At 64.2% G+C, this 57274-nt stretch carries 50 protein-coding genes (2 of these 50 only partly in view); 28 read left to right on the plus strand and 22 right to left on the minus strand.

Annotated elements, in window-relative coordinates; translation table 11 throughout:
- On the minus strand, positions 1-266 hold the start of the coding sequence (locus AC6CIG_RS20990) for a nitroreductase family protein (protein WP_127710510.1). The gene continues 331 nt to the left of window position 1, outside the view; only the first 266 of its 597 coding nucleotides appear in the window; it begins with the start codon at positions 264-266; its stop codon lies off the left edge, out of view.
- 165 nt (positions 267-431) lie between these two features.
- On the opposite strand from AC6CIG_RS20990, the gene gabD reads away from it, so the two are divergent.
- Together gabD and hpaI are read left to right on the plus strand one after the other, a co-directional pair.
- Positions 432-1886 carry an NADP-dependent succinate-semialdehyde dehydrogenase gene (gabD, locus tag AC6CIG_RS20995; RefSeq protein WP_127710511.1) on the plus strand — a complete coding sequence of 485 codons (1455 nt, stop codon included), beginning with the start codon at positions 432-434 and terminating at the stop codon, positions 1884-1886.
- A gap of 133 nt (positions 1887-2019) precedes the next feature.
- Complete coding sequence (hpaI, locus tag AC6CIG_RS21000) at positions 2020-2820, plus strand: 4-hydroxy-2-oxoheptanedioate aldolase (RefSeq protein WP_127710512.1); 801 nt, start codon at positions 2020-2022, stop codon at positions 2818-2820.
- A 114-nt stretch (positions 2821-2934) separates the two neighbouring features.
- Here hpaI and AC6CIG_RS21005 read toward each other — a convergent pair whose 3' ends face one another.
- Complete coding sequence (locus tag AC6CIG_RS21005; protein ID WP_127710513.1) at positions 2935-3813, minus strand: GntR family transcriptional regulator; 879 nt, start codon at positions 3811-3813, stop codon at positions 2935-2937.
- Positions 3814-3950: 137 nt separating this feature from the next.
- Here AC6CIG_RS21005 and AC6CIG_RS21010 point away from each other — a divergent pair, with 137 nt between their 5' ends.
- From AC6CIG_RS21010 to AC6CIG_RS21075, 14 genes are all read left to right on the plus strand, one after another.
- Positions 3951-5486, plus strand: coding sequence for a UxaA family hydrolase (locus AC6CIG_RS21010; RefSeq protein WP_164866957.1), 1536 nt, complete (start codon positions 3951-3953; stop codon positions 5484-5486).
- Positions 5487-5546: 60 nt separating this feature from the next.
- Positions 5547-6566, plus strand: a complete 1020-nt coding sequence (locus tag AC6CIG_RS21015) for an aldo/keto reductase (protein WP_127710516.1) — start codon at positions 5547-5549, stop codon at positions 6564-6566.
- 106 nt (positions 6567-6672) lie between these two features.
- A complete protein-coding gene (locus tag AC6CIG_RS21020) occupies positions 6673-7662 on the plus strand; it encodes an ABC transporter substrate-binding protein (RefSeq protein WP_018098677.1) in 990 nt (329 codons plus the stop codon).
- 112 nt (positions 7663-7774) lie between these two features.
- On the plus strand, positions 7775-9328 hold the full coding sequence (locus AC6CIG_RS21025; RefSeq protein ID WP_127710518.1) for a sugar ABC transporter ATP-binding protein: 1554 nt from the start codon (positions 7775-7777) through the stop codon (positions 9326-9328).
- 33 nt (positions 9329-9361) lie between these two features.
- Complete coding sequence (locus AC6CIG_RS21030; RefSeq protein WP_127710520.1) at positions 9362-10336, plus strand: ABC transporter permease; 975 nt, start codon at positions 9362-9364, stop codon at positions 10334-10336.
- 46 nt (positions 10337-10382) lie between these two features.
- The gene (locus tag AC6CIG_RS21035; protein ID WP_127710522.1) at positions 10383-11399 is read left to right on the plus strand and encodes a zinc-binding alcohol dehydrogenase family protein; all 1017 of its coding nucleotides are present in this window, start codon (positions 10383-10385) and stop codon (positions 11397-11399) included.
- Between the two features lie 265 nt (positions 11400-11664).
- Positions 11665-12939, plus strand: coding sequence for a polyhydroxyalkanoate depolymerase (phaZ, locus tag AC6CIG_RS21040; protein WP_018098673.1), 1275 nt, complete (start codon positions 11665-11667; stop codon positions 12937-12939).
- A 149-nt stretch (positions 12940-13088) separates the two neighbouring features.
- Positions 13089-13514: a DUF2852 domain-containing protein gene (locus AC6CIG_RS21045; RefSeq protein WP_026169010.1), complete on the plus strand. Its 426-nt coding sequence runs from the start codon at positions 13089-13091 to the stop codon at positions 13512-13514.
- Positions 13515-13602: 88 nt separating this feature from the next.
- A complete protein-coding gene (locus tag AC6CIG_RS21050) occupies positions 13603-14358 on the plus strand; it encodes a M48 family metallopeptidase (RefSeq protein WP_127710524.1) in 756 nt (251 codons plus the stop codon).
- A gap of 237 nt (positions 14359-14595) precedes the next feature.
- On the plus strand, positions 14596-15243 hold the full coding sequence (locus tag AC6CIG_RS21055; RefSeq protein ID WP_127710526.1) for a phosphoribosylanthranilate isomerase: 648 nt from the start codon (positions 14596-14598) through the stop codon (positions 15241-15243).
- A gap of 24 nt (positions 15244-15267) precedes the next feature.
- Positions 15268-16488: a tryptophan synthase subunit beta gene (gene trpB, locus AC6CIG_RS21060; RefSeq protein ID WP_018098669.1), complete on the plus strand. Its 1221-nt coding sequence runs from the start codon at positions 15268-15270 to the stop codon at positions 16486-16488.
- Between the two features lie 5 nt (positions 16489-16493).
- Positions 16494-17333: a tryptophan synthase subunit alpha gene (gene trpA, locus AC6CIG_RS21065; RefSeq protein WP_018098668.1), complete on the plus strand. Its 840-nt coding sequence runs from the start codon at positions 16494-16496 to the stop codon at positions 17331-17333.
- Positions 17334-17386: 53 nt separating this feature from the next.
- On the plus strand, positions 17387-18301 hold the full coding sequence (accD, locus tag AC6CIG_RS21070) for an acetyl-CoA carboxylase, carboxyltransferase subunit beta (RefSeq protein WP_018098667.1): 915 nt from the start codon (positions 17387-17389) through the stop codon (positions 18299-18301).
- A gap of 15 nt (positions 18302-18316) precedes the next feature.
- Positions 18317-19660, plus strand: a complete 1344-nt coding sequence (locus AC6CIG_RS21075) for a bifunctional folylpolyglutamate synthase/dihydrofolate synthase (protein ID WP_018098666.1) — start codon at positions 18317-18319, stop codon at positions 19658-19660.
- A 73-nt stretch (positions 19661-19733) separates the two neighbouring features.
- Here AC6CIG_RS21075 and trxA read toward each other — a convergent pair whose 3' ends face one another.
- The 12 genes from trxA to chvI form a co-directional block, all read right to left on the minus strand.
- Positions 19734-20057 (minus strand): thioredoxin, encoded by a 324-nt coding sequence (gene trxA / locus AC6CIG_RS21080; RefSeq protein ID WP_018098665.1) that lies wholly within the window; start codon positions 20055-20057, stop codon positions 19734-19736.
- Positions 20058-20138: 81 nt separating this feature from the next.
- Positions 20139-23708, minus strand: coding sequence for a double-strand break repair helicase AddA (gene addA / locus AC6CIG_RS21085; protein WP_127710528.1), 3570 nt, complete (start codon positions 23706-23708; stop codon positions 20139-20141).
- A complete protein-coding gene (addB, locus tag AC6CIG_RS21090) occupies positions 23698-26877 on the minus strand; it encodes a double-strand break repair protein AddB (protein WP_127710530.1) in 3180 nt (1059 codons plus the stop codon). Before addB ends, addA begins: the two co-directional genes overlap by 11 nt.
- Position 26878: 1 nt before the next feature.
- Positions 26879-27610 (minus strand): nucleotidyltransferase family protein, encoded by a 732-nt coding sequence (locus tag AC6CIG_RS21095; RefSeq protein WP_018098662.1) that lies wholly within the window; start codon positions 27608-27610, stop codon positions 26879-26881.
- Positions 27611-27616: 6 nt separating this feature from the next.
- Positions 27617-29131, minus strand: a complete 1515-nt coding sequence (gene tsaE / locus AC6CIG_RS21100; RefSeq protein ID WP_437412608.1) for a tRNA (adenosine(37)-N6)-threonylcarbamoyltransferase complex ATPase subunit type 1 TsaE — start codon at positions 29129-29131, stop codon at positions 27617-27619.
- Positions 29132-29140: 9 nt separating this feature from the next.
- On the minus strand, positions 29141-31621 hold the full coding sequence (locus tag AC6CIG_RS21105) for a sensor histidine kinase (RefSeq protein ID WP_127710534.1): 2481 nt from the start codon (positions 31619-31621) through the stop codon (positions 29141-29143).
- A 304-nt stretch (positions 31622-31925) separates the two neighbouring features.
- On the minus strand, positions 31926-33326 hold the full coding sequence (gene ahcY, locus AC6CIG_RS21110; RefSeq protein WP_100672601.1) for an adenosylhomocysteinase: 1401 nt from the start codon (positions 33324-33326) through the stop codon (positions 31926-31928).
- A 156-nt stretch (positions 33327-33482) separates the two neighbouring features.
- Positions 33483-33776 carry an HPr family phosphocarrier protein gene (locus AC6CIG_RS21115; RefSeq protein WP_018098658.1) on the minus strand — a complete coding sequence of 98 codons (294 nt, stop codon included), beginning with the start codon at positions 33774-33776 and terminating at the stop codon, positions 33483-33485.
- The gene (locus AC6CIG_RS21120; RefSeq protein WP_018098657.1) at positions 33773-34174 is read right to left on the minus strand and encodes a PTS sugar transporter subunit IIA; all 402 of its coding nucleotides are present in this window, start codon (positions 34172-34174) and stop codon (positions 33773-33775) included. Before AC6CIG_RS21120 ends, AC6CIG_RS21115 begins: the two co-directional genes overlap by 4 nt.
- A 156-nt stretch (positions 34175-34330) precedes the next feature.
- A complete protein-coding gene (locus tag AC6CIG_RS21125; protein ID WP_127710536.1) occupies positions 34331-34789 on the minus strand; it encodes an HPr kinase/phosphorylase in 459 nt (152 codons plus the stop codon).
- Entirely contained in the window at positions 34786-36519 is a 1734-nt protein-coding gene (gene chvG, locus AC6CIG_RS21130; RefSeq protein ID WP_234704988.1) for a two-component system sensor histidine kinase ChvG, read from the minus strand. Before chvG ends, AC6CIG_RS21125 begins: the two co-directional genes overlap by 4 nt.
- Before the next feature lie 223 nt (positions 36520-36742).
- Positions 36743-37465, minus strand: coding sequence for a two-component system response regulator ChvI (gene chvI, locus AC6CIG_RS21135; protein ID WP_018098654.1), 723 nt, complete (start codon positions 37463-37465; stop codon positions 36743-36745).
- 341 nt (positions 37466-37806) lie between these two features.
- Between chvI and AC6CIG_RS21140 the strand changes: the two genes are divergently transcribed.
- From AC6CIG_RS21140 to AC6CIG_RS21155, 4 genes are all read left to right on the plus strand, one after another.
- On the plus strand, positions 37807-39417 hold the full coding sequence (locus tag AC6CIG_RS21140; RefSeq protein ID WP_127710540.1) for a phosphoenolpyruvate carboxykinase: 1611 nt from the start codon (positions 37807-37809) through the stop codon (positions 39415-39417).
- 104 nt (positions 39418-39521) lie between these two features.
- Positions 39522-39956 carry an alternative ribosome rescue aminoacyl-tRNA hydrolase ArfB gene (gene arfB / locus AC6CIG_RS21145; RefSeq protein ID WP_127710542.1) on the plus strand — a complete coding sequence of 145 codons (435 nt, stop codon included), beginning with the start codon at positions 39522-39524 and terminating at the stop codon, positions 39954-39956.
- A 143-nt stretch (positions 39957-40099) separates the two neighbouring features.
- Positions 40100-40573, plus strand: a complete 474-nt coding sequence (lysM, locus tag AC6CIG_RS21150; RefSeq protein WP_018098651.1) for a peptidoglycan-binding protein LysM — start codon at positions 40100-40102, stop codon at positions 40571-40573.
- 112 nt (positions 40574-40685) lie between these two features.
- Positions 40686-41297 (plus strand): alpha-ketoglutarate-dependent dioxygenase AlkB, encoded by a 612-nt coding sequence (locus AC6CIG_RS21155; RefSeq protein ID WP_018098650.1) that lies wholly within the window; start codon positions 40686-40688, stop codon positions 41295-41297.
- A gap of 51 nt (positions 41298-41348) precedes the next feature.
- Here the strand turns inward: AC6CIG_RS21155 and coaA are convergent, their stop codons facing one another.
- The 7 genes from coaA to hisB are packed head-to-tail and all read right to left on the minus strand — an operon-like array spanning position 41349 to position 46009.
- Entirely contained in the window at positions 41349-42344 is a 996-nt protein-coding gene (coaA, locus tag AC6CIG_RS21160) for a type I pantothenate kinase (protein WP_018098649.1), read from the minus strand.
- The gene (locus AC6CIG_RS21165; RefSeq protein ID WP_018098648.1) at positions 42341-42664 is read right to left on the minus strand and encodes a phosphoribosyl-ATP diphosphatase; all 324 of its coding nucleotides are present in this window, start codon (positions 42662-42664) and stop codon (positions 42341-42343) included. Before AC6CIG_RS21165 ends, coaA begins: the two co-directional genes overlap by 4 nt.
- Positions 42665-42695: 31 nt before the next feature.
- Entirely contained in the window at positions 42696-43472 is a 777-nt protein-coding gene (hisF, locus tag AC6CIG_RS21170; protein ID WP_127710544.1) for an imidazole glycerol phosphate synthase subunit HisF, read from the minus strand.
- Entirely contained in the window at positions 43469-44215 is a 747-nt protein-coding gene (gene hisA, locus AC6CIG_RS21175) for a 1-(5-phosphoribosyl)-5-[(5-phosphoribosylamino)methylideneamino]imidazole-4-carboxamide isomerase (RefSeq protein WP_127710546.1), read from the minus strand. The genes hisF and hisA overlap by 4 nt, the downstream gene beginning before the upstream one ends.
- Positions 44216-44247: 32 nt before the next feature.
- A complete protein-coding gene (hisH, locus tag AC6CIG_RS21180) occupies positions 44248-44898 on the minus strand; it encodes an imidazole glycerol phosphate synthase subunit HisH (protein ID WP_127710548.1) in 651 nt (216 codons plus the stop codon).
- Positions 44898-45374, minus strand: coding sequence for a DUF2628 domain-containing protein (locus AC6CIG_RS21185; protein WP_127710550.1), 477 nt, complete (start codon positions 45372-45374; stop codon positions 44898-44900). The genes hisH and AC6CIG_RS21185 overlap by 1 nt, the downstream gene beginning before the upstream one ends.
- Before the next feature lie 26 nt (positions 45375-45400).
- Positions 45401-46009 (minus strand): imidazoleglycerol-phosphate dehydratase HisB, encoded by a 609-nt coding sequence (gene hisB, locus AC6CIG_RS21190; RefSeq protein WP_127710552.1) that lies wholly within the window; start codon positions 46007-46009, stop codon positions 45401-45403.
- A 322-nt stretch (positions 46010-46331) separates the two neighbouring features.
- Between hisB and hslV the strand changes: the two genes are divergently transcribed.
- The 7 genes from hslV to AC6CIG_RS21225 all read left to right on the plus strand — a co-directional run bounded on the left by hslV (position 46332) and on the right by AC6CIG_RS21225 (position 55878).
- The gene (gene hslV, locus AC6CIG_RS21195) at positions 46332-46889 is read left to right on the plus strand and encodes an ATP-dependent protease subunit HslV (protein WP_003531980.1); all 558 of its coding nucleotides are present in this window, start codon (positions 46332-46334) and stop codon (positions 46887-46889) included.
- Positions 46879-47400, plus strand: a complete 522-nt coding sequence (locus AC6CIG_RS21200; RefSeq protein ID WP_498323706.1) for a GNAT family N-acetyltransferase — start codon at positions 46879-46881, stop codon at positions 47398-47400. Before hslV ends, AC6CIG_RS21200 begins: the two co-directional genes overlap by 11 nt.
- Positions 47397-48704: an ATP-dependent protease ATPase subunit HslU gene (hslU, locus tag AC6CIG_RS21205; RefSeq protein ID WP_018098641.1), complete on the plus strand. Its 1308-nt coding sequence runs from the start codon at positions 47397-47399 to the stop codon at positions 48702-48704. The genes AC6CIG_RS21200 and hslU overlap by 4 nt, the downstream gene beginning before the upstream one ends.
- A gap of 196 nt (positions 48705-48900) precedes the next feature.
- Positions 48901-49851, plus strand: coding sequence for a DUF1402 family protein (locus AC6CIG_RS21210; RefSeq protein WP_127710556.1), 951 nt, complete (start codon positions 48901-48903; stop codon positions 49849-49851).
- 159 nt (positions 49852-50010) lie between these two features.
- A complete protein-coding gene (locus AC6CIG_RS21215) occupies positions 50011-51411 on the plus strand; it encodes a cytochrome P450 (RefSeq protein ID WP_127710558.1) in 1401 nt (466 codons plus the stop codon).
- A gap of 129 nt (positions 51412-51540) precedes the next feature.
- Positions 51541-53547: a hydantoinase/oxoprolinase N-terminal domain-containing protein gene (locus AC6CIG_RS21220; RefSeq protein ID WP_127710560.1), complete on the plus strand. Its 2007-nt coding sequence runs from the start codon at positions 51541-51543 to the stop codon at positions 53545-53547.
- A gap of 159 nt (positions 53548-53706) precedes the next feature.
- Entirely contained in the window at positions 53707-55878 is a 2172-nt protein-coding gene (locus AC6CIG_RS21225; protein ID WP_437412607.1) for a malate synthase G, read from the plus strand.
- 481 nt (positions 55879-56359) lie between these two features.
- On the opposite strand, the gene AC6CIG_RS21230 is transcribed toward AC6CIG_RS21225, so the two are convergent.
- Positions 56360-57034, minus strand: a complete 675-nt coding sequence (locus AC6CIG_RS21230) for a L,D-transpeptidase (RefSeq protein ID WP_018098635.1) — start codon at positions 57032-57034, stop codon at positions 56360-56362.
- 225 nt (positions 57035-57259) lie between these two features.
- Between AC6CIG_RS21230 and AC6CIG_RS21235 the strand changes: the two genes are divergently transcribed.
- Positions 57260-57274, plus strand: the beginning of a protein-coding gene (locus AC6CIG_RS21235; RefSeq protein WP_100672586.1) for an MmcB family DNA repair protein. It continues 510 nt past the right edge of the window; the window shows 15 of its 525 coding nt (coding positions 1-15); it begins with the start codon at positions 57260-57262; its stop codon lies off the right edge, out of view.

Raw genomic sequence — 57274 nt, forward strand, 5'->3', positions numbered from 1 at the left:
ACCAGGGCAGAGGCGTTTTTTGCCCAGCGCTGATTGCCCTCGTCGAGCGTCGACAGCAGGCGAGCGAAATGCTCGGTGCCGTGGCGGGCGTAGACGAAGCGCCAGGGCTGAAGATTGCTGGCCGAGGGCGCCCAGCGAGCGGCTTCGAAGAGGGCGAGCAGATCCTTTTCCCCGATCTCCTCGCCGGTGAAGGCGCGCGGCGACCAGCGCTCCAGAAAGATCGAGTGGATGGGGTGATCGGCTCTTCTATGGTTGATTTCTGTCACGAACGAACATCCTTATTTCTTGCAGATACGCACCTGTCCGACGCATCGCCATTCCTGCGCGTCAGCTCAGTAGGCGCGGAGGATCCGTAAACCGCAATCATGTGATTGTCGAACCGGCGAAAAAAGTTGTATAAGTTCTGTAGATTTTTTGAGGAAGGACTCGACATGAATCTGAAAGACCCGTCGCTGTTTCGCCAGGCTGCTCTCGTGGGCGATACCTGGATCGAAGCCGACCCGAAGAATGCGATCGAGGTAAACAATCCGGCGACCGGCGAAATCATCGGCCGCGTTCCGAAGCTCGGCGCCGCCGAGACCAGAACGGCGATCGAGGCCGCGGCGCGGGTGCAGAAGGAATGGGCGGCGCGGACCGCCAAGGAGCGCTCGGCGGTGCTGCGCCGCTGGTTCGAGCTGATGATCGAAAACAAGGACGATCTCGGCCGGATTCTGACGATGGAGCAGGGCAAGCCGCTCGCGGAGGCGACCGGCGAGATCGTCTACGGAGCGAGCTTCATCGAATGGTTCGCGGAAGAGGCGCGGCGTGTCTATGGCGACCTGGTCCCCGGCCATCAGAAGGACAAGCGCATTCTGGTGATGAAGCAGCCGATCGGCGTCGTCGCCGCGATCACGCCGTGGAACTTCCCCAACGCGATGATCACCCGCAAGGCCGGGCCGGCCTTTGCCGCCGGTTGCGCCATGGTCTTGAAGCCGGCCGCGCAGACGCCGTTTTCGGCGATCGCCATCGCCGTGCTCGCCGAGCGCGCGGGCATGCCGAAAGGCCTCTTCAGCGTCATCACCGGCTCAGCGCGCGAGATCGGCGCCGAGATGACTTCGAACCCGATCGTCCGCAAGCTCACCTTTACCGGCTCGACCGAGGTCGGCGCGGAGCTCTATCGCCAGAGCGCGGCCACGATCAAGAAGCTTGGCCTGGAACTCGGCGGCAACGCCCCGTTCATCGTTTTCGATGATGCCGATCTCGATGCGGCGGTCGAAGGCGCGCTGATCGCCAAGTTCCGCAACAATGGCCAGACCTGCGTCTGCGCCAACCGCATCTATGTGCAGGACGGCGTCTACGAGGCGTTTTCGGAGAAACTCGCCCAGGCCGTCGCCAAGCTCAAGACCGGCAACGGGATGGAGGACGGCGTCATCCTCGGACCGCTGATCGACCAGCCGGCGCTGAAGAAGGTCGAGGAGCACGTGGCGGATGCGCTTGCGAAGGGCGCGCGCGTGGTGCAGGGCGGCCGTCGCCATTCGCTCGGCGGCACCTTCTACGAAGCGACGGTGCTGGCGGACGTGACCCAGTCGATGGCGGTCGCGCGGGAAGAGACATTCGGCCCGGTGGCGCCGCTCTTCCGCTTCAAGGACGAGTCGGATGTGATCGCACAGGCGAACGACACCGAATTCGGCCTTGCCTCCTATTTCTATGCCAAGGACCTCGCCCGCGTCTTCCGCGTGGCGGAAGCGCTGGAATATGGCATGGTCGGTGTCAATACCGGCCTGATCTCCACGGCGGAGGCACCCTTTGGTGGCGTCAAACTCTCGGGCCTCGGCCGCGAGGGCTCGAAATACGGCATCGAGGAATTCATGGAGATCAAATATGTCTGCCTCGGCGGCATCGCCTGAGGCGGCGCTCTCTCGAAAAACCGGCCGGAAAGTTCTGGCCGGTTTTTTCTTTTGCCGGTAAGAGGCTGGGAAGCACTCGGTCGCCGCCGGCAGATTGCGGCAGACACACTCGGACGCAGAAGGAGAGCAATCGATGCCCGCCCCGAAAAACACCTTCAAAGCGGCGATCCGCGAAAACCGCTTTCAGCTCGGTCTCTGGGTGGCGCTCGCCAGTCCCTATGCGGCGGAAGTGGTGGCCGGCAGCGGTTATGACTGGCTGCTGATCGATGGCGAGCATGCGCCGAACGATATTCCCATGCTGGCGGCGCAGTATCGCGCCGTCGCCGGCGGAGGCAGTCATCCGATCGTCCGCCTGCCGGTCGGCGACGCGGTCATGATCAAGCAGATCCTCGATGCCGGCGTGCAGACGCTGTTGATCCCGATGGTCGATAATGTCGAGCAGGCGCGGCAGCTCGTGCGCGCCGTGCGTTATCCGCCGCATGGCGTGCGCGGTGTCGGTGCCGCTCTCGGCCGGGCAACGAACTTCAGCCGCATCGGCGACTACCTCGAAAACGCCAACGACGAGATCTGTCTGCTGCTGCAAATCGAGAGCCGGGCAGGGCTCGAGGCGATCGACGCCATCGCTGCGCTGGACGGCGTCGACGGTCTGTTCGTCGGTCCGGCGGATCTCGCCGCGGACATGGGGCACCTCGGCAATCCGGGTCATCCGGAGGTGCGGACAGCCATAATCGAGGCCTTCGCGCGGATCGAGCGAGCCGGCAAGGCACGCGGGATCATGACCCTCGATCCCGCCCAGGCGCGCGACTATCGCGAGCTCGGTGCCGATTTCATGGCGATCGGCACAGATGTTACGTTGCTCGTCAGCGCAACGGAGCGGCTGCGCCGGGAATTTCTTGGAGAGAGCGGACCGATACGGACGGAATCCAGCTATTGATCGAAAGTTTTCGGAGGACTGCCATCCCTCTCCTCATTCCTGTGCTCGTCACAGGGGTGAGGCGATCAAGCGGCGAACACACACATTTCATGGAAATGCTCCAGTCATCGTGACCTACGGAATCGACTGGAGCAGCGTCTCCCGCGCCGATTTCAGGTGTCGCCGGCAGGCCTGTTCGGCGAGCGTGGGATCGCGCGATTGCAGCGCGGCGATATAGTCGAGATGCTCCTCCAGCGCCCGGGCGTTCCGCTCACGCGCATTCGCCTTGTTCCACTGGTAGTGATAGTGAAAGACGATGGCGATGACATCGTAGAAGTCGATGATGAAGCGGTTGCTCGACGATTTGTGCACCAGCAGGTGGAGGCGCTCGTCGAGTTCGGAAAATTCGCTGTAGCGATTGTCGATGTCGGCGAGAATCTCCCGATGCACCGCCTCGATCTTCTTCAGCTCCTCCCAGGCCGGGTCCTGATCGGGAAGGGAGACGAAGCGAGCGGCCGAGCGCAGCTCGAACATCTCCCTCACTTCCGTCAGTTCGAGTGCGAATTCGCGCGTGAACCCCTTGAGAACCCAATGGCTGTTGGGCCGCTTTTCGATCAGCCCGAAACGGCTGAAGCGGATCAGGAACTCCCGCACGCTGGTCGTTCCGGCACCGATCTCGCGGGCAAGCTCGAGCTCGTTGATCTGCATGCCGGGCTCGGCGCCGCCAGCCAGAATCCGGCGCATGAAGCTCCGCTCGATCCTTTCGGCCAGCGAATCGGTCTCCGCGGTCGGGAAGTAGTCCGAGGGCTCAGGTCGTCTCAGCACCGTCTTGCTGCGCTTGTCCCAGGCGATGAGGCTCAGTTCCTCGCAGCGCGTCAGGATGGCGCGCACGGTCGTGCGGCTGACGCCGAGCGCCTGCCCGAGCTCCGGTTCGGAGGGAAGCGTCGAAGTCTCCGCGAACAGCTCCAGGCAGCGGTTGAAGGCATCCTTGAAAACGGTGTTCTGCTTCGCCATGGCGAGGATCCGGCCCGGTTCGGGTTTCTCGTGTCGGCACGTCGAGGCTCCCGTTCCGCGACTGCCGCAATGGGCCCATAATAGCCATTGACGAACATCTGTCTATTGTAGATAAAAGACAGAACCAGTGTTTTCACATGTGGGGAACCGTTCGGGAGGAGCTTGATTTGCCCGCACCGTCTTCGATCCTTCTTTCGTCGGACGATAACGTCGTCGTCGCCACCGCTGCGATTGCGCCGGGCGACCGGCTGGCCGGCGGCGTGTCGGCGGTCGCGCGCATCGAGCCGGGCCACAAGGCCGCGATCCGCAGGATCGACGTCGGTGAGCCGGTGGTCAAATACGGCCAGGCGATCGGCCGCGCCACGTCCCCCATCGCGCCCGGCGAGCACGTTCATTCGCATAACCTTGCCTTCGATCAGGGTCGGCTCGCCATTGGTGCCGCCGTTCCGCCGGAGGCTGCCAGCGAGGCGGACAAAGCGCGCACGTTCCTCGGCTATCGACGGGCGGACGGCCGGGCCGCAACGCGCAACTATATCGGCATCGTCGCCAGCGTGAACTGTTCCACCACGGTCTGTCGCGCGATCGCGGACGAGGCGAACAGACGCATTCTGCCGAAATATGAAGGCATCGACGGTTTCGTGCCGATCGTCCACGACCAGGGATGCGGCATGTCGTCCACGGGCGACGGCATGAAGAACCTGCACCGGACGCTCGCCGGCTATGCGCGTCACGCGAATTTCGGCGGCGTGCTGATGGTCGGGCTCGGCTGCGAGGTCAATCAGCTGACGCTCTACGGCCAGAGCGGGGCCGGGGCCGAGAAGCGGCATTTCAACATCCAGGAGGCCGGCGGCTCGCGCCGTTCCGTCGAGCGCGCGCTCGGCATTCTCGACGAGATCGCCAAGGAAGTCGCGGCCGCCAGGCGCGTGCCGATCCCGGTCAGCGAGATCATCGTGGGGCTGCAATGCGGCGGTTCGGACGGGCTTTCCGGCATCACCGCCAATCCGGCGCTCGGTGCGGCGGTCGACATACTCGCCGCCGCCGGCGGCACGGCGATCCTTTCCGAGACCTCCGAGATCTACGGAGCCGAGCATCTGCTGCGCAGCCGTGCGGTAAACGAGACGGTCGCGGTCAAGCTCGACGGCCTGATCGCCTGGTGGGAGGACTATGTGGCGATGCATGGCGCGTCGCTCGACAATAATCCTTCGCCGGGTAACAAGCGGGGCGGCCTGACGACGATTCTCGAGAAATCGCTGGGCGCCGTCGCCAAGGGCGGCCGCTCGCCGTTGACGGCCGTCTACAATTATGCTGAGCGCGTGACGGAGCCCGGACTGGTCTTCATGGACACGCCCGGCTACGATCCGGTTTCGGCCACCGGCCAGGTCGCCGGCGGCGCCAACGTGATCGCGTTCACGACGGGCCGCGGCAGCTGTTTCGGCTGTCGGCCGGCGCCGTCGATCAAGCTCACCAGCAACACGGCGCTCTATCGGGCCATGGAAGAGGACATGGACATCGACTGCGGCGTCATCGCCTCGGGTGAAGCGACGATCGCCGATCTCGGCCGGGGGATTTTCGAGCTCATCATCGAGACCGCCTCGGGCCGAAAGACCAAGAGCGAGCTTTTCGGCTACGGCGACAACGAATTCGTGCCCTGGCATCTGGGGGCGACGCTTTAAGGCTGAGGGGCGAAGCGAGACGCATGTAAGGGGGCAATCCTTGGGGGAGGAAAACAAGGAATGCAGACGAGAAGGATAGGCCGGACCGCGCTTGCGGTGACGGAATACAGTTTCGGCACAGCGGGACTGGGCGGTCTCTATCGCGAATGCACCCGCGAAGCGGCGATGGCGACGCTCGACGCCGCCTGGGAAGCGGGTATCCGCTATTTCGATACGGCGCCGTTCTATGGGCTTGGCCTTGCCGAGCGACGGGTCGGCGATTTCCTGCGCGACAAGCCGCGCGACAGCTTCGTGCTGTCGACGAAGGTCGGTCGCCTGCTTCATCCGGTGCCCGAGAACCAGGTCCCTGACTTTTCCTACGTCAAGCCGCTGAACTTCGACGTCACCTATGACTACGGCTACGACGCGATCATGCGGTCGGTCGAGATGAGTTATGCCCGTCTCGGTCTCAACCGCATCGATATACTTTATGTCCACGACATTGGCGGCTACACGCATGGCGCGGCGAAAAACGCCGTCTACCTGCGGCAGCTTCTGGATTCCGGCGTGAAAGCACTCGAGGAGCTGAAATCGAGCGGCGTCATTTCGGCCTACGGTCTCGGCGTCAACGAGGTGCCGGTCTGCCTCGACGTCATGCGCCGGGCCGACATCGACTGCATCCTGCTTGCCGGCCGCTATACGCTCCTGGACCGCTCCGCGGTTGCCGAGCTCCTGCCGCTCTGCGCGAAGAAACACACCTCGCTGGTCGTCGGCGGCGTGTTCAATTCCGGCATTCTCGCGACCGGACCTGTCGAGGGAGCGCATTTCGATTACATGCCGGCGACCGACGAGGTGCGCGCCAAGGTCGCGGCGATGGAAGCCATCGCCGGGCAGCGCGCCATGCCGCTGGCCGCCCCGGCCCTGCAGTTCCCGCTGGCCAATCCCAACGTCGCCTCGGTGCTGCTTGGAACCGCCAAACCGTCGAGCCTGAAACGGAACATGGAACTGACCCGCTACGGGATCGCGCCGGAAGATTACGCGGCCTTCGAACCCCATACGCTTGTCGCGCCCGAGCTGGGGCCGGAGGCGGTAAGGGCCTGATGCTTCGCCGCCCTCGAGGGCGGCCGCCACTCTCCATAAGCAACCGGGCCGCATGCACCTGGCGACCCGGTCGATAACGGAACAAGGTGTAACTGAGGAGAACCCGATGAGCATAGCCAAGCGCATTCTTTCACGCCGTGCCTTCAATGCCCTGGCCGGCGCCGCTTTCGTCGCCGCAATGGTCCCCGCGACCTCTTTCGCGCAGGACGTCACCATTCCCATCATCGTCAAGGACACCACCTCCTTCTACTGGCAGATCGTGCTTGCGGGGGCGCGCGCCGCCGGCAAGGATCTCGGTGTCAACGTGCCGGAGCTCGGCGCCCAGTCGGAATCCGACATCAACGGCCAGATCACCATCCTGGAAAACGCCGTTGCGGGCGCGCCGGCCGCGGTCGTGATCGCGCCGACGGAGTTCAAGGCGCTCGGCAAGCCCGTCGACGAGGCCGCCAAATCGGTGCCGGTGATCGGCATCGATTCCGGGGCGGATTCGAAGGCCTTCACCTCGTTCCTGACCACGGACAACGTCCAGGGCGGACGCATAGCCGCCGACGGTCTTGCCGCCGCCATCAAGGAGGCGACCGGCAAGGAAGAGGGCGAGATCGCGATCATCACCAGCCTGCCGGGTGTCGGCTCGCTCGACCAGCGCCGCGAAGGCTTTCTCGATCAGGTCAAGACGAAATATCCGGGCCTGAAAGTGGTTGCCGACAAATATGCCGACGGTCAGGCGACGACCGGTCTCAACATCATGACCGATCTGATCACCGCCAATCCCAACCTCGTCGGCGTTTTCGCCTCGAACCTGATCATGGCGCAGGGCGTCGGCCAGGCGATCGCCGAGAACAAGCTCGGCGACAAGATCAAGGTGATCGGCTTCGACAGCGACGACAAGACCGTGGGCTTCCTCAAGGAAGGCGTGCTGGCGGGCCTCGTCGTCCAGGATCCCTACCGCATGGGCTATGACGGCGTGAAGACGGCTCTTGCGGTCTCCAAGGGCGAGAAGGTCGAAGCCAATGTCGATACCGGCGCGAATCTGGTCACCAAGGCCAATATGAGCGAGCCGAAGATCGACGCGCTTTTGAATCCGAAGGTCAACTGACGAGCGCGATTGCGCGGCGCCGTAGGACCGGCGCTGCGCATCGCCTTCAGGAGAACAGTGCAACGGCCGAAGGGAATCGGCCGCTGCGATCCCGGAAGTGGAGGACAATGCCATGATAGGGCTTCAAGAGGTCAGCCATCGTCATGACGAACAGGTGAGGGCGGCGGGCGCCCATCCGGTTCCAAAGGGCGAGCCCATCCTGGAACTCCGCGGCCTGCAGAAAAACTACGGCGCGGTCGAGGCTTTGAAGCCCGCGACCATGACCTTTCTATCCGGCGAAATCCACGCGATCGTCGGCGAGAACGGTGCCGGCAAATCGACGCTGATCAAGCTCCTGACCGGGGTCATCGCCCGCAGCGCCGGAGAAATCCGCTGGTGCGGCGAGACAGTCGACCTGGCCACGCCCAACGAAGCGATCGCGCGCGGCATCAACGCGGTTCACCAGGAGGTGGTGCTTTGCCCGCATCTGAGCGTCGCGGCGAACATGTTCCTGGGCGACGAGATGAACCGGCGCGGGCTGATGCGCAAACGCGCGATGACCGGCGCGGCCCAGGGCGTGCTTGACGATCTCGGCTTCAACCTGCCCGCCAATGCCGAACTCGGCAGCCTGACGATCGGCCAGCAGCAGCTGGTCGCCACCGCTCGGGCGGCCATGCGTGGTACGCAGTTCCTCATCTTCGACGAGCCCACGGCCTATCTCACGCGACAGGAATCGGCACAGCTTTTCCGCCTGATCCGCCGGCTGCAGGGCGAGGGCGTCACGATCGTCTATATCAGCCACAGGCTGGAAGAAGTGTTCGAGCTCGCGGACCGCGTCTCGGTGCTTCGCGACGGCACGCATGTCGGCACGCGCGCGATTTCCGAGACGAACGAGGCCGAGCTTATCGCTCTGATGATCAACCGCACGATCGAACAGATCTACCACAAGGAACGTTTCCAGCCGGGCGAGATGATCGTCGAGACGCGCGGGCTTTCCGGTCCCGGTTTCCGCGACATATCGCTCTCGGTCAGGGCGGGTGAGATCGTCGGGCTCTACGGTCTGATCGGTGCCGGCCGCAGCGAATTCGCGCTCGGACTTTACGGGCGCAACACTGTGAGCGAAGGAGAGATATTCTGGCAGGGCCGAAAGGTCGAGATAGCCAATGAGCGCAAGGCCATGGACCTGGGGATCGCGCTCGCGCCGGAGAGCCGCCGCGATCAGGGCCTGTGCCTCAACCTGCCGATCGGCGTCAACATCAACCTGCCTGTTTTCAAAAGGCTGACGCGCGGCTTGACGATCAACCGCGCGCAGGAGGCCTCCAATGCCGAACGTCAGATCCGGGATCTGAAGATCAAGACGCCGTCGCGGCGCGTGCTTGCCTCCGCCATGTCCGGCGGCAACCAGCAGAAGATCGTGATCGGCAGATGGCTGAGCCACGGCGCGAAGCTCTTCATCTTCGACGAGCCGACCGTGGGCGTCGATGTCGGCACCAAGGCGGAAATCTATCGGCTGTTTGCGCGGCTTCTGGAGAACGGGGCAGGGATCATCCTGATCTCCTCCTACCTGCCGGAGGTCTATGAACTGGCAGATCGCCTGCATGTGTTCCGGCAGGGACGGCTTGTGGCAAGCCACGACTACCGGGCCGCAAGCCATGAGGAAGTGCTGGCGCAGGCGATCAACGCCTGAGAGCCGGATGAGGAAGGACGCAGGGAGGAAGCGATGAGTGTGGAAACGGTTGAAAGCGCGGGACCGACGCCGAAGAAGGGCGTCAGCATCCTGTTCGGTCTTACGCTCGTGGGATTGCTGGTCGTCCTCTGGCTGCTCCTGGGCCTGGCGACCAATGCCTTCTGGACGCCGAACAACATCAGCAACCTCCTGCGTCAGGGGGCGATGACCGCGATTCTCGCCGTAGGCCAGACCTTCGTCATCATCACGGCCGGCATCGACCTTTCGGTCGGAGCCGTCGTCGGTTTCACCAGCGTCATCGTCGCCTGGCTGCTCGCGGCGGGGGTTCCGCTCTGGCTCGCGATCATCGCGACGCTGGCGATCGGCGTGCTGATCGGCGCCTTCCATGCCTTCGGCATCGTCCGCATGGGGCTGCCGCCTTTCATCATCACGCTTGCGACGCTGACCTCGCTTCGCGGCATCGGTCTCCTGATAACAAACGGCTCGACCATCTCGATCACCAACGACGCCTTCACCACTTTCTCACGCGCCGACTTCCTCGGTATTCCCAGTCTGTTCTGGATGGTGATCGTCGTTGCAATTCCGGCTTACGTCTTCCTGCATCTGAGCCGCTTCGGCCGCTATCTCTTCGCCGTCGGCTCCAACCGCGAGGCGGCGCGCCTTTCCGGCGTCAACGTAAACCGAACGATCTATCTGGCCTATATCCTGTCATCGACCTGCGCCGCCTTTGTCGGGCTTCTGCTCGCCTCGCGCATCGGCATCGGCAACGCCACGCAGGCCGAAGGCTGGGAGCTGCAGGCGATCGCTTCGTCGGTCATCGGCGGCACGAGCCTTTTCGGCGCGGTCGGCTCGGTTCACGGTCCCCTGCTCGGCGCCTTCATCCTTGCCACGATCAACAACGGTGCCAATCTCCTGAACGTCAATTCCTTCTGGCAGCGCATCATCACCGGGCTGCTGATCATCGTGATCGTCTATTTCGACCAGTTGCGGCGGCGGGGGGCGCGGTGATGGCCGCCTGCCCGCAACCGGTCCCCAGCAATCTTCGGAGCGCCGCATGAAAGCCGTCGTCTGTTCAGAGCCCGGCCGCCTCGCGCTCATCGCCCGCAGCGGGCCCGAGGCACCGCCAACCGGCTCGGTGCGCCTTGCCGTCAGCCGCGTCGGGATCTGCGGTACCGATTATCATATCTTCGAGGGTAAGCATCCTTTTCTCGAATATCCGCGGGTGATGGGCCACGAGATCTCTGCGAGAGTGATCGAAGGGGGCCCCGGCACCCGGCTCGCGCCGGGGACGCTCGTCGTCGTTAACCCCTATCTCTCCTGCGGGGAGTGCATCGCCTGCCGCAAAGGCAGGCCGAACTGCTGCACGGCGATCCGCGTCCTCGGCGTTCACACCGACGGCGCCTTCTGCGAAGAAATCGTCATGCCCGAGCAGAACCTCTATTCGGCCGAAGGCCTTTCGCCGGAAGCCGCCGCGGCGGTCGAGTTCCTTGCGATCGGCGCCCATGCCGTCCGGCGCTCGGCGGCTGGCCGCGGCGACCGTTCGCTGGTGATAGGTGCCGGACCGATCGGACTGGGGACGGCCGTCTTTTCCCGCATTGCCGGCCACGACGTACGGCTGCTCGACACGAGCGAGGAGCGCCTGGCCTTCGCCACGGACAAGCTCGGCTTTTCGCCCGGAATCCTGGCGGGCGACGATGCGGCGCTCGCGCAGGCGACGGGTGGGGAGGGTTTCGACGTTGTCTTCGACGCTACCGGCAACGCCCGGTCGATGGAAGGGGCGTTTGGCCATGTCGCCCACGGCGGCACCCTCGTCTTCGTCAGCGTGGTCAAGGAGGAGATCCGTTTCTCGGATCCCGAATTCCACAAGCGGGAAATGTCCCTCGTCGCCAGCCGCAACGCTACGCGCGAGGACTTCGATCACGTGATTCGGTCGCTTGCGGCGGGGCTTGTTCCGATCGAGGCGCTCGTCACCCACCGCACGACGCTCGAGGACCTCGTCCGCGATCTTCCCCGCTGGGCTCACGACAAGTCAGGGCTCGTCAAGGCAGTTGTGGCTGTGAGCGACGGGTGAGAGGCCTCGTTCCGCGCGCACGTCCTTCCCCAAAAAGTGAGGGGCGGGTTTGTTGCGCTGCACAAGAAAAATGCTAGTGTAGCAGCGATTGCGGACACCAGAGACCAACAACCGCAAGCTAGATCGTTCGCCGTCCCGGTGAAACGATCTTACTCTTCGTGACTACGCTTCCGACGGAAACCGATGCAACCGTTTCCTGAGGAGGCGCTCCGGCGTCGGACTGGGAGCGGCGTTTTCGTTGATTTGAGACAAGGGATACGCGCCCATGTTCTACCAGCTTTATGAGATGAACCATGCGATGATGGCGCCGTGGCGCACGGCGGCAGACGCCATGCGGCTGGCCTTCAGCAATCCGATGAATCCGGTTTCACATACCTATTTCGGACGCGCCGCGGCCGCAGGACTGGAAGTTTTCGAGCGTGCCACCCGCCGCTACGGCAAGCCGGAATTCGGCCTTGCGGAAACCGAGATCGATGGGCAGCCCGTGCCGGTCCGCGAAAGGATCGTCTGGCGGGAGCCGTTCTGCAATCTCATCCATTTCGAACGCAGCCTGCCGAGGGACCGCACTCCGGATCCGAAAGTCCTGATCGTTGCGCCGATGTCCGGCCACTACGCCACGCTGTTGCGCGGAACGGTGGAAGCACTGCTGCCCCATTCCGACGTCTACATCACCGACTGGATCGACGCCCGCATGGTTCCCTTGAGCGAGGGAACCTTCGATCTCGACGACTATATCGACTACGTCATCCAGATGCTGCATTTCCTCGGGCCGGATGCGCATGTGATCGGGGTCTGTCAACCGGCCGTTCCGGTTCTGGCGGCCGTTGCGCTGATGGAGGCGGCGGAGGATCCCCTCGCACCGTCGACGATGACGCTGATGGGCGGGCCGATCGACACACGCATCAACCCCACCGCGGTCAACGAGCTTGCGAAGGAACGGCCGATCGAGTGGTTCCGCGACAATGTCGTCATGCCGGTTCCGTGGCCGCAGCCCGGCTTCATGCGCATGGTCTATCCGGGCTTCCTCCAGCTCTCCGGCTTCATGTCGATGAACCTCGACCGGCACCTCATCGCCCACAAGGAATTCTTCGCCCATCTGGTCAAGAACGATGGCGACGCGGCCGAAAAACACCGGGACTTCTACGACGAATATCTTGCGGTGATGGATCTGACCGCGGAGTTCTACCTGCAGACCGTGCAGGTGGTGTTCATGCAACATGCGCTGCCCAAGGGCGAGATGATGCACCGCGGCAAGCGGGTCGACCCGACGGCGATCCGGCGCGTGGCGCTGCTGACCGTCGAGGGCGAGAACGACGATATTTCCGGCCTCGGCCAAACCAGGGCGGCGCAGACGATCTGCACCGGCATTCCCGATTCGATGCGGCAGCACTACATGCAGCCCGATGTGGGCCATTACGGCGTCTTCAACGGTTCGCGCTTCCGCCGCGAGATCGCACCGCGCATCGTCGCCTTCCAGCGCCGGCATTCACGCCATGCGGAGCCGGTCAAACAGCTCATCAAGGGTGGCAAATCGGCCTGAGCGAGTCATCGGAGCGCTCGATTTGCCGGAGGAAAGTCAGGGGGTTGTCCGATTCCTTGATGCAATGTCTTGCGCCGGGGCCGTGGCTTTCCCACATCGTTTTCATCGGGCCGCGAAGGGCGGCCCGCCGACTGCGAGGAATCCTGAAGATGAACCAATCTGCACTGATCCGTCCGGACTGGACGCCCGCGACCATTGCATTGATGGTGCTGGGTTTCATTGTGTTCTGGCCGCTCGGCCTGGCAATGCTCGCCTACATCCTCTTCGGCGACAAGCTGAGGGCGTTCAAGAAGGACGCCAATGAAGGAGTGGATCGCATGTGTGCCGGCTTCAAACGGAACCACCGGGGACATTGGGCACATCATCGTACCGGCAATGTCGCCTTCGACGACTGGCGGACAGCGGAACTTGCCCGTCTCGACGAGGAGCGCCGCAAGCTTGACGAGATGCGCGAGGAATTCGACGGCTATGTACGCGAACTCCGTCGTGCCAAGGACCAGGAGGAATTCGACCGCTTCATGCGCGAACGCAAGAACGGCCGCACCGGTCCGGAAGCCGGCTTCGAATCGAGCTGATCCCGCAAGGCATCCGGTGTTTCATGTGAAACGCCGGATGTCGCTCGTCCATCTGCCAAGTCCCCTGCGAATCGGCTAGAACGGCCTCATGTTTTCATCTCTCAAGCGGCGCCGTGGCAGTGGACCGCCCCTTGATGTCGTCCGTGACATCGAGGTCGCCGGCAAGGTCCTTCCCCTGACCATTCGGCAAAATGCGCGCGCGACGCGGATGACGCTTCGCATCGAGCCCGGAGGGCGAGCGTTAAAGCTCACCGTACCGGAAGGCCTGCCGGAGCGCGAGGTCAGCGCCTTCCTCACCCGGCACCAGGGCTGGCTGATGACCAAGCTTGCCCGCTTTTCCGGAGAAAGCGAGATCGAGGACGGCGGTACCATCCTTGTTCGCGGCGTCGCGCACCGCATCGAGAGAACGGGCCGCCTGCGCGGCTTGACCGAAGCGCTCGTGATCGGCGAGGAGGCGGTTCTCAGAGTGGGCGGTGCCGAGGAGCATCTGCGCCGGCGCATCGCCGACTATCTCAAGAAGGAAGCCCGCAGCGAACTCGAACGCCTGGTCGCCGTCTATGCCGGCAGGACGGGAAGCAGGGCACGATCCCTCAGCCTGAAGGACACCCGCAGCCGCTGGGGTTCCTGCTCCGCCGAGGGCGATTTGAGCTTTTCCTGGCGGATTGCCATGGCGCCGCCGAAGGTGATCGCCTATCTCGCGGCACACGAGGTCGCCCATCTGCAGGAAATGAACCATGGACCGCGTTTCTGGGCGCTATGCGAGAGCCTGTGCCCGGAAACGAAGGACGCCAGGCACTGGCTCAAGCGCAACGGTACGATGCTGCACGCGATCGATTTCGGGTAGATCGAGCGTGGCCGAAGGGCCCCTCACCCCGCAGGCGAGGAGAGGGAAATTGGGAGGCATGCGGCTTATCCCGTCGCTCCGCTTGCGGCGAAAAGGTGCAGGAAGGGCGGAGGAGGGTGCCGGCTTGGTTCGCCCGAAAAACACCGGATGCCCGCCGCCCCCCTCTTCCTAAGATTGGCCGCTGGCGCGCAACGGTTTTGCTCGACTCGGGCGGCATTTCATGCAAGGTCGCTTTCCATGAAAACGGAAGTGAAGATCTGTGGTTTGAAGACGGCCGAGGCCGTGGAACGTGCCGTCGCGCTCGGCGCTTCCCACGTGGGCTTCATCTTCTTTCCCAAGAGCCCCCGCAACATCGAACCGGACGATGCCGGCCGCCTTGCCGCGCGCGCCCGCGGGCGCGCGAAGATCGTTGCGGTCACGGTCGATGCGGACAATGACGGTCTCGACGAGATCGTCTCGGCGCTCGCCCCCGACGTCCTCCAGCTTCACGGCTCGGAGACCCCGGAGCGGGTCCTTGCCATCAAGGCGCTTTACGGTCTTCCGGTGATGAAGGCGCTTGCCGTCCGTGAGGCCTCCGATCTGGAGCGGATCGATCCCTATGTGGACATCGTCGACCGTTTTCTCCTGGATGCGAAGCCTCCGGCTGGTTCCGATCTGCCGGGCGGAAACGGGATTTCTTTCGACTGGCGGCTTCTCGACGCGCTTGACGGAAGCGTCGATTACATGCTTTCCGGTGGATTGAACGCGAGCAACATCGAAGACGCACTTGCGCTGACCGGCGCCCGCGCCATCGATACATCATCCGGAGTCGAAAGCGCGCCGGGGATAAAGGATCTGACGCTCATGGAAGCGTTTTTCGAAGCGGTCCGCCGGGCGGAAGCTTGAGCGGCCGCGATCAGGGAGCAAGACGTGAATCAACCGCCTAAACCGAACTCCTTCAGGTCCGGACCCGATGAAGAGGGCCGTTTCGGCATATTCGGCGGGCGCTTCGTCGCCGAGACGCTGATGCCGCTGATCCTCGATCTCCAGGATGAGTGGGCGAGGGCGAAGAACGATCCGGCCTTCAAGGCAGAGCTCGAAAATCTCGGCACCCACTATATCGGCCGGCCGAGCCCGCTCTATTTCGCCGAGCGCCTGACGGCCGAACTCGGCGGCGCCAAGATCTATTTCAAGCGCGAGGAGCTCAATCACACGGGCTCCCACAAGATCAACAATTGCATCGGTCAGATCCTGCTCGCCAAGCGCATGGGCAAGACCCGCATCATCGCGGAAACCGGCGCCGGCCAGCACGGAGTGGCATCGGCGACGGTCGCGGCGCGCTTCGGCCTGCCCTGCGTGGTCTATATGGGTGCGACCGACGTGGAGCGGCAGGCGCCGAACGTCTTCCGCATGAAGCTTCTCGGCGCCGAGGTGAAGCCGGTGACCGCCGGCAACGGCACCCTCAAGGACGCCATGAACGAGGCGTTGCGCGACTGGGTGACCAATGTCGACAGCACCTATTACCTGATCGGCACGGCTGCCGGCCCGCATCCCTATCCGGAGATGGTGCGCGACTTCCAGGCAGTCATCGGTGAGGAAGCCAAGCGGCAGATCCTCGAAGCCGAAGGCCGGCTTCCCGATCTCGTGGTCGCTGCCGTGGGCGGCGGTTCCAATGCGATCGGCATCTTCCATTCGTTCCTCGACGACGAGGGCGTCAGGATCGTCGGCGTGGAAGCGGGTGGCAAGGGGCTCGACGGCGACGAGCACTGCGCTTCGCTCACCGCCGGTTCGCCCGGCGTGCTCCACGGCAACCGCACCTATCTTCTTCAGGACGGTGACGGCCAGATCAAGGAAGGCCATTCGATCTCGGCCGGGCTCGATTATCCGGGCATCGGACCGGAACATGCCTGGCTGAACGACATCGGCCGCGTCGAATATGTGCCGATCATGGACCATGAGGCGCTCGAGGCCTTTCAGACATTGACGCGGCTCGAAGGCATCATCCCGGCGCTCGAACCGTCCCATGCGCTTGCCGAAGTCATCAAGCGCGCGCCGAAGATGGGCAAGGACGAGATCATCCTGATGAATCTCTCCGGTCGCGGCGACAAGGACATTTTCACCGTCGGCAAAATTCTCGGTATGGGGCAGTAAAGATCATGACCGCACGCATGGAGCAACGGTTCGCCGACGTGGCGGCCGAGGGGCGCCCGGTTCTCGTGACCTATTTCATGGGCGGCGACCCGGATTTCGAAACGTCGCTGGCGATCATGAAGGCGCTGCGGCAGGCGGGTGCCGACATCATCGAACTCGGCGTGCCTTTTTCCGACCCGATGGCCGATGGACCGGCGATCCAGCTCGCCGGCCAGCGCGCGCTGAAGGCCGGGCAGTCGCTCGCCAAGACGCTGGAGCTCGCCCGGCTCTTCCGGGCGGAGGACCAGCGCACCCCCATCGTGCTGATGGGCTATTACAACCCGATCTATATCTATGGCGTCGAGCGGTTCCTGGAGGACGCGCTCGAGGCCGGCGTCGACGGCCTGATCGTCGTGGACCTGCCGCCGGAAATGGACGACGAACTGTGCATTCCTGCGCTTGAGAAGGGCATCAGCTTCATCCGCCTGGCAACGCCCACGACGGACGATCGCCGCCTGCCCAAGGTTCTCGAAAACACGTCGGGTTTCGTGTATTACGTGTCGATGACCGGGATCACCGGCTCGGCGCTGCCCGATCCGTCGTTGATCGCCGGAGCGGTCGCACGCATCAAGGCGCATACGCCCTTGCCTGTCTGCGTCGGCTTCGGGGTGAAGACCGCCGACCATGCGCGCGCCATCGGCGCATCCGCAGACGGCGTCGTCGTCGGCACGGCGATCGTCAATCAGATCGCGTCGAGCTTGACCGAAGAAGGCCAGGCAACGGAAGCGACGGTCCCGGGCGTCGAAGCGCTCGTCAGGGGGCTTGCGGCCGGCGTACGGGCGGCACGGCTTGCTGCAGCCGAATAATTGCCCATATTGACGCGCACAAGCCGAAGGAAAATCTTCAGGAGACTGCTTAATTGAACTGGATCACAAACTACGTTCGGCCGAAGATCAACTCGATGCTCGGCCGCAGGGAAGTTCCGGAGAACCTCTGGATCAAGTGCCCTGAAACGGGCGAGATGGTGTTCCATCGCGATCTGGAAGAGAACAAATGGGTCATCCCGCAATCCGGCTTCCACATGAAGATGCCGGCGAAGGCCCGTTTGAAGGATCTCTTCGACGGCGGAATCTACGAGGCCTTCCCGCAGCCCAAGGTGGCGCAGGACCCGCTCAAGTTCCGCGACTCGAAGAAATACTCCGATCGCCTGCGCGACAGCCGCGCCAAGACCGAACTCGATGACACGATCGTTGCCGGCCTCGGCCAGGTCCAGGGCATCAAGCTCGTCGCCGTCGCGCATGAGTTCAACTTCATCGGCGGGTCGCTGGGCATTGCCGCGGGCGAAGCGATCGTGAAGGCCTTCGAGCGCGCGATAGCGGAGAAGTGCCCGCTGGTGATGTTCCCGGCCTCGGGCGGCGCTCGCATGCAGGAAGGCATCCTGTCGCTGATGCAGCTGCCGCGCACGACCGTAGCCCTGAACATGCTCAAGGAAGCGGGGCTTCCCTATATCGTCGTCCTGACGAACCCGACGACCGGCGGCGTCACCGCATCCTATGCGATGCTGGGCGATATCCACATGGCCGAGCCAGGCGCGGAAATCGGCTTTGCCGGCAAGCGGGTGATCGAGCAGACGCTGCGGGAAAAGCTTCCCGATGGCTTCCAGACTTCGGAATATCTGCTGGAGCATGGCATGGTCGACATGGTCGTCAAGCGCCACGACATCCCGGAGACGCTCGCGCGCGTTCTCAACATTCTGATGAAGAAGCCGGCCAAGGCGGTCAAGCGCGATACCGCGACGGAGTTGGCCCCGCTGCCGGTGGCCGCGAGCGCCTAGATTAGGGCTACCATCATGACGGCGACACAGGTCAGCGAGGCGGCGCAGGAGATCGAGAAGCTTCTCGCCCTGCATCCCAAAGGGTTCGACCTTTCGCTCGACAGGATCACGCGGCTGCTTGCCGCCCTCGGCAATCCTCACGAGCGCCTGCCGCCGGTCATCCACGTGGCCGGCACCAACGGCAAGGGCTCGGTCACGGCCTTCTGCCGGGCGATCCTGGAGGCCGCGGGCCTCAGCGTCCATGTCCACACGTCGCCGCATCTGGTGAATTGGCACGAGCGCTATCGCCTGGGTGTAAAGGGCGGCAAGGGCGCCCTGGTCAGCGACCCCGTGCTTGCCGATGCCGTACGGCGCGTTGCCGAAGCGAATGGCGGTGAGAAGATCACCGTCTTCGAAATCCTGACCGCGGTCACTTTCCTGCTCTTCGCGGAGCATCCGGCCGATGTCGCGATCATAGAAGTCGGCCTCGGCGGACGATATGACGCGACCAATGTCATTGCCCGGCCGGCCGTCTCCGTGATCATGCCGATCTCGCTCGATCATCAGGCCTATCTCGGCGACCGGGTCGAACTGATCGCTGCGGAGAAGGCGGGGATAATGAAGCGGGGCTGCCCGGTGGTGATCGGCCACCAGGAGGAAGAGGGCGCACGCAATGTGCTGATCGCGACCGCCGAACGTCTCGGCTGCCCCATATCCGTCTACGGACAGGATTTCATGGCGCATGAGGAGTTCGGCAGGCTGATCTTCCAGGATGAGAACGGCCTTGCGGATCTGCCGCTGCCGCGCCTGCCGGGCCGGCATCAATATGCCAATGCCGCGGCGGCGATCCGTGCCGTTCGGGCAGCCGGTTTCGATGTTCCCGAGGCGGCCATCGAGAAAGGGCTGGCCGGCGTCGAGTGGCCCGGGCGCCTGCAGCGCCTCCCCGGCGGTAGGCTCTCGCATTTCTGCCCGCCGGGCGCCGAGATATGGATCGACGGCGGACACAATCCGGGCGCCGGCCACGTCATTGCCGAGGCGATGGCCACCTTCGAGGAGCGCGACCCGCGACCGCTCTTCCTGATCATCGGCATGATCAATACCAAGGAACCGATCGGCTATTTCAAGGCTTTCCTCGATCTGACGGAACAGGTCTTCACCGTGCCGGTGCACGGGTCCGACGCGGGACTGGACCCGCTGGCGCTGGCCGCCGATGCGGCCGCAGCCGGGCTCGAGGCCAATGCAACCTCCTCGGTCGCCGAAGCGCTCGGGCAGATCGCGGAACTCACCGACGAGGACCCCGTGCCGCCGCGCGTGCTGATCGGCGGCTCCCTCTACCTGGTCGGCGACGTGCTCGCGGAAAACGGCACGCCGCCGCGCTAGATCACGACGATTTCAGGCGAAAAAAAGCCCGGCTAGGCCGGGCTTCGCATTGTCGGATTGAAGTCCTGGCGGATCAAGCCACCGCGTTCGAAATCCAGGAGCTGAGCGCCGTCTTCGGTGCGGCGCCGACCTTGATGTCGGCGACTTCGCCGCCCTTGAACATGGCGAGCGTGGGGATCGAACGGACGCCGTATTGCGCCGCGAGTTCGGGGTTTTCGTCGATGTTGAGCTTGACGACCTTGACCTTGCCGGCAAGCTCGGTTGCGATTTCTTCGAGGCTCGGCGCAATCATCTTGCACGGGCCGCACCATTCCGCCCAGAAGTCGACGACGACCGGTTCGGCCGAGTTCAGAACTTCTTTCTGAAAATTGGAAGTATCGACTTTCACAGTAGCCATCGGGTGCTCCTTCGGAATGGCAGTGTCCAGATGTTGTGTCTCATGTGAGGCATCGCCACCGGATTTTCAATATCGTGTATCTCACTTTGTCGCGAGCTCTTCAAGACTCCTGTCTAGCATCGGCTCGGGAAGTACCCGGATCGCCGGGCCTTCGGTGAAGATCAGCACGCATCGGAAACGCTTGCCGGGGTAAAGAGGTTTCAGGATTTCCCGATAGATCGCGAGCTGGTTTCTGTAGACCGGCGCGATCTCTTCCGGCGATTCCGGGATTTCGCGGTTGGTCTTGTAATCGGCGATCGTCACCATGTCGCCGGTGACGGCCAGACGGTCGATACGGCCCGATACGGCGAATTCGCGTGTCCCGAGCTTCAGCGTCCCCATGACGGAGACTTCCGCCCGGCTGTGCTCGCCGAAAAGCGGTTGCAGATCCGCATGGTCGAGCACGTCCATGACGTTCCCGGCAAGTGCGCGCCGTTCGGCTTCGGGCCAGCGCGGCACGGAACGGGCGAGATAGCGCTCCGCCGCGGCCAGGCGCTCGCGGCCGTCGACCGACGGAAGAACCTGCAGCAACCGGTGCAGGATCGCGCCGCGGAGCATCGAGAAATTCGGCGCGCTCTTCCCGGCGAAAAGGGCCGAGCCGACGATCGCTTCGCCGTCGGGGACGTCGATTGCGATGGTCGTGCCGGACGGGGCAAGAGGCCGGGGCAGCCGCCGCGGCGCGGCCGGAGGCGTGAAAAGCGCCGTCGGCAAGCCGGCTGTCTGCCGTTGCGATTCTTCGGATCCGCCTTCGGACGTCGGGAGGTCGCGCGGCACATGCGCTTCGCGCCAGGCAATGCCCTGCCACTCCTCGCTTCCGGCGCGGAAAAGCCTCGGCGTTCCGCGGCCCTTCAGGTCCTGTGCCAGCGTTCCCTGCACCATCGAATGCCAGGTGTCGGTGTTCTGCCGCTGTCCGCGATAGCCGCAGACGATCAGGCGGTCGGCTGCGCGCGTCATGCCGACATAGAGGAGCCGGCGGTATTCCTCCTCGGCGAGCTTCTTCAGCCGCTCGTTGTCGGCGGCGATGAGCGAGTTCGGCGTAGAACCCGGCGCGCGCCAGACCGGGACCGTGAGCCCGGAATGATCGGCCTGCGTTTTCTCCACGAAGCGAAGGTCCGAGACCTGCTGGCGGACGAAGGCCTCACCGCCGCCGTCAACCAGGAAGACGACCGGCGCCTCGAGGCCCTTGGCGGCATGTACGGTCATAACGCGAACCTCGTCGCGTTCCTTGTCCTGTTCGCGCTTGACCGTGGGCGCTTCGATCTCCAGCGTCGAGATGAAAGCCTGCAGGCCCGGCAGACCGCTCCTTTCATGATCGAGAGCGAAGGTGAGGAATTCGTCGAGAATATCGCTGACTTCGCTGCCGAGCCGCGCCAGGAAGGCACGCCGTCCGCCATCGGCGCCGAGGACGCGGGCATAGAAATCGTGCGGCAGCAGTTCCCGCGCCAGGCCGGCATAACGCGAAAGCGTGCGGACCGCTCCGTGATAACGGCTCGTCTCCTCCGCGCCCGCCTGACGCAGCCGTCGCCAGAGGCTTTCGCCCTCTGTCCGCCGTGCGGCGAGTTCGAAGACATCCTCCTCGGCAAAACCGAGGAGCGGGCTCTTCAGCAGTGCCGCGAGCGACAGATCGTCCTCGGGCAGAAGCACGAACCGGCCGAGCGCGATCAGGTCCTGCACGGCGATATGGCTGGTCAGAACCAGCCGGTCCGCGCCGGCGACGGGGATATTGCCCCGCCGCTTGAGGGCGCGCGTCAGGGCATTGACGAAGGCGTCGCGTTTGCGCACCAGCACGATGACGTCGCCGGGCCGCATGGCTCGGCGCACGCCTTTTTCGATCACCGTCTCCTGGCCGATCCAATCCTCGAGGACCGCCGCAATGCGCCGGGCGAGGATGTTGACCGGCGCGCGCTCGGGCGTCGCGTCGAAAGGAGCGGTCCAGTCCTCTTCCGAAGCCGCCGGCTCGGGCGCGATCACATCCCAGAGGTCGACGGCGCCCGGCTGGCCGATCCGATTCGACGCATGCACGATCGCCTCGCTCCGAGCGCTCAGACCTCTCGCATTCCCGGAATTTGCAAAGACCGTATCGACGGCGGAGAGCACGTCCACCGTCGAGCGGAAAGAAAGCTGCAGGCGGATGGGGCTGAAGTGTCTGTTGCCCGCGCGCACCCGCCGCTCCGTCAACGTGCTTTCGCGCGAGAAGCGCTCCGGCCGGGCTCCCTGGAAGGAGTAGATCGACTGCTTCTCGTCGCCGACGGCGAAAATCGTTCGGTCATCCGCGCGCGCCGTTTCGCCGGCAAAGAAATCCGCCGCGAGCGACTGGATGATCGCCCATTGCGCAGGACTCGTATCCTGCGCCTCGTCGACGAGGATATGGTCGATCCCCTGATCCAGCTTGTAGTGCACCCAGGCGCCGACGTCGCTTCGGGCAAGCAGTGCCGCCGTGCGGTTGATGAGATCCTCGAAATCGAGCTGGCTGCGTGCCTTCTTGAGCGCCTCGTAGTCGCGGTTGAGCCTCTCGGCGAGAATGAGGGCGGCGCGGGTCGCCCCGTACATCTGGACGATGCTCAGGCGGTCCACGCAGGCGAGCATGTGGCTGCGCGCCTCTTCCACCCTGAGTTCGAGCTGCGGCGCTGCACGGCGCATGGCGGCGTTCAGAAAGGCCGATTCCGCCTTGGGCTTGCCGCCGCCGTTGAAGAAGAGTTCCACGAGTTTGGCATAGCGGGCGGTGACATCTTCGATCGCGCGGACGGCCCGCAAGCCTTCTGCGATGGCAGAGGGCTTGGCGCCGCCGAGGCGCAATCCAAGGTCGATATAGTCATCGAGTGCGGGGCCATTGAGTCCCGCCAGCGGCCAGACCGCGGCCATGGCCGTCTCGGTGGTCTCGCCGGGATCGAGGCCGAGCGCCGCCCGCAGATGCGCGTCCATCCCGCCGCGTCCGGAGACGTGATCGAGAAAGGCCTGGATCGGCGCCCGGTTGGCGACGATCGCCGCAAGCAGCTTTTCAAGCCCGGTATCGTCGGCAAGATCGAGGACCGTGGCGAAGGCCTCCGCCAGTTCCCGGTCGCTTGCCGCTGCCGTGGCGGTCAAGAGAGCCCTGCGGGCGTCGGCGAGCAGCACCGCCGCTGCGCGGTCGTCGAGAACGGAGAAATGCCCCGCGACATTGGCCTCGAGCGGGAACTGGTGCAGAAGCGCCTCGCAGAAGGCATGAATCGTCTGGATTTTCAGTCCGCCCGGGGTTTCCAGGGCGCGCGCGAACAGCCGGCGGGCCTCCTGGATCTTGGCCGTTGGCGGCCGCTTGCCTTCGATCGCCTCTATGCGCTTTTCGAGGGTGCTATCGTCGAGGGTCGCCCATTCGGCGAGTTTCTCGAACACGCGGTTCGACATCTCGGAAGCGGCCGCCTTCGTGTAGGTCAGGCAGAGGATGGCGGACGGCCGGCAGCCCGCAAGCAGAAGCCGGATGACGCGCTGCGTGAGCACATGCGTCTTGCCGGAGCCGGCATTGGCGGAAACCCAGGCGGAACGCGCGGGATCGGAGGCGAGCGCCTGCCGCTGCGTCGTCCAGTCGAGCCACCCCTCGGGGGTTCTCTCCTCCGGGCCTGTCGCATCACTCCTCATCGTCGTCCTCGCCATCCGCGGTCGCCCATTCGGCGACGCGCGCCAGATGATCGTATTCGCCGCCGTAGTCGCGCTGTTTCTGAACGATCAGGCGCGAGGCGAAACCGAACCTGCCGCTCATAAGCGCGGAAAGCAGCTTCCGGAGCTCGACGAGCGACTCGTCCGCCAGTTGTTCGGTGGATTTCGTCTCCTTCGAACGGGCGCCCTCGTTGTTGACGGTGTCGACGGCAAACCGGCTGCCCGGCTTCAGCCGGACATAGCGCAGGGAGTGCGGCCGAGCCGGCCCGATCATACGGAATGCCCCGGCCCTGAGCGCTGCCGCCTCGAGCGCCAGCTGCGGGTCGAGAAGTGCCCGTGCCTCTTTGGGCGAGGGGCTCGATCCGGTCTTGTAGTCGATGATGTCGATCGTTCCGTCCGCCAGGCGATCCAGCCGGTCGGCGATGCCGGTCAGCCGGATATCTCCGATGCCGAGATCCATCGCCGCCGGAACCTCGGTGAACGAGTTCACAATGCCGTGCCGGCGCTCCCGTTCCCACTCGAGGAACGCCCTTCCGACTGCCTGGAAGCGTGGCCGCCAGATGGTGTCGATATGCGCAGGCAGTTTCTCCTCGTCGAAAGCCTCGTCGGTGAGGCGGATCATCGCTTCCTCGCCCTCGCATGTCGCCGGGTCGAAGCCGCCCTTGACGAAGCGATCGACGATCCGGTGATAAAGCAGGCCGCGTTCCGCCGCCCCCGGATCGCGGTTGAACGGTTGGATCGGTTCCAGCCGGAGAATGCGCCTCGCGTAGACGGCATAGGGATCGCGGCGCAGGCGCGTCACCTCGCTGAAGGAATATTTTCGCGGCTGCAGCTCCGCGGGAGGCTTCGGCTCCGGCCGGTCCGACAACGGCTGACGCTCGCCTTGGTCGAGAATGCGCATCCAGTGGAGATAGTCGGCGCCATTGGCCTTGAGCAGTTCCGTCAGCCTCTTGCCGACGAGCGCCTGAAGGCGCTGCAGCCATCGGGAAGCCACCGTCGGCGCCGATCCCTGACGCATGGAGCGCGAAAGGATCAGCCGGCGGGTGCCGCAGGCCATCTGGAAATCATGCGCGAGCTGGCCGATTCGCCGCTCCGGCGGCTCCAGTCCGATACCCGCCTTCATCGTTCGCGAAAGGAACGGATCGTTCGACGTCTGCCCCGGCCAGGTGCCCTCGTTCATGCCGCCGAGAACCACCAGGTCCACGCTTTGCAGGCGCGATTCAAGCGCTCCGAAAATGAAGACGCGGGGATGGCGCATCGATCGCGGCTTGACGGCTTCGCTTGCGGCAAGCGCCTCGAGAATGTCGCACCATTGCGGCCCGTCGGCCTCCATCTGACCATCGGTTTCGATGATGCCCCTGAGGAGTGTCGCCAATATTTCGCCGGCTTCCGAAGCCCAGAGCGCCCCAAGGTTGCCTTGCTCGTCGATGGCGGCCGCCTCCAGAGCGCGCCCCGTACGCTCCGCCCAATCCGAAAGGGGCAGCACGGCCGAGCGGTGACGGCCGGTTTGCGGATCGGCAGAGAGAGTGCTGGCCAGGGGGCCGACCGCCGAGGATATTCGGCGTGCGAGTGCGCGCGCGATGGCGATGTCGTCGGGGCCGATACCGGCCCTCCAGGGCGGCGGGTGCCGGTCGGTCTTCTGCCTGTCGAGCGCCTTGTCGATGACCCCCTCCAAGGACGATATGTCGGCCGCATCGGTGCCGCCGCGCAGGGCCGCGAGCTCCAGCACGTCCGCGGCTCGGCGCGCACCCTCTGCCGTCTGACCGAAGCGCGCCAGCGGATGCTTGAGAAGTGCGACCAGGGCAACCGGATCGTCCGGCCTCAGCGTCGCTTCCAAGAGCAGCCGGGCAAGTGCGCCCGCCGGCGTCGCCGAGAGCGGAATGCCGGCGGAATCGTCCGCCTCTATACCGAAGCGGGCAAGCTCGGTGCCGACGCGACGCGCAAGCCCTCGATCGGGGGTGATGAGCGCCGCCTGGCTCTCCTCGTGGGCTTCGAGCGCGAGCCGAAGCGCGATCGCGATGGCGGTTGCCTCTTCGCGTTCGTTCGCCGCTTCGATCAGCGCCACATCCGCAAAGGCGGACAGGAGTCTATCCGCATCGAAGCTCTGGCGGGCCTCCATCCAGACATTCGTCGCGTCGGCGGGCAACAGCGCCCGCGACAGGACCGCGCTGCGATAATCGAGATCATCGGCAGCGCTCGCGAGGGCGGGCACGTCGCCGCGTTCGATGCCCATGCGCTTGAGCAGACGGTGAAATCCATATTGCGGGTGGGTGCGGCTTGCCGGGCCCCTTGAAGAAGCGCCGGAGCCGGGGGTCTCTCCGGCGATCAGCCGCCACTCCGCATCGCTCATCGATCCGTCGAGGCCCGGGAGCACGATCGTACCGTTCGGCAGCGCCTTGACCGCGGCGATCAGGGCGGCCGTCGCCGGGATCGAACCGGTCGAACCGGCGATGATGATCGGTCCGCTCACTTTTCCGGCGGCGATACGCTGGGTTTCGGCCTTCAGCACCGCATTGCGGTGGCGTGCGGGCGAGGAGTGCTTGAGTTCCGCCAGCCGCTCCGGCCAGTAGGTGCGGGCGATCTTGAGGAAGGCGAGCGTCAGTTGCCACCAGAGCGCATGTTCGCCGCCGTCGAGTCCGTCGAGGGCCTCCCAGTCGAGTTCCTCGGTCTCGATCGCGTCGATGAGTTCGGCGAGGTTGCGCGCGAGCCAGATGGCGTCGGCAGGGCTTGCCGGCGCGATCAGCGGGCTTTCCGCGTGGATGTCGAGGACCACCTGGGGCAGGCGGTTTCGCCAGGCGAGAATGAGACGGCCGAGTTCGATGAGCCTTGCCGTTCCGGAAAGCGGCGGCGCGAGGTCGAGGATCGCCGGCACCTCGGCGTCGAAGAAGCCGCTGTCGTCGTCGGTCTCGCCGAGCGCCCGGATCATCGGCAGGATGGCCGATCGGCCGCCGAGCAGATCGACGAACTCCGAGCGCAGCACGCGGGCGGAGCGCCGGGTCGGCACGAAGATCGTCACACCGGCCAGTGCCAGCGGCTGCGCCGGATCGTAGCGGAAGCCCGGGGTCAGCTCGCCACTGCAGAGCCTTTCCGCGACCGTCCTCAGAAAAGGCAGGCCGGCGGGAATCGTGAAGACGTTCGGATGTCCGGGCACCTCATCCCTCCGGCCGGAAGCGGCGGATCGCAGCCTCGGCCTCCGCTATGGCTTCCGGCGAGCCGACGGTGATCCAGTGCCCTTCGAGCATCAGACCGAAAAGGCGTCCCCTGGCGATCGCCCGGTCGAAATAGATGTTGAGGTTGAACGCCTCGTCCGGCGCGTCTGCAAGCAGCGCTGCGTCCATGGCGATCGCGCCGGCATAGACGACGGGATTCGCCATGCCGTCTTCATAGCGCGTGAGCCGGCCGTCTTCCGATAGCGAGAAATCCCGTTTGCCGTTGTGCCCGGTCGTGTTCTCGAGACGCACGCAGAGCAGCGCCATGTCCATGCGCTCCGGATCGAAGAACTCGGCAAGCTTTTTCAGGTTGCACGGTTGCCGCGGCTTCTCGCCGATCCAGAAAAGGTCGGCATTCATGACGAGCACCGGCCCGCCATCGAGCAGTTTCAGGCCCTTCGCCAGCCCGCCGCCGGAATTCATCAGCGCATCCCGCTCGTCCGAAATCAGGATATGCGGCGCCTCTCGCCGGCCGAGGTGCTCCTCCATCTGGCCGGCGAAATGATGGACGTTCACAACGGCCCTGGTGACGCCCGCGGCGGCGAGCAGATCCAGCACATAGTCGATCATCGGCTTGCCGGCTATCCTGACAAGCGGCTTCGGCAGCGTGTCGGTGACCGGCCGCAGGCGGGTGCCCAGTCCGGCCGCAAGCACCATGGCATTGGTGATGGGCATCGTGTCCTAACGGTTCGCTGATTCGGGAGCGAGGATTCCAGCCTTAATGCACCATTCGCGCAAGGGTGTCAGCACCTGATGGGAGAGCGCATGCTCGAGATAGGCGAAGGTGCGCGGCATGTGCTTCATGTAGCCGGGTTTGCCGTCGCGCTCCTTGAGCCGCACCCAAATTCCGGCGAGCTTGCAGTTGCGCTGAGCGGCCATCAGATGCCAGTCGCGCCGGAAGGCGGCCTCGTCGAAGGGACCCAGACCACGGCGCTCGGAGATGTAGGCAGTCATCATCCGCTGGGCGAGATCGGGTTCGATCGTCACTCGCGCATCCTGCACCAGCGAGGCCACGTCATAGGCGGTCGGCCCGATCATCGCGTCCTGGAAGTCGATGATGCCGATTCGGTCGAATCCGGTGCGGTCCTGACGCCAGAGAATGTTCGGCGAGTGGAAATCGCGCAGAAGCAGGTTCTTCTCCGCGGAAGCGAGAACGCCGATCAGTCCGTCCCATACGGCGAAGTATTCCCGCCGCTCATCGTCCGAGGCAGGCCGCCCCCGTTTCCACGGGAGATACCAGTCGACGAGCAGACTGGTTTCGATCTTGATCGCCGTCCGGTCGAAAGCGGGGATGTGGTGAACCACCCCTTCAGCCACTGCGATGTCGCGTTCCGCGGGCTGAGCATGCAGCCGGGCCAGAAGGCGCGCGCCTTCGATGTAGCGCTCAGCCACGGGGCGGCCGTCGGCGTCGAGTAGGCCTTCGGATCCAAGGTTTTCGATGAGAAGCAGACCCTGGTCGAGGTCGCGCGCGTAGATCGCCGGTGCCGCGAAACCGCGTTTGCGGAGGAGTTGCGAGATCGCGACGAAGGGCACGACGTCCTCGGCGATATGGGCGAGCTGCTGGTAGTACTTGCCGTCCTCAAGGATAGGTCCCGGCTTGTGTCGCGGCGCATCCATCAGGATCTTCGCCGGCGCACCATCCCCGGTGTCGATGCGTTCATAGGCCCGGATCGAAGCGTCGCCGCTCAGGTGGCGCCGACGGGCGTCGGGATAGGCTGCATCGAGCAGGAACTTGCGAATGGCAAGCGAGCGGGTGATCCGTTCGAAGGCCGCGTCCGGTGCGGTCAGGTGAATGCGCCGGCCCTCGTCTTCATGCGAGAAGGTCAGGGTGATTCGGTCGGCCGGAAGCGCCTCCTCGGCCTTCTCCGGCCATTCCACGAGACAGATGCCGTGGGCGAGCGCCTCGTCGAAACCGAGCTCGTCAAGCTCGGATGCGTCCGCGAGCCGGTAGAGATCGAAATGAGCGACCGGGATCCTGAGGTCGTAGCTTTGAACCAGGGTGAAGGTGGGACTGGGCACCTCGAGCGTCTCGTCGTCGGCCATGGCCCGGATGAAGGCCCTTGCCAGGGTCGATTTTCCCGCGCCGAGGTCGCCCGAGAGAGCGACGCATTCGCCGCCCTTCAGCGCCAATGCGAGATCTTCGCCGAATTCGATGGTGGCGGCCTCGTCCTTCAGCAGACGTTCGAGAGATTTCATTTAGTTCATCTATTCCGCCGCGATGACCTTCGGCGCTTCGGCGGAGGGAATGCGGCAGGTTACTGCCGTGCCTTCGCCCTCCTTGCTGCGGATCGAAACATTGCCGTGGTGAAGGCTGACGAAGCTCTCCACGATGGACAGGCCCAGGCCCGCGCCGCCGCGCTGGCCGTAGCTTTCGAAGCGGTTGAACACGGTGTTGAGAACGTCCTGCGGGATCCCTGGCCCCGTGTCGGTGACGGAGAAGGCAAAGTCGCTCCCCTCGCGCCAGCATTTGAGCTCGATCGTACTTCCGTCCGGGGCGAAATTCGCCGCATTGGTGAGAAGCTTTATGAAGATCTGCTTCAGCCGTTGCAGGTCCGCGGTGATGCGGCCGAGATTGTCGGGCGCTTCGGTTCGAAGCGACACGCCGCTCTCGATCAGCCGATCGCCCATCTGCTGCGTCACGTCGTCGATCAGATCGATGAGATTCACTTCCGCGAGTTCGAGCTCGACGATGCCGGCATCGACGGTCGCAAGATCGAGGATGTCGTTGACGATCGTCAGAAGCAGCGACGAGGAGGTGGCAATGTGGTCGACATATTCAGCCTGGCGCTCGTTGAGCTCGCCGAACACCGGCGTTTTCAAAAGGTCGGCAAAACCGATGATGTTCGTCAGCGGCGAGCGCAGCTCGTAGGAGACGTGGTGTACGAAATCGTTCTTCAGCGCATCCGCCTTGCGCAGCGCTTCGTTCTTTTCGGTGAGCGCGCGCTCTACGCGGACGCTGTCGGTGATGTTGACGAAGGTCAGCATCGTCTGGGCGTTGGGCAGCGGAATGACCGCGTAGTCGAGGATGAGGCCGGTGCGCAGCTCCAGAATGCCGCGGCTCGACGGCCGCTCGTCGTCGAAGCTTGTGATGATATGGGCGAAGCGCTTCCAGCCGTCCGGCTGGTCGTAGGAGGCGAGACAAGCCTGCTCGATCGCGCGGATATGGGTGCCCGGCTGAGCCTCGGTCTCATTGATGCCCCAGATCGCCCGGAAGGCCGGGTTCGAGAGCCGGATGCGGCCGTCGGGTCCGAAAACGGCGACGCCTTCGGCGAGATGGTCGATCGTTTCGCCCTGGACCTGGACCAGCGTGTTGTAGCGCGTTTCCAGATCGACCCTTTCGGTCAGGTTCTCGAACACCCAGGTGGCGCCGCCCTGCGGCCGCGCGGTGGCGAAAACGCGAAGCGTCTGGCCGTTCGGCAGGTGCCAGAGATCGGACTGCGTATCGATCGCCTGATAGACGGAAAGCGCACTCGTCTTCCATTGCTTCCAGTTGAGCTGCTCCGGCAGCTTGCCGCCGGCACGCAGCCGATCGAGCACCTCGCCGTTGTCGGGCTTGCGCTCGAGGAATCCCATGTCGAGATCCCAAAGCCGCTGGAAAGCCTGATTGTAGAACTGCAGCCGCTGATTGCCGTCGAAGATCGCCACCGGCGTCGCCAGGTGTTCGAGCGTCTCGGCATGGCTCTTGAGCGTCCGCGCCAGCTCCTCGCGCACCGCCTCGATGCCGGAAACGTCGATCGCGATTCCGGCAGAGCCGGCGGGCGTGCGGGCGTCCACGACGTCGAAAAACGTCCGGTTGCCCCTGACCACCGTCGAAACCTTGTCGCGGAACGGCGTCTGGAGCGTCGAGACCGCCCGGATCCGCTCGCGGGCCGTGGTCGCAAGCAGCTCGCGCTCTTCGGCGACGGCCGTGCTCGCGCTCTGGGTTTCGACCGCATTGGCATAGGCCGCATTGACCCATTCGAGCCTGCCGTCTCCTGCGCGCTGCCACGCGGGAAGATCGACCGCGTCGAGCAGCGTCCGCAACGTCGAAAGCGAAGCATGCAGCTGGTCGCGTTCGAGCTTCAACTCGGCGAGTTCGGCCCTGAGATTGTTGAGCGCGATGAAGCGCACGAAGGCCCGCCCGCCGGATACGCGGCCCTGGGCCTCGAGGACCTCGTTACGCTGGGTTTCGAGCACGAGATCGAAGCTCTGCGCCTGGGCACGCAAGGATTCGATCGCCTTTTCGAGCAGACCTGCCGATTGCGGCTTGATCCAGCGGCCGAAGGCGAGAAAGTCCCGGTCGTCCTGCGGCGCGCCGGTTTCGACCGGAAGCTGACCGAGGAATTCCGGGCGCTCTGCGAGCCCGTCCCAGATCACGATGCGCCGGTTCTTGTCCGCAATGAGAGCCTGGAAGCGGGAAATGCGCTGGTTCGCGTCGGATAGATTGGAACGAAGCTCGCGGTTCTCGGCCTCAATATTGCCGCGCTGGCGGATGAGCCAGATCGCCGAAATCATGGCGGCGGAAATGACGCCGATCAAAACGGAGAAGGTCACCACCTCCGTCGTGCCGAATATGCTTCTGCCGGGATCGGTGGCCTGAGCTGCGGCATCGCTTGCCGCAAGCAATACCGTTCCCGCAAGGAGCCGCTTGAGCAGTCTCGGCGCCCCCTGCCGTCCTGCAGAAGACATGGATTCATGTGTTTTCACGGCGCCGTCCCCGTTCGTCCGGAAAGTGCCGGCGACCTTGCGCCCCCGCGCGCCGGAGCCCGTTCAAAGGCTCCTGTCAGTTCCGATTGCATCTCCGGTCTGTCTCCGTCTGTTTGCCGCCTGTCCGACAAGACATCCCATTTCGACCGCGCCGCCGGCCCGAAAAATCCACACCGGCATAACGAATCGATAAGCTAAACATACTTCTTTGACGATTCGGCTGAAAGTGCGAGCCCCAAAAAAGCGGCCGCGATCTCTTGTCAAGATCGCGGCCACAAGATGTTGTGGATTGCTCGGGTAAGGATCAGTACCGGTAGTGTTCGGCCTTGAACGGACCCTGCTGCTTGACGCCGATATAGGAGGCCTGTTCTTCCGAGAGCTCGGTCAGCTTGGCGCCGAGCTTGGTGAGATGCAGGCGCGCCACCTTCTCGTCGAGCTGCTTCGGCAGCACGTAGACCTCGTTCTTGTACTGATCGCCCTTGGTGAAGAGCTCGATCTGCGCCAGAACCTGGTTGGAGAAGGATGCCGACATGACGAAGGACGGATGTCCGGTGGCGTTGCCGAGATTGAGCAGGCGGCCTTCCGAAAGCAGGATGATGCGGTTGCCCTTCGGGAACTCGATCAGATCGACCTGCGGCTTGACGTTCGTCCACTTCAGGTTCCGAAGCGCCGAAACCTGAATCTCGTTGTCGAAATGGCCGATATTGCCGACGATCGCCATGTCCTTCATCGCGCGCATGTGCTCGATGCGGATGACGTCCTTGTTGCCGGTGGTGGTGATGAAGATGTCGGCGGATGATACGACGTCTTCGAGTTGGACGACTTCAAAGCCGTCCATGGCCGCCTGGAGGGCGCAGATCGGGTCGACTTCCGTGACCTTGACGCGTGCGCCGGCGCCGCTGAGCGAAGCCGCCGAGCCCTTGCCGACGTCGCCGTAGCCGCAGACCACCGCGACCTTGCCGGCCATCATCACGTCGGTGCCGCGGCGGATGCCGTCGACGAGCGATTCCTTGCAACCGTACTTGTTGTCGAACTTCGACTTCGTGACGCTGTCGTTGACGTTGATCGCCGGGAAGGGCAGCAGGCCCTTGGCCTGGAGCTGGTACAGGCGGTTGACGCCCGTGGTCGTTTCTTCCGTCACGCCCTTGATCGCGTCACGCTGCTTGGTGAACCAGCCCGGTGTCGCGGCGAGGCGCTTCTTGATCTGCGCGAAAAGGATCTCTTCTTCTTCGGAGCCCGGATTCGTCAGAATGTTCTCGCCGGCCTCGGCGCGGGCGCCGAGCAGGATGTACATGGTCGCGTCGCCGCCGTCGTCGAGAATCATGTTCGAGACGCCGCCGTCGGCCCATTGGAAGATCTTGTCGGTGTAGGTCCAGTATTCCTCCAGCGTCTCGCCCTTGACGGCGAAGACGGGTACGCCGCTTGCAGCGATGGCGGCGGCAGCGTGGTCCTGGGTCGAGAAGATGTTGCACGAGGCCCAGCGCACTTCGGCACCGAGCGCAACCAGCGTCTCGATCAGCACGGCGGTCTGGATGGTCATGTGGAGCGAGCCGGTGATGCGGGCGCCCTTCAGCGGCTTCGATGCGCCGAACTCCTCGCGGCAGGCCATCAGGCCCGGCATTTCCGTTTCGGCGATGGCGATTTCCTTGCGGCCGAAGTCGGCAAGCCCGATGTCGGCGACGATATAGTCCTGAGTTGCGCTCATGAAGTTCTCCAGGCTGATCCTAGGGCCGCGCGGCCACATGGCCGTTTGGCGGCATGACAGTGCCTCCCGCGATCGCGGGCAGCGTGCCTTCCGTCTATCAGGAAACCCCGTGGAGGGCAACCGACATATAAAGAGGTCTTTATATGTTTATATCGGTCACATCTCTTCGCCGAACTTGTCGCGAACCAGCGTATCCAGCGCGTTGAGCGCCTCTTCGGCCTGAGCGCCGCTGGCGGTGACGAAGACCGAGCAGCCGGTGCTGGCCGCCAGCATCATCAGCCCCATGATCGAGGTCCCGCCGACGGTCATGCCGTCCTTGGAGACGGTGATCTCCGCGTCGAAGGTCTCGACGGTCTGCACGAATTTCGCGGAGGCACGCGCATGCAGGCCGCGTTTGTTGACGATGAGCAGTTCGCGCGTCAGAGCCGTGTCGGGGCGGTGATCCATCATTTTCCACTCAGAACCCGACTGGCGACGTTGATGTATTTGCGCCCCGCCTCGGAGGCTTCCACCAGCGCCTTGTCCATGTCGCTTTCGCCGCGCACGCCTGCGAGCTTGATCAGCATCGGCAGGTTGACGCCGGCGATGACCTCGACGCTGCCGCCGCGCATCACCGAAATGGCGAGATTCGAAGGGGTGCCGCCGAACATATCCGTCAGGATGATGACGCCGTCGCCTTGATTGGCCTTCTCGACGGCGTCGAGGATATCCTGACGCCGCTGATCCATGTCGTCCTCGGGGCCTATGCAGACGGTCTCGATAGCTTTTTGCGGACCGACGACATGCTCCAAAGCATGCCGAAACTCATCCGCCAGCTTGCCATGAGTGACAAGCACAAGTCCGATCATGGGTATCTTTGCTCCAACTGCATATGCAACTCGTTGATGGCCAGATATCGCAATGCAGCAATTTCGTCCACCTGTTGGGGGCGCCATCTTGGCAAGGAAAAGGCGAAGTGCAAGCCAAAAATGCCGAAAAAGCAGCCGCACTGCCTTTCGATAAGGCTAAAGTCCTACATTTTCGGGCAGAAGGGCGGCGAGTGCGTCGAGCGGCGACAGCGGCCCCTCGATGGGGAGGCGCAACAGCGGCAGATTTCGCCCGATCCCGAGCTGCAGCTCCTCCTCCTCCGGCGGCAGACGCGGCTCGAAGGGTGCCCTGACCGGCGTGATCGCCCAATCGAGAACACAGGCGGAGACGGTACCGACTTCCGCAATTCCGGATCCGCGGATTTCGAGGAGCCCGCGAATGGCGGCAGGGCAGCGCGCGACGATGCGCCCGTTCTCGAGCGTCAGATCCACGCGGTCGTCCGCGACGAGCGCGGCGAAGCGGCCCCGGCGTCTCACTTGCGAGAGGCAGGAAAGCGCGAGCGCCGACTTGCCCGAGCCGGACGGCCCTGTGATCAGCAGCCCGGTCGTGCCGAGAACGATCGCGGTTCCGTGGACATTGATGAAGGGCGCAGTCACGGGTGCGGCTCGGCGGGCAGCGAGAGAACGAAGCGGGCGCCGCCGATGTGGCCGTCCTTGCCGGCGATGTTCTCGGCTCTGAGCGTTCCGCCATGCGCCTCGGCGATCTGGCGCGAGATCGAAAGGCCGAGCCCCGAGTTCTGGCCGAAGTCCTCGCCCTCCGGCCGGTCGGTGTAGAAGCGCTCGAAGATACGGTCGATGTCCTCCGCCTGGATGCCCGGACCGTTGTCTTCGACATAGACGATGCAGCGCGATCGCGACCGGGTCAGCCGGACGACGATGCGGCCGTTCTGCTCGGAGACGAAGGAGCGGGCGTTTTCGATCAGGTTCGTGATGATCTGACCGATGCGCAGTTCGTAGCCGCTGACGATGAAGCTTGCGCGCGGGTTGTCCTTACGGTCGACGACGAAGTCGAGCAGCACCGGTTTCTTGCTGCCCCGGATCTGGCGTGAAATTTCGACGAGGTCGCCGAGCAGCTTTTCGAGGTCGACCTTCTTCGCGTCGGCGCGTGCAAGCTCCGCATCCAGACGCGAGGCGTCGGAGATATCACTGATCAGCCGGTCGAGCCGTCGCACGTCGTGCTGGATGACGTCCATCAGCCGCTTCTTCGATTCCTCGTTGCGCGCGAGCGGCAAGGTTTCGACCGCGCTGCGCAGCGACGTCAGCGGATTCTTGAGTTCGTGGCTCACATCGGCGGCGAAGTTCTCGATTGCCGCGATGCGGTCGTAGAGCGCGGTCGTCATTTCGCGGAGCGCCACGGAAAGATTGCCGATCTCGTCCTGGCGGGATGAGAAGTCGGGGATCTCCTCCCGTTCCTTGGCGCCGCCGCGGCGCACGCGGATGGCGGCGGCCGAAAGCCGCCGCAGCGGGTTGGCGATCGTCGACGAGAGAAGCAGCGAGAGTATGACGTTGACCAGCGCCGCCACGCCGAAAACGCGGATGATCGCCAGCCGTTCTGCATGGACGATCTTGTCGATGTCGCCGGCCTGGGTGGAGAGGAGGAGCACGCCGAGAACCGCGCGGAAGCGCTGTACCGGAACGGCAACCGAAACGATCAGCTCGCCCTTCTCGGTCACGCGCACCACGGCGCCGCGCACGCCGGTCAGGGCGTTCATCACCTCCGGATAGATCGAGCCGTTGCCGCCGGGCGGCTCCTTGTAGAGCGGCAGGTCGCCCGGCTGCAGCAGCCGGTTGAACCAGGTGCCGAACTCGTCGGCGAGGCTCGGACTTTCCGGATCGACCGGCGGCAGGTCGAAACGAAGCACCTGTCCGCCGCTATAGAGGTGGCGCGAATCGAGCAGCAGGTCGGCATCGGCATCGAAGAGGCGAGCGCGCGTGCGCGTCGGCGAGATCAGTCTTCTCAAGACCGGCGCCACGCGTTCCTGAATGATCGGGAATTCGAGGTCTTCGTCGCTCGGCAGCGGCGTGATGCTTTCGCCGGCCTGCAATTCGAGCAGCTTTTCCGGATCGATGGTGATCGAATTGGTGTCCACCGAGGCGGAGGCCGAGATGGCGCCGGCGATGATCTCGCCCTGCGTCAGAAGGCTCTCCACCCGGGCGTCGATCAGACCTTCCCGGAACTGGTTGAGATACATGATCCCGCCGACGAGGACCACGAGCGCCACCAGGTTGAAGAAGACGATGCGCCGCGTGAGGCTCGAGAAGACCGCATTGCCGAACAGGCGCCGGATCAGCGTAAAGGGATGCGCCCATCGCCGCTGCCCGCGCAGCGTCGATGCCCGTCCTTCCGTTTCTTCGATATCGCCCTGCAAGACTTCTACCAAGTCTCCCGCTCCCGCGACGCGACCTTCGCTTCTGCCCGCGTCGCCTGTCGCATTCGCCCGTTCCCGCGATGCCCTACGCCAGCCGGCGCTGCTGCGCAAGCGCTAGCAAGGGAGGGACGGGCGGCAGCGCTCCGGCCACGAGTGATCCGCAATCCGCCGGCTCGCTCCCTCAGGCCGTCTCGCGGAAACGATAGCCGACGCCGTAGAGCGTCTCGATCATGTCGAAGTCGTTGTCTACCATCTTGAACTTCTTGCGAAGCCGCTTGATGTGGCTGTCGATCGTGCGATCGTCGACATAGACCTGTTCGTCATAGGCGGCATCCATCAGCGCGTCGCGGCTCTTTACCACGCCGGGTCGCTGCGCCAGTGCGTGCAGGATGAGGAACTCCGTGACCGTCAGCGTGACGGATTCGTTCTTCCAGGTGCAGGTATGCCGCTCCTGGTCCATGACGAGCTGGCCCCGTTCGAGCGAACGGGAAGGCGTGTCGGCATTCTTCACCGGTCCGGCGCCTCCGGCCGCAGCCTCCCGGTTGGCCGCGCGACGCAGGATCGCCTTGACGCGCTCCACCAGGAGGCGCTGTGAGAAGGGCTTGGTGATGAAGTCGTCGGCGCCCATCTTCAGACCGAAGAGCTCGTCGATCTCCTCGTCCTTCGACGTGAGAAAGATGACGGGCAGGTCGGACTTCTGCCTCAGCCGCCGCAACAGCTCCATGCCGTCCATGCGGGGCATCTTGATGTCGAAGATAGCGAGCTGCGGCGGACGCGCCAGCAGACCCTCCAGCGCCGATGCGCCGTCCGTATAGGTTTCGACCTTGTAGCCCTCGGCTTCCAGCGCGATGGACACGGACGTCAGGATGTTGCGGTCGTCATCGACAAGCGCGATGGTCTGCATCTTATTCTACTCCGTTTCGAGGCCCGGTTGCCGAGACGCTTCGAGATGCGTTGCAAGAATCGCGGCAACCGCGAGTCACGGTCGCGTTAATTGAGTATAAAGGTGGAACAAATTGTGGCGAAGTGCAAAAGCACCTGATCCGGTTCCCCCGCAACCGGCCCCGCCGGTGGGTTTCCGGAAGCTGCGATTCAACCGATTAAAAAATGCATATTTTTCTTTAAATCGATTAATATACTGAATTCATTATTGTTTTAGAATTGACTATCTTGTCTTGGATCGGCCTTGCCGGTATGTTCCGACGAAATTCAACGCCAATGGCCAACCACGAAGGAAGCTTGACCATGGATGAGCTCGGGAGCCGCAATCCCTCTATCGGACTGGAATCGATCGGATTTTCCGACCTCTCGGTCGTCCGCTACAACTTCGAGGCGCCGCAGCTCTACGAAGAAGCCCTGGCCCGCGGTGAAGCCGAACTGACGGTCCATGGAGCGCTTTGCGCCCGCACCGGCCAGCACACGGGCCGCTCGCCCAAGGACAAGTATGTCGTGCGCGACGCCAACACCGCCGACCAGATCTGGTGGGACAACAACAGCGCGATTTCGCCGGAGCATTTCGAGCGTCTTCGTCAGGACATGCTCGCGCATGCCAAAGGCATGTCGCTCTACGTCCAGGACCTCGTCGGCGGTGCCGACCCGGAGAACGCGCTGCCGACGCGCGTCGTCACCGAGTTCGCCTGGCACTCGCTGTTCATCCGCAATCTGCTGATCCGGCCGGAGCGCGAGGCGCTTCCGTCTTTTCAGCCGAAGCTGACGATTATCGACCTGCCGAGCTTCAAGGCCGATCCCGCACGCCACGGCTGCCGCAGCGAGACGGTCATCGCCTGTGACCTGACCAACGGCCTCGTGCTGATCGGCGGCACGTCCTATGCGGGCGAGATGAAGAAGTCGGTTTTCACCGTCCTCAATTACCTGCTGCCCAAGAAGTCGGTGATGCCGATGCACTGCTCGGCCAATGTCGGGCCCGCCGGTGACACGGCGATCTTCTTCGGCCTCTCGGGTACCGGCAAGACGACGCTCTCCGCCGATCCGAACCGCACGCTGATCGGTGACGACGAGCACGGCTGGAGCGAAAAGGGCGTCTTCAATTTCGAGGGCGGCTGCTATGCCAAGGCGATCCGCCTGTCGGAAGCGGCAGAGCCCGAGATCTTTGCGACGACGCGCCGCTTCGGTACGGTGATGGAGAACGTCGTCCTCGACGAGCGGCGCCTTCCTGACTTCGACGACGGTTCGCTGACGGAGAACACCCGCTGCGCCTATCCGCTGCACTTCATTCCGAACGCCAGCAAGACCGGCACGGCGCCGCAGCCGCGCACGATCATCATGCTGACGGCGGACGCCTTCGGGGTTTTGCCGCCGATCGCCAAGCTGACGCCGGAACAGGCCATGTATCACTTTCTTTCCGGCTACACCGCCAAGGTCGCCGGTACCGAAAAGGGCGTGACGGAGCCGGAGGCGACTTTCTCGACCTGCTTCGGCGCTCCCTTCATGCCGCGCCATCCGTCCGAATACGGCAATCTTCTCAAAGATCTCATCGCCAGGAACGGCGTCACCTGCTGGCTCGTCAACACCGGCTGGACCGGCGGCGCCTTCGGCACGGGAAGCCGCATGCCGATCAAGGTGACGCGCGCGCTTCTTTCGGCGGCTCTCGACGGCTCGCTGAACAGTGCCTCGTTCCGCACGGATGCGAATTTCGGCTTTGCGGTGCCGGTGTCGGTACCGGGCGTCGAGGCCGGCATTCTCGACCCGCGCTCGACCTGGGCGGATGGTATGGCTTATGACGCCCAGGCACGGCGGCTCGTCGACATGTTCATCGCCAACTTCGCCAAGTTCGAGCGCCACGTCGACGGCAGCGTGCGCGACGCAGCCCCGGGCGCGAGGGTGGCCGCCGAATAATCCGGTCTCTTGCCATGATTCACGTGAAACCCGGCTGCCTGCGGCCGGGTTTTGCATTTGCGGCCGGTTTTCAAGCATGCGATAGAAACGGCCGAGGAGGATTCATGGCAAGCGAACCGCTTTACATCAACGAAAACATCGTGATCGCCGGATGGGAGCTCACGGAGCAATTCGTGCTGGCCGGCGGACCGGGCGGACAGAACGTCAACAAGGTCTCGACGGCCGTCCAGCTCTTCTTCGACGTGCAGGCTTCGCCGACCCTGCCGGAGCGCGTGAAGGCCAATGCCCTGAAGCTCGCCGGACGGCGCGCCTCGAAGGAGGGCGTCGTGATGATCGAAGCCAATCGCTTCCGCAGTCAGGAACGCAATCGCGAGGACGCCCGCGAGCGGCTGAAGGAACTGATCCTGAAGGCGGCGGAACCGCCGCCCCCGCCGCGCAGGAAGACGAAGCCGACGCGCGGATCGATCGAACGCCGGTTGAAGGAGAAATCCGGCCGTTCCGAAATCAAGAAGCTGCGCGGCCGCCCCGGCGGCGACTGACCGCGCCCGAAAGTTGCGCCCGCGCCCTTGTCTTTTGCGCGCAACCGCACTCTCTTATCCGCTGACGCATGTCGCCAAGCCGTACGGCGGTCGTGGGGAAGACGACATGTGCAGGCTCCAGCCGCGCGAGAGAGGAGACAAGCATGGGTTTGTTCGATTTTATCAAGAATGCGGGAAAGAAGCTCGGAATCGGCGGCGACGACACGCCGCCGGATGCGGCAAGCGTCGAAAAGGAGCTCGCATCCCATGACCTCGGCACCAAGGACGTCAAGGTCGACGTCGTGGACGACAAGGTCGTGCTGAAGGGTGTCGTCAAGGACCAGTCCACCTTCGAGAAGGCGGTCGTGGCCGTCGGCAATACGCTCGGCATATCCAAGGTCGAGGCATCCGAGCTCAAGGTCGCCGACGGCGCCGCCGCGCCGGCCGAGGCGAAGGCCCCGGTCTTCTACACCGTGAAGAAGGGCGACAATCTCTGGAAGATCGCCGAGGCCCATTACGGCAAGGGCAAGGGCGCCAAGCACACGGCGATCTTCGAAGCGAACAAGCCCATGCTCACCCATCCCGACAAGATCTATCCGGGCCAGGTGCTGCGCATCCCGGATCTGGATGCCGGCTGAACGAAGGCTGTTTCGGGTCGATCCCGACCCCGGTGAGCGCTATGTACCTGTCATCTCCCGCCGGATCTGCTGACGGGAGGATCGATCGAAGCCGTATGACAGGATGCCGCCAATGCTTGTGCTGCCGAAAGGGGTGAGACACATCCCCGGTTTCCTCGACCGTTCGCGCCAGCAGGAACTGGTCGAGGCCGTCCGCGCCGTCGTCGCGGAGGCTCCGCTCTTCGCGCCCGCGATGCCGAAGACCGGCAAACCCATGTCCGTGCGCATGACCAATTGCGGCGCGCTCGGCTGGGTCACCGACCGCGAGCGCGGCTACCGCTACCAGGCGACGCATCCGGTCACCGGCAAGCCATGGCCGCCGATTCCACGCATGCTGCACGACATCTGGAATGCCGTGGCCGGAAGCGACAAGTCCCCCGAGGCCTGCCTGGTGAATTTCTACTCGGCAGAGGCGCGCATGGGGCTCCACCAGGACCGGGACGAGCGCGATCTCGAGACTGCCGTCGTTTCGATCTCGCTCGGCGACGACTGCCTTTTCCGCGTCGGCGGCCGCACACGCGGCGGACAGACCGTGTCGTTCAGGCTCGAAAGCGGCGACGTCGTCGTGCTCGGCGGCGAAGGACGGCTCGCCTTCCACGGCGTCGACCGCATCTATCCGAACACGTCGACGCTCCTGAGGAGCGGCGGCCGGCTCAATCTGACGCTGCGACGGGTCAACCCTTGAATCTTCGCCCCGCCCGAATCGGTCCCTTTCCCGCAGGCGGCGCGATTCCTCTCAAAGCTTCCTGAGCGCCACCGTCTGCGTCAGGTGGTTGGGACCCTTCTGCAGGATGAGATCGGCGCGCGGCCGCGTCGGCAGAATGTTCTGATGCAGGTTCTTCAGATTGATATTGTGCCAGAGGCCCTCGGCGATTGCGCGCGCCGCATCCTCGCTGATCGTCGCATAGCGATGGAAGAAGGATTGCGGGTTCTGGAACGCGGTTTCGCGCAGTCGCATGAAGCGGTTCACGTACCAGCTGTGGATCAGGCTCTCCTCGGCATCGATATAGATCGAAAAGTCGAAGAAATCCGAGACCATCGGCACGATCTTGCCGTCGGCCGGCAGATCGCGCGACTGCAGCACGTTTATCCCCTCGAAAATGAGGATGTCCGGCCGGTCGATCACCTGGAACTGGTCGGGGATCACGTCATAGGTCAGGTGCGAATAGGTAGGAGCCTTGACGTTCGGCCGGCCCGCCTTGATCGCCGAGAGGAATCTGAGCAGCGCGCCGATATCGTAGCTCTCGGGAAATCCCTTGCGATCCATCAGGTTTTCCCGCTGGAGAACCGCATTCGGATAAAGAAAGCCGTCGGTGGTGACGAGGTCGACCTTCGGGCTCGAGGGCCAGCGCGCGAGAAGCTCCGCAAGGATGCGTGCCGTCGTCGACTTGCCGACTGCGACCGAGCCGGCGACACCGATGACGAAGGGCGTCTTCGTCTCGTTCGACATGCTCAGGAAGCGGGTGCGCTGCCGGAAGAGGATCTGCGACGCCTCCACATGGGCGGAGAGGAGCCGTGAGAGCGAGAGATAGATCCGTCGCACCTCGTCGAGATCGACCGGATCGTTGAGCGAGCGCAGGCGCTGCACCTCGTCGGCCGTCAGCGTCAGCGGCGTGTCGGCGCGAAAGCGCGACCATTCCTCCGCGGAGAAGACGTGATAGGGCGAATATTCGCCCCCCTGGAGATTGCCCGGAATGTCGGCCGGTTCGATGTCTTCCGCGGCGATGCTCATGGATTCTGCCGGTTCGCCTTTTCCTGCAGGCCGGATTGGCTTGTCCGCCTGGCCAGTTCGCTCATCACATCCTGCAACGGGACGGCGGCGATATTCAATACGACCATAAGATGATAGAGGAGATCGGCACTCTCATCGACCAGATTCTTCCGGTCCTCGCCGATCGCGGCGATGACCGTTTCCACCGCCTCCTCGCCGAGCTTCTTGGCAGCCTTCGTCTGCCCGGCCGCCACCAGCTTGGCGGTCCAGGACTCCTCCGGCGCCGCCCGGGCGCGGGACGCCACGATCTTCTCCAGGTCGGAAAGGGTGAAGTCGGTCATTATCGGATCCCTTCTCGTTGGCAGCGCCGCCTCAATCAAGCCGCATGGCGATGCCGTGCTCGGCCATGTGGCGCTTCGCCTCGCCGATGCTGTAGGTGCCGAAGTGGAAAATCGAGGCGGCGAGCACGGCAGTCGCATGGCCGTCGCGGATGCCCTCGACCATGTGGTCGAGCGTGCCCACGCCGCCGGAGGCGATGACGGGAGCGCGTACCGCATCGGCGATCGCCCGTGTCAGGCCGATGTCGTAGCCGCTCTTCGTACCGTCTCGGTCCATGGAGGTGAGAAGGATTTCGCCGGCCCCGAGATCGACGACCTTTTGCGCAAATTCGATCGCATCGATGCCTGTCGGTTGCCGCCCGCCATGGGTAAAGATCTCCCATCGGTCCGCCTCGCCTTGCGCCGAGACTTTCTTGGCGTCGATGGCGACGACGATGCACTGGTCGCCGAACTTGTCGGCGGCTTCAGCGACGAATTCCGGATTCTTCACCGCCGCCGTGTTGATCGACACCTTGTCGGCGCCGGCAAGCAGGAGCTTGCGGATGTCCGCCACCTGGCGCACGCCGCCGCCGACGGTAAGCGGCATGAAGCATTGCTCCGCGGTGCGGGCGACGACGTCGAAGATCGTTTCGCGATTGTCGGAAGAGGCGGTGATGTCGAGGAAGCAGAGCTCGTCGGCCCCGGCCGCGTCATAGGCGCGTGCCGCCTCCACCGGGTCCCCGGCGTCTATCAGATCCACGAAGTTCACGCCCTTGACGACGCGGCCGTCCTTCACGTCGAGGCAGGGGATTACACGGGCCTTAAGGGTCATGGCATCTTCCCCTTTCTTGCTTCGCGGATCAGATCCAGGGCTTCCTTCGGATCGATCCGCCCGTCATAAAGCGCCCGACCGGAGATCGCGCCTTCGAGCTTTTGCGCATCCGGTTCGGTCATGCGGCGGATGTCGTCCATCGAGGCGAGGCCGCCCGAGGCGATGACCGGGATTGAAACCGCGTCCGCGAGTTCGAGCGTCGAGGCCCAGTTGATGCCGGTCAGGATGCCGTCCCGGTCGATGTCCGTGTAGATGATCGCCGCGACGCCCGCGCCCTCGAACTTCCTGGCAAGTTCGATCACCCCGAGCTCGGACGCTTCCGCCCATCCCTCGACGGCGACCTTGCCGCCCTTCGCATCGATGCCGACCGCGACCCGTCCCGGGAACTTGCTGCAGGCTTCGATCACCAGGGCGGGATCGCGCACCGCGACGGTACCGAGGATGACGCGCTTCAGCCCGCGCGAAAGCCAGTTCTCGATATGCTCCAGCGTGCGGATGCCACCGCCGAGCTGCACGGGGTTCTTCGTCGCCTTGAGGATGGCGTCGACCGCCGCACCGTTGACGGTCTCCCCGACAAAGGCGCCGTTCAGGTCGACCACGTGCAGCCATTCGAAACCCTGCTCCTCGAAGGCGCGCGCCTGGGCGGCCGGGTCGGGATTATAGACTGTCGCCTGCTCCATGTCGCCGAGCTTCAGGCGCACGCATTGCCCGTCCTTGAGGTCGATCGCGGGAAAGAGGATCATTTGTTCGTCCGATCAGAAATGACGCGGCAGCCTCAGGGCTTCCAGCGCAGGAAATTCGAGATGAGGGCGAGGCCGAGCGCCTGGCTCTTTTCCGGATGGAACTGCGAGCCCGCCTTGTTGTCGCGCGCGACGAAGGCCGTCACCGGGCCGCCATAGTCCGCCTCCGCCACCACGTCTTCGGCACGCTCCGCCGCGAGGTGGTAGGAATGGACGAAATAGGCGTGCAGACCGTTCTCGCCGGTCGGAATGCCGTCGAAAAGGGCGTGCGCGCGCTTGAGATCAAGCGTGTTCCAGCCGATCTGGGGGATCTTGAGCGAGCGGTCCTCGGGCGTCATCTCGACGACATCGCCGGCGATCCAGCCGAAACCCTTCGTCACCGTCTTTTCGAGTCCGCGCGACGACATGAGCTGCATGCCGACGCAGATGCCGAAGAAGGGGCGGCCAGCTTTCTCGACCGCCTCCGTCAGCGCTTCCTCCATTCCCTCCACGGCGGCGAGGCCGCGGCGGCAGTCGGCATAGGCGCCGACGCCCGGCAGCACGATCCGATCGGCCGTGGCCACCCGTTCCGGCCTGTCGGTGAGATCGATTTCGGCCGCGATGCCGGCCTCGCGGGCGGCGCGCTCGAAGGCCTTGGTGGCCGAGCGCAGGTTGCCGGATCCGTAGTCAATGATGGCGACCCGCATCAGCGCTCTCCATAGGATTCAAAAAAGCCGAGCCCGGCGGCGGCGCCCGGCCGTCCCGTAGCGGACCTGTCGGTCGACGGCATGGGAGTTGCATCTCCTGCATGGGCGGACGGCCCGGCGTTCGAATAATAGATTTCTTCGGCCGTCTCGAGATCGCGTGCCGGAACGACCGAACGAAACGTCCAGTCGCGCGCCGAGAGCTTGCGGGCGATGAGAAGCGGTCCTTCGAGCGACACGATGAGACCGAGCGCCAGATGGACGAGCAGCGCTGCGCTGAAGCCGCCGGGCACCGATGCCGCAAGAAGCAACAGGAACTGCAGAACGGAAACGAGGGTCCCGATGAGCCACGCGCGTTTGACGATGAGCCACGGACCGGGGAAGAAGAAGGCGGTCCAGGAGAATCCGTCGGCGATGAACCGCGCCCTTTCATCGTCGGCCGGTGCGCCGGGCGGGGTCATGATCAGATAGGAGGCCATGGTCTTTAAACCAGATATTGGCCGGCTCAGGCGAGCATCCCCTTAGTTGAGGGGACGCGTCCCGCCTGGCGCGGATCGATTTCGGTTGCCGTGCGGAGCACGCGGGCGACGGACTTGAAGCAGGTCTCGGCGACATGATGGTTGTTGGCGCCGTAGATGTTCTGCACATGCAGCGTGATCCCGGCATGCTGGGCGAGCGCCTGGAAGAATTCGCGCACGAGTTCGGTGTCGAAGGTGCCGATCTTCGGCGATGTGAAGGTCACGTTCCAGACGAGGAAGGGCCGGCCGGAGACGTCGACGGCGGCGCGCGTCATCGTCTCGTCCATGGCAAGGTCTATGGAGGCATAGCGTGTGATGCCGCGGCGATCGCCGAGCGCCTTGGCCAGCGCCTGGCCGATGGCGATGCCGGTGTCCTCGACGGTGTGGTGATCATCGACATGGAGGTCGCCCTCCGCCTTGATCTCCATGTCGATCAGCGAATGGCGCGAGAGCTGGTCCAGCATATGGTCGAAGAAGCCGACGCCGGTCGCGATCTTCGATACGCCCGTTCCGTCGACATTGACCGAGACGGATATGGCGGTTTCATTCGTCTTTCGCGAAACTTGGCCGGTGCGGCTCGGCGTCACGTCTGCCATCAAGCTCTCCTGTCTGCACTCTCCGATGATTTTGGGCCAGCCGGCCTATCGGAGCAACATCGTTTTCGGGCGTCGCGGAGAGGGGCGACAAAGCCACCTTCGATCTTCGCATTCCGTCACAGTGCCGCTCCTTATCAGGGGAGGCATGAAATATCCAGAACTGCGACGGAGATTCGGTGCGCCGCAGCAACGTGAAAACGAAAGCCGCCTGGGCGCGCGTTCGCGCATTTGCAATCGCGCGGCTGCGACTTACATAGGCCTCAGGCAACCAGGCTCATCGCGAGCCGCATCCCCCCGGCTTACCGGGCCCAAAGGTACTTTCATGAGCGAACACAATCCTTACGGAACGATGCATGCGACCACCATCATCACGGTGCGCAAGGGCGGCAAGGTGGTAATGGCGGGTGATGGCCAGGTGAGCCTCGGCCAGACGGTCATGAAGGGCAATGCCCGCAAGGTCCGCCGCCTGTCGAAGGGCGACGTGATTGCAGGCTTCGCCGGCGCGACGGCGGACGCCTTCACGCTTCTGGAACGGCTGGAGGCGAAGCTCGAGCAATATCCCGACCAGCTGATGCGCGCGGCCGTAGAGCTCGCCAAGGACTGGCGTACCAACAAGTACCTGCGCAATCTCGAGGCGATGATGCTGGTTGCCGACCGGACGGTGACGCTGGCGATCACCGGCAACGGCGACGTTCTCGAGCCCGAGCACGGGACGATCGCCATCGGTTCGGGCGGCAACTATGCCTTTGCCGCGGCGCGGGCGCTCATGGACAGCGACAAGTCGGCCGAGGAGATCGCCCGCCGCGCGCTGGAGATCGCCGGCGACATCTGCGTCTACACCAACCACAACGTCGTCGTGGAGACGCTGGATGCCGAATGAGCCGGCAGAGGTCAGCTTCGAGCCGGTCGCCGAGGGCCACCTGCCGATGCTCCTCGCCTGGCTTTCCGAGCCGCATGTCCGGCAGTGGTGGGGCGATCCCGATGTGGTACTCGGGCTGATACGGGACGGTTGCGCGAAGGGTGAGGTCGACGGTTTCGTCTTTCGTGTGAAGGGGGAGCCGGCCGGCTATATCCAGTCCTGGATCCCGTCGGAATATGACGAGGAGCCCTGGGCCAAGGACCTGTCGGGCGACACGCCAGGCGTCGACATCTTCATCGGCCCGCCCGAAATGACAGGCAAAGGCGTCGCCGCCATGGCGCTCAGAGCCTTTGCCGCAAGACTATTCGAAAACGGCGCCGCGCGCATCGTCATCGACCCCGACGCCGGCAACCGCCGCGCCGTGCGAGCCTATGCGAAGGCCGGTTTCGTACCTTTTGGCGAATGGATAGACGAGTCCGGTCGAACCCTCCTGATGGAGCTCGAGCGGACGGGATTTGAGAGGAATCGATGAGCAACTTTTCACCCAGGGAAATCGTGTCGGAGCTCGACCGCTACATCATCGGCCAGAAGGACGCGAAGCGCGCGGTTGCCATTGCGCTGCGCAACCGCTGGCGCCGCCAGCAGCTTGACGACGAGCTGCGCGACGAGGTCATGCCCAAGAATATCCTGATGATCGGTCCGACCGGCGTCGGCAAGACGGAGATTTCCCGTCGCCTCGCCAAGCTCGCCGGCGCGCCCTTCGTCAAGGTGGAGGCAACGAAGTTCACGGAAGTCGGCTATGTCGGCCGCGACGTGGAGCAGATCGTGCGCGATCTCGTCGAGGTCGGCATCAGCCTCGTGCGGGAGAAAAGGCGCGCCGAAGTGAAGGCGAAGGCTCATCAGAACGCCGAGGAGCGCGTTCTCGACGCGCTGGTCGGCACTACCGCCTCGCCGGCAACCCGCGATTCCTTCCGCAAGAAGCTGCGCGCCAACGAGCTCGACGACAAGGAGATCGAGGTCGATGTCGCCGAAACCGGCTCGCCCGGCGGCGCCTTCGAGATCCCGGGAATGCCGGGCGCCAATATCGGCGTCCTCAACCTTTCGGAAATGTTCGGCAAGGCACTCGGCGGCAGGACCAAGAAGATCAAGACGACGGTCAAGGACTCCTATGCGCTCCTGGTCAACGACGAGTCCGACAAGCTGCTCGACAACGAGCAGATCCAGCGTGAGGCGGTGGCGGCGGCGGAAAATGACGGCATCGTCTTCCTCGACGAGATCGACAAGATCGCCACCCGCGAAGGCGGCATCGGTGCCGGCGTGTCGCGCGAAGGCGTTCAGCGCGACCTCCTGCCGCTGGTCGAAGGCACGACGGTGGCGACGAAATACGGGCCGGTGAAGACCGATCACATCCTCTTCATCGCCTCCGGCGCGTTCCACGTCGCCAAACCGTCGGACCTTTTGCCGGAGCTGCAGGGGCGCCTGCCGATCCGCGTCGAGCTTAGGGCTCTCACCAAGGAGGATTTCCGCCGCATTCTGACCGAGACGGAGGCGAGCCTCATCCGCCAGTACAAGGCGCTGCTCGAGACCGAGGGCGTTGCCCTCGACTTCACCGAGGACGCGATCGACGCGCTGGCGGAGGTCGCGGTCCAGCTCAACGCCAATGTCGAGAACATCGGCGCGCGCCGCCTGCAAACCGTGATGGAGCGTGTGCTCGACGATGTCTCCTTCAACGCGCCCGATCGCGGAGGCCAGGGCGTCACGATCGATGCCGATTACGTTCGCCGGCATGTCGGGGATCTCGCGGCCAATACCGACCTGTCGCGCTACATCCTCTGACGCCCGGCCCTCCGTCGAGGCCAGTCGATCACCGAATTGTGGGGCGCCTGTCACTCGACAGGCGCCTTCGTTTTCTCTAGATCGATCAGCAGCCGTTAAGAATTAAGGCATCATTCCGACATGATTCTGCCTTAGGGGCGCGCCGGAACCGGCGGGGACCGCCGGCTTCTTGGAAGAGTCTACAGGAAAACTGATAGTGCGCCTCACCGCCTGCATGCTCGTGATCTTCACATTTTGCCTCGCCGCCGGTCCTTCGGCTGCGAGCGGGATACTCATCGTTCCGCAGGGCAATCGCCACGTCGAGCAGCCGGGCGTTCCGGGCGCCTCGGTACGCCGCACCAAAGCCGGCCGCACATCCTTCGACGCGAAATACGAGAAGGTGCGCGAGCTTCTTGCCACCGACCGCAAGCTCGTCGGCAAGATCAAGTCGGTCGCCGGCGCCTACGGCATCGCGCCCATTCACATGGTCGGGGCGATCGTCGGCGAACACACCTACAATGTCGACGCCTATGACCGGCTGCAATCCTATTACGTCAAGGCGGCCGCCTATGCGGGCGACAGCTTCCAGTTCGGCTATCAGGGCGAGTCCATCGCCGAATTCGTCGAGCGGCCCCAATTTGCCGAATGCGCCGGCAAGAAAGGCTCCTACGCGCTCTGGACCTGCCGGGAGCGAATCTGGGACAGCCAGTTCCGCGGGCAGACGGTGGCGGGCAAATCCTTCCCGAACAACCGCTTCAGCGCCGTCTTCTTCCAGCCGTTCTTCGCCGGGCAGACCTTCGGTCTCGGCCAGATCAATCCGCTGACCGCATTGATGCTGACGGATATGGTGTCGCGCGTTTCCAGTTATGAGCGCCTCGACGAAAACAATGCCGCGGGCGTCTATGAGGCGATCATGGACCCGGACGTGTCGCTTGCCTATATGGCCGCCTCCATCCGGCATTCGATCGATGCCTATCGCACGATTGCGGGCATGGATATCTCCGGCAATCCCGGCCTGACGGCGACGCTCTACAATGTCGGCAATCCGGATGCGCGTGCGGCAGCGCTCGCCGCAAAGAACCAGGGGGGCGAGGTCCACTGGCCGGAGGAGAACTATTACGGCTGGCTCGTCAACGACAAACTGGCAGAGCTCGAAAGCCTGTTGTGATCCTTTATCGCCCGGCAGCGGAATCATCGCGATTCACGTGAAGCATTTTCTTGATTGCGCCGTAAAAAACTGGAACGGTACGCGACCAGAGCATTCCGCAATTCCGGACTGAGAACCGCTGCGCACTTTTCCTGGAATTGCTCTGGGAAAGGCATACACATGGATACGCGACCGGAGCCATTCGAGCCGCCCGCGCCAGTCCCGCGCACCGGCATCCCCTCGCGGCTCGAGATCATCCGAACGGTTCTGCGAAACCCGCTCGAGCTCTGGGGCGAGCCTTCCTACACGCTTCCCTGGATCGAGACGAAGTTCATCAATCAGCGGACGCTTATCGTCAACGATCCCGGCCTCATCCGCTACATCCTCGTCGAGAACGCCGCCAACTACGAAATGTCGAATGTCCGGCGGCTGATCCTGCGCCCGATCCTGCGCGACGGCCTCCTGACGGCGGAAGGCGAGGTCTGGAAACGGTCGCGTAAGGCGATGGCGCCGGTCTTCACGCCAAGGCACGCAAAAGGCTTTGCCGGCCAGATGCTTCGCGTTTGCGAGGCCTTCGTCGGCCGCTACGCGGGTGCTTCATCGGAACCCTTCGTCACCAATGTCGCCGTGGACATGACGGAACTCACCTTCGAGATCCTGGCCGAGACGCTCTTTTCCGGCGAAATCGCCGTCGAAAAGCAGGGCTTCGCCGCCAATGTCGAGGAATTGCTGCATCGAATGGGGCGCGTCGATCCGATGGACCTCCTGGTTGCGCCGAGCTGGGTTCCGCGACTGACCCGTATCGGCGGCCGGAAAGTGCTCGACCGTTTCCGCGGCGTCGTTTCCGAGACGATGTCTCTGCGCCGGCGACGGATGGCGGAAGCGCCCGGCGAGGTCCCGAACGACTTTCTGACCCTGCTTCTGCAGCTGGAAGGTCCGGATGGGCTTACGACCTCCGAGATCGAGGACAATATTCTCACCTTCATAGGTGCCGGCCACGAGACCACGGCACGGGCGCTCGCCTGGTGTTTCTATTGCGTCGCCAATACGCCCGCCTACCGCAAGACGATGGAGCAGGAGATCGATTCGGTTCTTGCAAGCGGCGCCGATCCGGTCGACTGGCTTGGGCGCATGCCGCATGTGCTTGCCGCCTTCGAGGAGGCGTTGAGGCTCTATCCGCCGGCGCCATCCATCAACCGCGCGGCGATCGAGGAGGATGCGTGGACTTCCCCGGAAGGCGAGCGCGTGCCGATCCGCAAGGGAATATCGGTGCTGGTCATGCCCTGGACGCTCCACCGGCACGCGCTCTACTGGCAGAAACCCCGCGCCTTCATGCCGGAGCGCTTCCTTCCGGAAAACCGGGACAAGATCAACCGCTTCCAGTACCTGCCCTTCGGCGCTGGCCCGCGCATCTGCATCGGCGCGACCTTCGCGCTGCAGGAGGCGGTTATCGCGCTTGCCGTGCTCATGCACCGCTTCCGCTTCGACCTGACGGACGAGACGCATCCCTGGCCTGTGCAAAGGCTGACGACGCAGCCGAGGGGCGGCCTGCCGATGAAGGTGTCTGCCCGGGTGAAGTAGGGCTCCGGTGGGTGGGATACGCCCGCCGTCAGACACGGAAACGTCGTTGTCGCGCGATGGTTTTTTCCAGAAATATGTCCTATCACCGGACAGACCCTTCCGGACCCTCATCATTGGACTGAGCAGAAATTGACCCCGCATCTTCTCCTCGGCATCGACACCGGCGGCACCTACACCGACGCCGTCCTTTTCAGCGAAGCTACCGGCGTCGTCGCCAAGGCCAAGGCGCTGACGACCCGCCACGACCTGGCCGAGGGCGTTTCCGGTGCGGTGGAGGCGGTGCTCGCGAAGGCGAGAGTGCCGGTTTCGGCGATCAGCCTCGTGTCGCTCTCGACGACGCTTGCCACCAATGCGCTGGTCGAAGGCCAGGGCGGCCGTGCCGGCCTGATCATGATCGGTTTTGCTCCCGAAGACCTGAAGCGCGACGGCCTTCAGGAAGCGCTCGGGTCCGATCCCGTTCTGTTCCTTCCCGGCGGCCACAACGTTCATGGAGGCGAGACGCCGCTCGACATGAGTGCGCTCGACGAGGCGCTGCCGGCACTCGGCTCTCAGGTGTCGTCCTTCGCCGTCGCCGGTTATTTCGCCGTGCGCAACCCGGACCACGAGAAGCGCGTGCGCGATCGCATCCGCGAGGTCTCGCACCTGCCTGTCACCTGCAGCCATGAGCTTTCCTCCAAGCTCGGCGGCCCACGCCGGGCGCTGACGACGCTTCTGAATGCGCGCCTCGTCTCGATGATCGACCGGCTGATCGGTTCGTGCGAAGACTTCCTCAAGGCCCGCGGCATCGACGTGCCGATGATGGTGGTGCGCGGCGACGGTGCGCTGATCTCGGCCGCCGAAGCGCGGCTGCGCCCGATCGAGACGATCCTCTCCGGGCCGGCTGCGAGCCTCGTCGGCGCTCGCTATCTGACCGGCCTGGACAACGCCGTCGTCTCCGATATCGGCGGCACGACGACCGACGTAGCCGTACTCGAAAAAGGCCGCCCGCGACTCGATGCGGAGGGCGCGGTCGTCGGAGGCTTTCGCACCATGGTCGAGGCGGTCGCCATGCGCACCTACGGCCTCGGCGGCGACTCCGAGGTGAAGATCAACGACCGCGGCCTCAAGGCCAAGCTCGATCTCGGGCCCCGCCGGTTCCTGCCCTTGAGCCTGGCCGCGGCCTTGCACGGCGACGGGGTCCTGTCGGTGCTCGAAAGGCAGTTGCGGGCGCCTCATGCTGGCCGGCATGATGGACGCCTGGCGGTCCGCACCGGCTTGCCCGACCACCTGGCGAGCGGGCTTCAGCCGCAGGAGCAGGCACTCTACGGCCGCATCGGCATGGTGCCGGTGGCGCTTGCGGACCTGCTCGTCAGCACGCCGCAGAAGGCAACGCTCGACCGGCTCGTGGCGCGCGGGCTGGTGCATATCTGCGGGCTCACCCCCTCGGACGCGATGCATGTTCTCGGACGGCAGGCGCAGTGGAACGGCGAGGCCGCACGCGTGGGCCTCGAAATCGCCGCCCGCACCAAGGACGGATCGGGACAGCCTATCGCCGCCTCCGTCGAAGCTCTCGCGCAGTTGATCGTCGACCGGCTGACGCGACAATCCTCTGAAGCCATCCTGCAAGCCTGTTTCAGCGAGGACGGCGCCGCCATCGACCCCGCCGCCTCACTTGCCGTCGACCGGGCGCTGAAACGGGAACCGGGCATCGTGCGCTTTTCGATCAGCCTTGACCGGCCGCTTGTCGGTCTCGGCGCCTCGGCGCCGGTCTATTACCCCGCCATCGCCGAAATGCTTTCCACCGAGGCCGCGATCCCGGCGGAGGCAGATGTGGCAAACGCCGTCGGCGCGGTTGTCGGTCAGGTGCGGGCAACGATCACCGTCTTCGTGACGACGCCGGAAGAAGGCATTTTCATCGTCAACGGTGCGGGCGCGAGCGAACGCTTCGTCGATCAGCAGGAGGCTTTCGGCGTCGCCCGCCGGCGCGCCGAAATGATGGCCCTGGAGAGCGCCCGCGCCAACGGTGCAGAAGAACCCGCCGCAGTGCTTCGGGAAGAGATCGACGCGCCGGAAGTCGAAGGCAGCCGCAAGTTGATCGAGGCACGCTTCATCGCCTCGGCAAGCGGCCGGCCCCGTATCGCGCATCACGCGTCTTGACCTTTTCCATTCCGGAAACAATTCTTCGCATCCTTGCGGAATTGACAGGGAATGCTTTGATGAGAGAGTGTCCGCGCATGTGAGCGGGCCCAAAGCGCTTTTCCTTCCGGGCGCCGCTTCTATCTATGGCAATGGGAATACTGAATCAGGAGCTGTGGCATGGACCGCGTTGAGAAATATGGATTGCAGATCGATGCGGGGCTCCACCGCTTTCTCGTCGAAGAGGCGATGCCGGGCACCGGGGTCGAGGCGGAGCGGTTCTTTTCCGCCTTCTCGGATCTCGTTCACGATCTCGGACCGAAGAACCGGACGCTTCTCGTCAAGCGCGACGAGCTGCAGACCAGGCTCGACGGCTGGTATCGCGAGCATGGTGCCCCGGTCGACATGGAAGCCTATGAAGCCTTCCTGCGTGAAATCGGCTACCTCCTGCCGGAAGGTCCCGATTTTTACGTCTCGACCGCAAATGTCGATTCCGAGATCGCGACGATCGCCGGGCCGCAGCTTGTCGTGCCGGTGATGAACGCGCGCTACGCGCTCAATGCCGCCAATGCCCGCTGGGGATCGCTCTACGACGCCCTTTACGGCACCGATGCGATAGCGGAGACCGACGGGGCCGAGCGCGGCAAGGGATACAATCCGAAGCGCGGTGCCAAGGTCATCGCCTGGGCGCGAGAATTTCTCGACGCGAGCGCTCCGCTGGCAGCCGGCCGCTGGAGCGATGCCGAATCGTTCTCGATCGAGGGAGCGACGCTGACCGTAACGCTTGCCGACGGCACGAAGAGCGCTCCGCGCAATTCCGTTCAGTTCGCCGGCTATGCTGGTGACCCCGCGGCGCCGTCCGAAATCGTTCTGCGTCGGAACGGCCTTCACGTCGTCATCGTCCTCGACGCAACGACACCCATCGGCAAGGCCGATGCAGCCGGCATATCCGACGTCGTCTTGGAATCGGCCATCACCACGATCATGGATTGCGAGGATTCGGTTGCGGCCGTCGATGCCGAGGACAAGGTGCTCGTCTACCGCAACTGGCTCGGGCTGATGAAAGGCGATCTCGAGGAGGAGGTGACCAAGGGCGGCAGGGCGTTCACCCGGAGGCTCAACCCCGACAGGGCCTATACGGCTCCGGACGGCGCGACTCTGACACTGCCGGGCCGGTCGCTGATGCTGGTGCGCAATGTCGGGCACCTGATGACCAACCCCGCGATCCTCGACCGGGACGGCGAAGAAGTGCCGGAAGGCCTGATGGATGCCATGGTGACGGCGCTGATCGCACTCCACGACATCGGCCGGAACGGTCGGCGGGCGAATTCCCGCAGCGGCTCCATGTATGTGGTCAAGCCGAAAATGCACGGGCCGGAGGAAGTCGCCTTCGCCTGCGAGATCTTCGCCCGCGTAGAGGCGGCGCTCGGGCTTCCGGCCAACACGATAAAGATGGGAATCATGGACGAGGAGCGGCGGACGACCGTCAACCTCAAGGAATGCATCCGCGCCGCCCGCGAACGGGTCGTCTTCATCAATACCGGCTTCCTGGACCGCACCGGCGACGAAATCCACACCTCTATGGAAGCCGGCCCGATGATCCGCAAGGGCGACATGAAGCAGGCGCCATGGATATCGGCCTATGAGAACTGGAACGTCGATGTCGGTCTCGCGTGCGGGCTTTCCGGCCACGCCCAGATCGGCAAGGGCATGTGGGCGATGCCGGACCTGATGGCGGCGATGCTGGAGCAGAAGATCGCTCATCCGAAGGCGGGCGCGAACACGGCCTGGGTACCGTCGCCGACGGCCGCGACTCTGCACGCCACCCATTATCACCGCGTCAACGTCGCCGAAGTCCAGGCGGGCCTCAAGAGCCGCACCCGCGCGAAGCTCGCCGATATCCTCTCCGTGCCGGTCGCTCCACGGCCGAACTGGACCGAGGAGGAAATCCAGCGCGAACTCGACAACAATGCGCAGGGCATTCTTGGCTATGTCGTGCGCTGGGTCGACCAGGGCGTCGGCTGCTCCAAGGTGCCCGACATCAACAATGTCGGCCTGATGGAGGACCGCGCGACGCTGCGCATCTCGGCGCAGCATATGGCGAACTGGCTGCATCACGGCATCGTCAGCGAAGCGCAGATCGTGGAGACAATGAAGCGCATGGCGGCGATCGTCGACGGGCAGAACGCCGGCGATCCGAATTACCAGCCCATGGCTGGGCGCTTCGACGAATCGATCGCCTTTCAGGCGGCGCTCGATCTCGTGCTCAAGGGCCGCGAGCAGCCGAACGGCTATACCGAGCCGGTCCTGCATCGCCGCCGGCTGGAGCTGAAGGCGAAGCAGCGGGCCTAGGGCCCGTTGCGATTTTAATGGCGTCGAAGCTCTGGTCGGTTTTGTCGGCACGCACGGTGATGCGCTTGAATTCCTCGCGTATCGACCGTGCGCCACTGCATGTTTCCTTTGATCGCGGCCGATCAATGGACAAAAACATTCCAGCAGCTCAAAGGGTTACAGCGACCTTGGCGCGTCTCACAAGACGCGCGGCGCTGTAGAATACTCTTCGGAGGGCTGCAATCTTCCTCCCCTCATCCCTGTGCTCGTCACAAGGCGCCGCGTCTGCGGCGCGGGAAGCGTTCTTTCAACCCAAGGACTTGGTCTGGCTGGATTCCTGTGACGAGCACAGGAGTGAGGGGATCAACAAGGCGCGCCGTGCGTCCAAAGGGACGCACAAAGGACGCGCCAACTTATCGAATTGAGCGCAATCAGCCGCGACGGCAAAAAGAAAGGGCCACCCGGCGCCACCGGATGGCCCGTTTTCGGTGTGTTGCAGCCGTTACTGCTGCACGACGACGCGTGCGTTGCGGCCGGGGCGGACCCGCGAATAGAGATCGATGATATCCTGGTTCATCAGGCGGATGCAGCCGGACGAGGCGGCGGTGCCGATCGACGACCATTCCGGCGTGCCGTGCAGGCGGAACAGCGTGTCCCGGCCTTCCTTGTTGAAGAGATAGAGAGCGCGGGCACCGAGTGGATTGCTGATGCCCGGGCCCATGCCGGCCTCTACATATCTGGCGACTTCCGGCTTGCGCTCGGCCATTTCCTTCGGCGGGTGCCAGGTCGGCCATTCCTGCTTCCAGGCGACATAGGCCTCGCCTTCCCACGCGAAACCCTGCTTGCCGACGCCGATCCCGTAACGTACGGCCTTGCCGCCGGGCAGCACGTAATAGAGGAAGCGGCTCGGCGTGTTGACGACGATCGTTCCCGGGCGTTCCTTCGTCGGGTAATCGACGATCTGCCGATGGAAACGTTGGTCTACGCGGTTGATCGGAACGCCCGGCACCGCATATCCGTGGTCCTCAACAGGGCCATAATTGCTGGAGAAGATCTGGTTCGTCGCCACTTTTTCGCCCTCGGGAGAGGAGCCGGCCGTGGTCGTGGTCTGTGAGCAGCCGGCGAGGGCAACGGTGGCCGCCAGGCTGCACAGAAGGAGAGCGTTGCGGAAGCGCATGATGGTCTCGTAAAAGAGGTCAGGAAAATACGGGGGAGGGTGTCCGGCCGTCAGCGGCAACAGCTTATTTTCTATTGCACCGCAGTGCGCAAGGGACCGGCCCCCCGCAATGTGGCCGAAAGGTGTAAATTCCGTGACGATTGCTTTTTTGCAACAAACCACCCTGCAGCGCCGCGCGTCTCGTCAGAGGCGCAAAGGTCGCCGTAGCACTTTGCGAGGGCGGCAATGACGATCTTGTCT

Source organism: Sinorhizobium sp. GQ132 (assembly GCF_059758575.1).

Bases quoted from the DNA above. Each gene is read 5' to 3' on its own strand.
- gabD (WP_127710511.1), top strand. From the start codon at position 432: ATGAATCTGAAAGACCCGTCGCTGTTTCGCCAGGCTGCTCTCGTGGGC.
- hpaI (WP_127710512.1), top strand. From the start codon at position 2,020: ATGCCCGCCCCGAAAAACACCTTCAAAGCGGCGATCCGCGAAAACCGC.
- AC6CIG_RS21005 (WP_127710513.1), bottom strand. From the start codon at position 3,813: ATGGCGAAGCAGAACACCGTTTTCAAGGATGCCTTCAACCGCTGCCTG.
- AC6CIG_RS21010 (WP_164866957.1), top strand. From the start codon at position 3,951: ATGTGGGGAACCGTTCGGGAGGAGCTTGATTTGCCCGCACCGTCTTCG.
- AC6CIG_RS21015 (WP_127710516.1), top strand. From the start codon at position 5,547: ATGCAGACGAGAAGGATAGGCCGGACCGCGCTTGCGGTGACGGAATAC.
- AC6CIG_RS21020 (WP_018098677.1), top strand. From the start codon at position 6,673: ATGAGCATAGCCAAGCGCATTCTTTCACGCCGTGCCTTCAATGCCCTG.
- AC6CIG_RS21025 (WP_127710518.1), top strand. From the start codon at position 7,775: ATGATAGGGCTTCAAGAGGTCAGCCATCGTCATGACGAACAGGTGAGG.
- AC6CIG_RS21030 (WP_127710520.1), top strand. From the start codon at position 9,362: ATGAGTGTGGAAACGGTTGAAAGCGCGGGACCGACGCCGAAGAAGGGC.
- AC6CIG_RS21035 (WP_127710522.1), top strand. From the start codon at position 10,383: ATGAAAGCCGTCGTCTGTTCAGAGCCCGGCCGCCTCGCGCTCATCGCC.
- phaZ (WP_018098673.1), top strand. From the start codon at position 11,665: ATGTTCTACCAGCTTTATGAGATGAACCATGCGATGATGGCGCCGTGG.
- AC6CIG_RS21045 (WP_026169010.1), top strand. From the start codon at position 13,089: ATGAACCAATCTGCACTGATCCGTCCGGACTGGACGCCCGCGACCATT.
- AC6CIG_RS21050 (WP_127710524.1), top strand. From the start codon at position 13,603: ATGTTTTCATCTCTCAAGCGGCGCCGTGGCAGTGGACCGCCCCTTGAT.
- AC6CIG_RS21055 (WP_127710526.1), top strand. From the start codon at position 14,596: ATGAAAACGGAAGTGAAGATCTGTGGTTTGAAGACGGCCGAGGCCGTG.
- trpA (WP_018098668.1), top strand. From the start codon at position 16,494: ATGACCGCACGCATGGAGCAACGGTTCGCCGACGTGGCGGCCGAGGGG.
- AC6CIG_RS21075 (WP_018098666.1), top strand. From the start codon at position 18,317: ATGACGGCGACACAGGTCAGCGAGGCGGCGCAGGAGATCGAGAAGCTT.
- trxA (WP_018098665.1), bottom strand. From the start codon at position 20,057: ATGGCTACTGTGAAAGTCGATACTTCCAATTTTCAGAAAGAAGTTCTG.
- addA (WP_127710528.1), bottom strand. From the start codon at position 23,708: ATGAGGAGTGATGCGACAGGCCCGGAGGAGAGAACCCCCGAGGGGTGG.
- AC6CIG_RS21095 (WP_018098662.1), bottom strand. From the start codon at position 27,610: ATGCCCATCACCAATGCCATGGTGCTTGCGGCCGGACTGGGCACCCGC.
- tsaE (WP_437412608.1), bottom strand. From the start codon at position 29,131: ATGAAATCTCTCGAACGTCTGCTGAAGGACGAGGCCGCCACCATCGAA.
- ahcY (WP_100672601.1), bottom strand. From the start codon at position 33,326: ATGAGCGCAACTCAGGACTATATCGTCGCCGACATCGGGCTTGCCGAC.
- AC6CIG_RS21115 (WP_018098658.1), bottom strand. From the start codon at position 33,776: ATGATGGATCACCGCCCCGACACGGCTCTGACGCGCGAACTGCTCATC.
- AC6CIG_RS21120 (WP_018098657.1), bottom strand. From the start codon at position 34,174: ATGATCGGACTTGTGCTTGTCACTCATGGCAAGCTGGCGGATGAGTTT.
- chvI (WP_018098654.1), bottom strand. From the start codon at position 37,465: ATGCAGACCATCGCGCTTGTCGATGACGACCGCAACATCCTGACGTCC.
- AC6CIG_RS21140 (WP_127710540.1), top strand. From the start codon at position 37,807: ATGGATGAGCTCGGGAGCCGCAATCCCTCTATCGGACTGGAATCGATC.
- arfB (WP_127710542.1), top strand. From the start codon at position 39,522: ATGGCAAGCGAACCGCTTTACATCAACGAAAACATCGTGATCGCCGGA.
- lysM (WP_018098651.1), top strand. From the start codon at position 40,100: ATGGGTTTGTTCGATTTTATCAAGAATGCGGGAAAGAAGCTCGGAATC.
- AC6CIG_RS21155 (WP_018098650.1), top strand. From the start codon at position 40,686: ATGCTTGTGCTGCCGAAAGGGGTGAGACACATCCCCGGTTTCCTCGAC.
- coaA (WP_018098649.1), bottom strand. From the start codon at position 42,344: ATGAGCATCGCCGCGGAAGACATCGAACCGGCCGACATTCCGGGCAAT.
- AC6CIG_RS21165 (WP_018098648.1), bottom strand. From the start codon at position 42,664: ATGACCGACTTCACCCTTTCCGACCTGGAGAAGATCGTGGCGTCCCGC.
- hisF (WP_127710544.1), bottom strand. From the start codon at position 43,472: ATGACCCTTAAGGCCCGTGTAATCCCCTGCCTCGACGTGAAGGACGGC.
- hisA (WP_127710546.1), bottom strand. From the start codon at position 44,215: ATGATCCTCTTTCCCGCGATCGACCTCAAGGACGGGCAATGCGTGCGC.
- hisH (WP_127710548.1), bottom strand. From the start codon at position 44,898: ATGCGGGTCGCCATCATTGACTACGGATCCGGCAACCTGCGCTCGGCC.
- AC6CIG_RS21185 (WP_127710550.1), bottom strand. From the start codon at position 45,374: ATGGCCTCCTATCTGATCATGACCCCGCCCGGCGCACCGGCCGACGAT.
- hisB (WP_127710552.1), bottom strand. From the start codon at position 46,009: ATGGCAGACGTGACGCCGAGCCGCACCGGCCAAGTTTCGCGAAAGACG.
- hslV (WP_003531980.1), top strand. From the start codon at position 46,332: ATGAGCGAACACAATCCTTACGGAACGATGCATGCGACCACCATCATC.
- AC6CIG_RS21200 (WP_498323706.1), top strand. From the start codon at position 46,879: ATGCCGAATGAGCCGGCAGAGGTCAGCTTCGAGCCGGTCGCCGAGGGC.
- hslU (WP_018098641.1), top strand. From the start codon at position 47,397: ATGAGCAACTTTTCACCCAGGGAAATCGTGTCGGAGCTCGACCGCTAC.
- AC6CIG_RS21215 (WP_127710558.1), top strand. From the start codon at position 50,011: ATGGATACGCGACCGGAGCCATTCGAGCCGCCCGCGCCAGTCCCGCGC.
- AC6CIG_RS21225 (WP_437412607.1), top strand. From the start codon at position 53,707: ATGGACCGCGTTGAGAAATATGGATTGCAGATCGATGCGGGGCTCCAC.
- AC6CIG_RS21230 (WP_018098635.1), bottom strand. From the start codon at position 57,034: ATGCGCTTCCGCAACGCTCTCCTTCTGTGCAGCCTGGCGGCCACCGTT.